The organism is Romboutsia faecis (assembly GCF_014323405.1).
GTDB classification, from domain to species: Bacteria; Bacillota; Clostridia; order Peptostreptococcales; family Peptostreptococcaceae; genus Romboutsia_E; species Romboutsia_E faecis.
In genome coordinates, this window is record NZ_JACRWE010000003.1 from 1 (window position 1) to 57,671 (window position 57,671).

The 57,671-nt window shown below is 27.3% G+C and carries 60 protein-coding genes, 1 pseudogene and 1 other annotated feature (1 of these 62 running past the window's edge); of the genes and pseudogenes, 50 read left to right on the forward strand and 11 right to left on the reverse strand.

The window, feature by feature from the left end; translation table 11 throughout:
- Positions 1–129: pseudogene (locus H8923_RS17745) on the forward strand (NADH peroxidase); the annotation flags it as partial.
- 61 nt (positions 130–190) lie between these two features.
- On the opposite strand, the gene H8923_RS06395 reads toward H8923_RS17745, so the two are convergent.
- The 5 genes from H8923_RS06395 to H8923_RS06415 form a co-directional block, all read right to left on the reverse strand.
- Positions 191–1,456 (reverse strand): ABC transporter permease, encoded by a 1,266-nt coding sequence (locus H8923_RS06395; RefSeq protein ID WP_153973017.1) that lies wholly within the window; start codon positions 1,454–1,456, stop codon positions 191–193.
- Positions 1,447–2,163, reverse strand: a complete 717-nt coding sequence (locus tag H8923_RS06400) for an ABC transporter ATP-binding protein (protein ID WP_153973016.1) — start codon at positions 2,161–2,163, stop codon at positions 1,447–1,449. Before H8923_RS06400 ends, H8923_RS06395 begins: the two co-directional genes overlap by 10 nt.
- Entirely contained in the window at positions 2,135–3,193 is a 1,059-nt protein-coding gene (locus H8923_RS06405; protein ID WP_153973015.1) for an efflux RND transporter periplasmic adaptor subunit, read from the reverse strand. Before H8923_RS06405 ends, H8923_RS06400 begins: the two co-directional genes overlap by 29 nt.
- A gap of 123 nt (positions 3,194–3,316) precedes the next feature.
- On the reverse strand, positions 3,317–3,910 hold the full coding sequence (locus H8923_RS06410; RefSeq protein ID WP_153973014.1) for a GNAT family N-acetyltransferase: 594 nt from the start codon (positions 3,908–3,910) through the stop codon (positions 3,317–3,319).
- A gap of 340 nt (positions 3,911–4,250) precedes the next feature.
- Positions 4,251–4,436: a hypothetical protein gene (locus H8923_RS06415; protein WP_153973013.1), complete on the reverse strand. Its 186-nt coding sequence runs from the start codon at positions 4,434–4,436 to the stop codon at positions 4,251–4,253.
- Between the two features lie 271 nt (positions 4,437–4,707).
- On the opposite strand from H8923_RS06415, the gene H8923_RS06420 reads away from it, so the two are divergent.
- From H8923_RS06420 to H8923_RS06470, 11 genes are all read left to right on the forward strand, one after another.
- A complete protein-coding gene (locus H8923_RS06420; RefSeq protein WP_153973012.1) occupies positions 4,708–5,934 on the forward strand; it encodes a VanW family protein in 1,227 nt (408 codons plus the stop codon).
- Positions 5,935–6,191: 257 nt separating this feature from the next.
- Positions 6,192–6,737 carry an NADH peroxidase gene (locus H8923_RS06425; protein WP_153973011.1) on the forward strand — a complete coding sequence of 182 codons (546 nt, stop codon included), beginning with the start codon at positions 6,192–6,194 and terminating at the stop codon, positions 6,735–6,737.
- Between the two features lie 339 nt (positions 6,738–7,076).
- Complete coding sequence (locus tag H8923_RS06430; RefSeq protein ID WP_153973010.1) at positions 7,077–7,967, forward strand: sulfide/dihydroorotate dehydrogenase-like FAD/NAD-binding protein; 891 nt, start codon at positions 7,077–7,079, stop codon at positions 7,965–7,967.
- A 1-nt stretch (position 7,968) separates the two neighbouring features.
- Positions 7,969–9,381 carry an NADPH-dependent glutamate synthase gene (gene gltA, locus H8923_RS06435; RefSeq protein WP_153973009.1) on the forward strand — a complete coding sequence of 471 codons (1,413 nt, stop codon included), beginning with the start codon at positions 7,969–7,971 and terminating at the stop codon, positions 9,379–9,381.
- Between the two features lie 159 nt (positions 9,382–9,540).
- Positions 9,541–9,843, forward strand: a complete 303-nt coding sequence (locus tag H8923_RS06440; protein ID WP_153973008.1) for a DUF898 family protein — start codon at positions 9,541–9,543, stop codon at positions 9,841–9,843.
- 141 nt (positions 9,844–9,984) lie between these two features.
- Positions 9,985–11,391: an MATE family efflux transporter gene (locus H8923_RS06445; RefSeq protein ID WP_153973007.1), complete on the forward strand. Its 1,407-nt coding sequence runs from the start codon at positions 9,985–9,987 to the stop codon at positions 11,389–11,391.
- Positions 11,392–11,502: 111 nt separating this feature from the next.
- Positions 11,503–12,153 (forward strand): FMN-dependent NADH-azoreductase, encoded by a 651-nt coding sequence (locus H8923_RS06450; protein WP_153973006.1) that lies wholly within the window; start codon positions 11,503–11,505, stop codon positions 12,151–12,153.
- Positions 12,154–12,468: 315 nt separating this feature from the next.
- Positions 12,469–13,266 carry a polysaccharide deacetylase family protein gene (locus tag H8923_RS06455; protein WP_153973005.1) on the forward strand — a complete coding sequence of 266 codons (798 nt, stop codon included), beginning with the start codon at positions 12,469–12,471 and terminating at the stop codon, positions 13,264–13,266.
- A gap of 28 nt (positions 13,267–13,294) precedes the next feature.
- Positions 13,295–14,254: a peptidylprolyl isomerase gene (locus tag H8923_RS06460; RefSeq protein WP_153973004.1), complete on the forward strand. Its 960-nt coding sequence runs from the start codon at positions 13,295–13,297 to the stop codon at positions 14,252–14,254.
- 117 nt (positions 14,255–14,371) lie between these two features.
- Positions 14,372–15,778, forward strand: coding sequence for an MATE family efflux transporter (locus tag H8923_RS06465; protein ID WP_153973003.1), 1,407 nt, complete (start codon positions 14,372–14,374; stop codon positions 15,776–15,778).
- A 176-nt stretch (positions 15,779–15,954) separates the two neighbouring features.
- On the forward strand, positions 15,955–16,530 hold the full coding sequence (locus tag H8923_RS06470; RefSeq protein ID WP_153973002.1) for an HDIG domain-containing metalloprotein: 576 nt from the start codon (positions 15,955–15,957) through the stop codon (positions 16,528–16,530).
- Between the two features lie 86 nt (positions 16,531–16,616).
- Here H8923_RS06470 and H8923_RS06475 read toward each other — a convergent pair whose 3' ends face one another.
- Positions 16,617–17,174 (reverse strand): NUDIX hydrolase, encoded by a 558-nt coding sequence (locus H8923_RS06475; protein ID WP_153973001.1) that lies wholly within the window; start codon positions 17,172–17,174, stop codon positions 16,617–16,619.
- Between the two features lie 162 nt (positions 17,175–17,336).
- Here H8923_RS06475 and H8923_RS06480 point away from each other — a divergent pair, with 162 nt between their 5' ends.
- The 5 genes from H8923_RS06480 to H8923_RS06500 all read left to right on the forward strand — a co-directional run bounded on the left by H8923_RS06480 (position 17,337) and on the right by H8923_RS06500 (position 23,212).
- On the forward strand, positions 17,337–18,509 hold the full coding sequence (locus tag H8923_RS06480; RefSeq protein ID WP_153973000.1) for a cation diffusion facilitator family transporter: 1,173 nt from the start codon (positions 17,337–17,339) through the stop codon (positions 18,507–18,509).
- Positions 18,510–18,638: 129 nt separating this feature from the next.
- A complete protein-coding gene (locus H8923_RS06485) occupies positions 18,639–19,775 on the forward strand; it encodes an NAD/NADP octopine/nopaline dehydrogenase family protein (protein ID WP_153972999.1) in 1,137 nt (378 codons plus the stop codon).
- Positions 19,776–19,900: 125 nt separating this feature from the next.
- Entirely contained in the window at positions 19,901–20,209 is a 309-nt protein-coding gene (locus tag H8923_RS06490; RefSeq protein ID WP_153972998.1) for a YhdT family protein, read from the forward strand.
- Positions 20,209–21,714: a sodium/pantothenate symporter gene (panF, locus tag H8923_RS06495; RefSeq protein WP_153972997.1), complete on the forward strand. Its 1,506-nt coding sequence runs from the start codon at positions 20,209–20,211 to the stop codon at positions 21,712–21,714. Before H8923_RS06490 ends, panF begins: the two co-directional genes overlap by 1 nt.
- A 163-nt stretch (positions 21,715–21,877) precedes the next feature.
- The gene (locus tag H8923_RS06500; protein WP_153972996.1) at positions 21,878–23,212 is read left to right on the forward strand and encodes a sodium-dependent transporter; all 1,335 of its coding nucleotides are present in this window, start codon (positions 21,878–21,880) and stop codon (positions 23,210–23,212) included.
- Between the two features lie 60 nt (positions 23,213–23,272).
- Here the strand turns inward: H8923_RS06500 and H8923_RS06505 are convergent, their stop codons facing one another.
- Positions 23,273–23,437 carry a DUF3006 domain-containing protein gene (locus tag H8923_RS06505; RefSeq protein WP_153972995.1) on the reverse strand — a complete coding sequence of 55 codons (165 nt, stop codon included), beginning with the start codon at positions 23,435–23,437 and terminating at the stop codon, positions 23,273–23,275.
- Between the two features lie 198 nt (positions 23,438–23,635).
- On the opposite strand from H8923_RS06505, the gene H8923_RS06510 reads away from it, so the two are divergent.
- The 13 genes from H8923_RS06510 to H8923_RS06570 all read left to right on the forward strand — a co-directional run bounded on the left by H8923_RS06510 (position 23,636) and on the right by H8923_RS06570 (position 37,361).
- A complete protein-coding gene (locus H8923_RS06510; protein ID WP_153972994.1) occupies positions 23,636–24,385 on the forward strand; it encodes a M48 family metallopeptidase in 750 nt (249 codons plus the stop codon).
- 79 nt (positions 24,386–24,464) lie between these two features.
- Positions 24,465–24,914 carry a hypothetical protein gene (locus H8923_RS06515; protein ID WP_153972993.1) on the forward strand — a complete coding sequence of 150 codons (450 nt, stop codon included), beginning with the start codon at positions 24,465–24,467 and terminating at the stop codon, positions 24,912–24,914.
- Between the two features lie 88 nt (positions 24,915–25,002).
- Positions 25,003–25,251 (forward strand) — a binding site (T-box leader).
- 71 nt (positions 25,252–25,322) lie between these two features.
- Complete coding sequence (locus H8923_RS06520; RefSeq protein ID WP_153972992.1) at positions 25,323–25,550, forward strand: ACT domain-containing protein; 228 nt, start codon at positions 25,323–25,325, stop codon at positions 25,548–25,550.
- Positions 25,551–25,687: 137 nt separating this feature from the next.
- Positions 25,688–27,337, forward strand: a complete 1,650-nt coding sequence (gene ilvD / locus H8923_RS06525) for a dihydroxy-acid dehydratase (RefSeq protein WP_153972991.1) — start codon at positions 25,688–25,690, stop codon at positions 27,335–27,337.
- A gap of 29 nt (positions 27,338–27,366) precedes the next feature.
- Positions 27,367–29,040 carry a biosynthetic-type acetolactate synthase large subunit gene (gene ilvB, locus H8923_RS06530; protein ID WP_153972990.1) on the forward strand — a complete coding sequence of 558 codons (1,674 nt, stop codon included), beginning with the start codon at positions 27,367–27,369 and terminating at the stop codon, positions 29,038–29,040.
- A 40-nt stretch (positions 29,041–29,080) separates the two neighbouring features.
- The gene (gene ilvC / locus H8923_RS06535) at positions 29,081–30,100 is read left to right on the forward strand and encodes a ketol-acid reductoisomerase (RefSeq protein ID WP_153972989.1); all 1,020 of its coding nucleotides are present in this window, start codon (positions 29,081–29,083) and stop codon (positions 30,098–30,100) included.
- 178 nt (positions 30,101–30,278) lie between these two features.
- Positions 30,279–31,388, forward strand: a complete 1,110-nt coding sequence (locus H8923_RS06540; RefSeq protein ID WP_153972988.1) for a DUF362 domain-containing protein — start codon at positions 30,279–30,281, stop codon at positions 31,386–31,388.
- 91 nt (positions 31,389–31,479) lie between these two features.
- Entirely contained in the window at positions 31,480–32,391 is a 912-nt protein-coding gene (locus H8923_RS06545; RefSeq protein WP_153972987.1) for a DMT family transporter, read from the forward strand.
- A gap of 194 nt (positions 32,392–32,585) precedes the next feature.
- Positions 32,586–33,386, forward strand: coding sequence for a molybdate ABC transporter substrate-binding protein (modA, locus tag H8923_RS06550; RefSeq protein WP_153972986.1), 801 nt, complete (start codon positions 32,586–32,588; stop codon positions 33,384–33,386).
- A gap of 25 nt (positions 33,387–33,411) precedes the next feature.
- Positions 33,412–34,104: a molybdate ABC transporter permease subunit gene (gene modB, locus H8923_RS06555; protein ID WP_153972985.1), complete on the forward strand. Its 693-nt coding sequence runs from the start codon at positions 33,412–33,414 to the stop codon at positions 34,102–34,104.
- Positions 34,105–34,107: 3 nt separating this feature from the next.
- Entirely contained in the window at positions 34,108–35,151 is a 1,044-nt protein-coding gene (locus H8923_RS06560; protein ID WP_153972984.1) for a sulfate/molybdate ABC transporter ATP-binding protein, read from the forward strand.
- A 27-nt stretch (positions 35,152–35,178) separates the two neighbouring features.
- On the forward strand, positions 35,179–35,574 hold the full coding sequence (locus H8923_RS06565) for a zinc ribbon domain-containing protein (RefSeq protein WP_153972983.1): 396 nt from the start codon (positions 35,179–35,181) through the stop codon (positions 35,572–35,574).
- Between the two features lie 374 nt (positions 35,575–35,948).
- Positions 35,949–37,361, forward strand: a complete 1,413-nt coding sequence (locus tag H8923_RS06570; RefSeq protein WP_243239217.1) for a cation:dicarboxylate symporter family transporter — start codon at positions 35,949–35,951, stop codon at positions 37,359–37,361.
- Between the two features lie 90 nt (positions 37,362–37,451).
- Here H8923_RS06570 and H8923_RS06575 read toward each other — a convergent pair whose 3' ends face one another.
- Complete coding sequence (locus H8923_RS06575) at positions 37,452–38,549, reverse strand: site-specific integrase (protein ID WP_172976766.1); 1,098 nt, start codon at positions 38,547–38,549, stop codon at positions 37,452–37,454.
- A 222-nt stretch (positions 38,550–38,771) separates the two neighbouring features.
- On the opposite strand from H8923_RS06575, the gene H8923_RS06580 reads away from it, so the two are divergent.
- Positions 38,772–39,491: a hypothetical protein gene (locus H8923_RS06580; protein ID WP_147541211.1), complete on the forward strand. Its 720-nt coding sequence runs from the start codon at positions 38,772–38,774 to the stop codon at positions 39,489–39,491.
- 574 nt (positions 39,492–40,065) lie between these two features.
- Here H8923_RS06580 and H8923_RS17815 read toward each other — a convergent pair.
- The 3 genes from H8923_RS17815 to H8923_RS06595 form a co-directional block, all read right to left on the reverse strand.
- Entirely contained in the window at positions 40,066–40,191 is a 126-nt protein-coding gene (locus H8923_RS17815) for a hypothetical protein (RefSeq protein ID WP_408639061.1), read from the reverse strand.
- A gap of 285 nt (positions 40,192–40,476) precedes the next feature.
- On the reverse strand, positions 40,477–40,806 hold the full coding sequence (locus H8923_RS06590; protein ID WP_187127878.1) for a hypothetical protein: 330 nt from the start codon (positions 40,804–40,806) through the stop codon (positions 40,477–40,479).
- Between the two features lie 222 nt (positions 40,807–41,028).
- A complete protein-coding gene (locus H8923_RS06595) occupies positions 41,029–41,262 on the reverse strand; it encodes a hypothetical protein (RefSeq protein ID WP_153973081.1) in 234 nt (77 codons plus the stop codon).
- 1,375 nt (positions 41,263–42,637) lie between these two features.
- Between H8923_RS06595 and H8923_RS06600 the strand changes: the two genes are divergently transcribed.
- The 19 genes from H8923_RS06600 to H8923_RS06690 all read left to right on the forward strand — a co-directional run.
- Entirely contained in the window at positions 42,638–42,823 is a 186-nt protein-coding gene (locus H8923_RS06600) for a hypothetical protein (protein ID WP_153973080.1), read from the forward strand.
- Positions 42,824–42,834: 11 nt separating this feature from the next.
- Positions 42,835–44,136: a hypothetical protein gene (locus H8923_RS06605; RefSeq protein WP_172976765.1), complete on the forward strand. Its 1,302-nt coding sequence runs from the start codon at positions 42,835–42,837 to the stop codon at positions 44,134–44,136.
- A 16-nt stretch (positions 44,137–44,152) separates the two neighbouring features.
- Entirely contained in the window at positions 44,153–44,611 is a 459-nt protein-coding gene (locus H8923_RS06610) for a hypothetical protein (protein WP_153973078.1), read from the forward strand.
- 91 nt (positions 44,612–44,702) lie between these two features.
- Positions 44,703–45,059: a hypothetical protein gene (locus tag H8923_RS06615; protein WP_153973077.1), complete on the forward strand. Its 357-nt coding sequence runs from the start codon at positions 44,703–44,705 to the stop codon at positions 45,057–45,059.
- On the forward strand, positions 45,034–45,219 hold the full coding sequence (locus H8923_RS06620; protein ID WP_153973076.1) for a hypothetical protein: 186 nt from the start codon (positions 45,034–45,036) through the stop codon (positions 45,217–45,219). Before H8923_RS06615 ends, H8923_RS06620 begins: the two co-directional genes overlap by 26 nt.
- Positions 45,220–45,450, forward strand: a complete 231-nt coding sequence (locus tag H8923_RS06625) for a hypothetical protein (protein WP_153973075.1) — start codon at positions 45,220–45,222, stop codon at positions 45,448–45,450.
- An 11-nt stretch (positions 45,451–45,461) separates the two neighbouring features.
- On the forward strand, positions 45,462–46,067 hold the full coding sequence (locus H8923_RS06630; RefSeq protein ID WP_153973074.1) for an HNH endonuclease: 606 nt from the start codon (positions 45,462–45,464) through the stop codon (positions 46,065–46,067).
- Positions 46,068–46,105: 38 nt separating this feature from the next.
- Positions 46,106–46,477 (forward strand): hypothetical protein, encoded by a 372-nt coding sequence (locus H8923_RS06635; RefSeq protein WP_153973073.1) that lies wholly within the window; start codon positions 46,106–46,108, stop codon positions 46,475–46,477.
- Positions 46,478–46,577: 100 nt separating this feature from the next.
- The gene (locus H8923_RS06640; RefSeq protein WP_153973072.1) at positions 46,578–47,789 is read left to right on the forward strand and encodes a hypothetical protein; all 1,212 of its coding nucleotides are present in this window, start codon (positions 46,578–46,580) and stop codon (positions 47,787–47,789) included.
- Positions 47,790–48,290: a hypothetical protein gene (locus H8923_RS06645; protein WP_153973071.1), complete on the forward strand. Its 501-nt coding sequence runs from the start codon at positions 47,790–47,792 to the stop codon at positions 48,288–48,290.
- Between the two features lie 42 nt (positions 48,291–48,332).
- A complete protein-coding gene (locus H8923_RS06650) occupies positions 48,333–50,261 on the forward strand; it encodes a hypothetical protein (protein WP_153973070.1) in 1,929 nt (642 codons plus the stop codon).
- 39 nt (positions 50,262–50,300) lie between these two features.
- Positions 50,301–51,908, forward strand: coding sequence for a DEAD/DEAH box helicase (locus tag H8923_RS06655; protein WP_153973069.1), 1,608 nt, complete (start codon positions 50,301–50,303; stop codon positions 51,906–51,908).
- Positions 51,909–52,304: 396 nt separating this feature from the next.
- Complete coding sequence (locus tag H8923_RS06660) at positions 52,305–52,568, forward strand: hypothetical protein (RefSeq protein WP_153973068.1); 264 nt, start codon at positions 52,305–52,307, stop codon at positions 52,566–52,568.
- A 3-nt stretch (positions 52,569–52,571) separates the two neighbouring features.
- Positions 52,572–53,090 carry a hypothetical protein gene (locus H8923_RS06665; RefSeq protein WP_153973067.1) on the forward strand — a complete coding sequence of 173 codons (519 nt, stop codon included), beginning with the start codon at positions 52,572–52,574 and terminating at the stop codon, positions 53,088–53,090.
- Positions 53,091–53,161: 71 nt separating this feature from the next.
- A complete protein-coding gene (locus H8923_RS06670; protein ID WP_153973066.1) occupies positions 53,162–53,590 on the forward strand; it encodes an HNH endonuclease in 429 nt (142 codons plus the stop codon).
- Positions 53,591–53,695: 105 nt separating this feature from the next.
- A complete protein-coding gene (locus H8923_RS06675) occupies positions 53,696–54,112 on the forward strand; it encodes a hypothetical protein (protein ID WP_153973065.1) in 417 nt (138 codons plus the stop codon).
- Positions 54,102–55,820, forward strand: a complete 1,719-nt coding sequence (locus H8923_RS06680; protein ID WP_153973064.1) for a terminase large subunit — start codon at positions 54,102–54,104, stop codon at positions 55,818–55,820. Before H8923_RS06675 ends, H8923_RS06680 begins: the two co-directional genes overlap by 11 nt.
- A gap of 12 nt (positions 55,821–55,832) precedes the next feature.
- Entirely contained in the window at positions 55,833–57,074 is a 1,242-nt protein-coding gene (locus H8923_RS06685; protein ID WP_243140001.1) for a phage portal protein, read from the forward strand.
- A protein-coding gene (locus H8923_RS06690; RefSeq protein WP_153973063.1) for a head maturation protease, ClpP-related crosses the window boundary here: on the forward strand, positions 57,067–57,671 show its 5' portion. 70 nt of this gene lie beyond the right edge of the window; only the first 605 of its 675 coding nucleotides appear in the window; its start codon is at positions 57,067–57,069; the stop codon falls past the right edge of the window. The genes H8923_RS06685 and H8923_RS06690 overlap by 8 nt, the downstream gene beginning before the upstream one ends.

Here is a 57,671-nt window from a genome sequence, read left to right on the forward strand (position 1 = left end):
AAATTAGCTAAGAGAGCTAAAGAATTAGGATTAGATGCAATACATGATACAGTTCATGAAATGTGTAAAGATGAAGCTAGACATGGTAAAGCATTCTTAGGATTATTAGAAAGACATTTCGGTAAATAAGATAATATAAATAATAAAAAGCAAGCCTAGAAATAAATTATTTCAGGCTTGCTTTTTATTATTATTTATAGATTGCTTTTATAGGGTCAAGTCGTGATGCCTTAAAAGCGGGAACTATACCAAAAACAATACCTGTTAAAATAGTCACAATGCTAGCAAATAAAATACTATTAATGCTAGGAAGTGCTTTAAAAGGAAGATAAGTAGTGACATAGTTTGTACTTATAAGTCCAATAACTATTCCTAATATTCCTCCAAGAATAGTGATAAAAATAGATTCAATTAAAAATTGAAATAATATTGCTTTAGGCTTTGCACCTATAGCTCTTCTTATACCTATTTCTCTTTGTCTTTCCATAACAGAAACATACATTACATTCATAACTCCAATACCTCCAACAAATAAAGATATTATAGTTATAATTAAAACCACTTTATTGATACCTGAAGTCATACTTTCTAATTCATATAGTTGAGATTCAGCCTGATAAGATAAATCTTCAGTATTATAAGAACCTTCTATATTAGGATGTAACTCATAAAGTCTTTCTATAACTCTATTAGCAACTTCAAAAACATCGTAGTTCTTAGACGCTACTAAGTCTAGAGAATATATTTCTGTGGAATAATCATATTGTTTTGCTAATTTTTCAAATGATTTTGAAGGTAAATAAGAAGTTTGCATATCATAATATTCCAAACTTTCATTACCAGTGTAGATAGAATTATAATCCATAGATTCATCTTCACTTACTAGAGAATTATCATCCAATACACCTATAACTTCAAATATATACCCACCTATAGTAATACCACGACCTAGTGCATTTTCAGGATTTCCAAATAAGTCTATAGCATTTTGCATAGTAATCATAATGACATTTCTTTCTTCATCATCTAAAGAGAAGCTGCGTCCATAGATAGCTAAAGTATTTGAGTCTTCTTTTAAAGGAGATATATCCAAGTAGGTCATTTTCTTATCAAAATATGCATCAAAGGAGTAAATAGAATTATCATTTATACCACTATCAGATGGAGCAATTTGCTTAACACCTTCAATAAAGGATAACTCTTCAATATCATTATGAGTGAAGGGAGATAAAAATATACTAAATTCATTCATAGAAGTATCTGATGATTCAAAGTATATGTTTGTTTTATTAGGTCCTATATTAGTTACGGTTTTTCTTACTTCATCTTTTAATCCATTACCAATAGAACTTATTAAAATAACAGAAGTAATACCTATGATTATCCATATTAAAGCAACAAAAACACGTAATTTATGACCTTTAACATTTACTAGAGCATTTTTTATTATATCCATATTGGTACCTCCAATGAAGTAAAAGCGCCATCTTTTAAAGTGATAACCTTAGTAGCGTATTTAGTTAAATCTTGGTCATGAGTAACCATAATAATAGTTTTTCCATCATTATTAAGTTTTTTTAAAAGTTTCATAATTTCTTCGCTTGTCTCACTATCTAAAGCTCCAGTAGGTTCATCTGCAAATATTATTTGAGGATTATTAACTAATGCCCTTGCAATAGCTATACGTTGTTGTTGGCCTCCAGATAATTGAAGTGGAAATTGGTTTATTTTATCAAGTAAGCCAACAGAAGATAAACTTTTCTCTACAATAGCTTTCTTTTCTTTTTTACTAGATATTTTATTATATATTAAAGGTAATTCAATATTTTGATATATATTCAAGGTTTCTATTAAGTTAAATTGTTGAAAAATAAACCCAATATTTTTATTTCTAAATACAGAGCGCTGATTTTCATTTAATTTACTTACATTTTCATTATTGAAATAATAGTCTCCATCGTCAAATTTATCTAAGAATCCAAGAATGTTAAGTAGGGTAGTTTTTCCACTACCTGATTTACCCATAATCATTACAAATTCACCCTTTTGGATATTTAGATCTATGTTTTTCAATACTTGTATTTTTTCTTTCCCTACTTTGTAATATTTTTTTATATTTTGGAGCTTTATTAGATTAGTCAATTTTTTGTTTTCCTTCAACATCAGATTTTGAACTTTCATACATAGATAAGGCTTGTCCTTCTTCCATTTCTTCAGTAGGGGTTGTAAGTATAATATCATTTTCTTTTAATCCAGATTTAACTACAGCAAATTCTTCATTTTTGCTTTCTATTTCAACCAATTGTTTTTTTAGGATACCATTTAAGTCTTTAAATACATAGTATTTATCTTCTGACTCTAATATAGAGGATGTAGGTATTTTTGAATAAGAATTATCCAATTTTATAGATGCTTGAACATGGAAACCATTAACCAACCCTTCCTGGTCATCAAATGCAATATTTATGTCATAATAAGATAATGTGCTAGATTGTTGTTGATATTCATTTGAGGAGTCTGATGAAGGCCTTTCTGAGATAAAACTTATTCTACCAGTTAAATTTTTATTTGTAGATAATATAAGGACTTTTGCAGTTTGATCAACTTGTATTTTTGCTAAATCTTGTTCGCTGGCTTGCCCTTTCATATAAAATTCATTAGATTGCAATGTAATAAATCCACTTTGACTTTCAGACTCTTCATTTAAAAAGACTTTTCCATCAAAAGGAGCAAGTGTTTTACTATAAGAATTTTCGCTAAGTGATTTAATTTGTGCATTTAATTTATTTATTTCAAGGCTTATAGATGGGTCATTAAATTCCTGAGATGATTTTAATTCAGATACTTGAGATTTCAGTTCATTAATCTCATTTATTATCGATGGGTTCTTGCAAGTAAAAAGTATACTACCTTTTTTTACAGATTGACCATTTTCTACTTTCAATTGATCAATTTCTTCACCATCTGATAATACAAAGTCTTTGCTATCCTTTGGTAATACAATACCGTTAATAAAAACTTTCTCACTTTCTGGTATAGCATATGTTTCTACAAAGGACTCTGGTTCTTCACTGTTAATTTTGTTATCTTTTCCATTATAGAAAAAATAGACACTTAGAGTTACACACAATATTGAGGTAACACCTATAATAATTTTAATTCTTTTATTTTTGAATTTTTCTAGAAATAACATATAAACACTCCTTAAAATAATAATACCTCTATAAAATTATAGAGGTAAATAATGTAATAAGTCAAAACTAATTAAAAAAATTAAAAAATTGTAACTTTTACAAGAAGTATAAATTATATATGTTTATGCTGTAAATTCAATTGATTTAGGTGTAACAGCATCTAAGTTTTTATAAAGTACGTATCTTATAATTCCATCTTTATTTTCTTTTGCAAGTTTATTTTCAAATCCTAGACTTAATATTGTTTTTAAACTGTATACATTTTCTGAGTTTACTACTGTAACTATATTTTTTATACCTTTACTGGAAGATACTTCTATTCTAGTTTCTAGTAATGTACGATGTAGAGCATTACCACGATAGAAAGGATCAACCATAACAAATCCAGATATATAAGTATTTTCTATTTGGAATTTATCCATTCCCATTTCAAAAAGCATATCCTTATATTCCCCTTGTGGGGCTTCACATAAAGCAGAAGCAACTAAGGTACCTTCTATATAACATCCTACTATAAAACCACCGTTATCTAAAACACCTTCTAAGTAAGAAGCATCACGAGACTTGAGCCAGCTTTTATTGTCCATAGTACTGTTCACTCTATTGTATAAGTTAATAACGTCCTCAAATTTATCTTTAGTTATATAACAAATATCACCGTATAAATTTTCGCAAGGATTCCCGTTAAATTTAGATAATTGTATTGATTTTATCAATTAAGCACCTCCGAATCTCACAGGATAGACCTATGAAGAAATTTATAAATTTTATGTCAAATTAAGAAGAAAAATAGATTTTCTCACTAAGTAAATTTGCAAATTAAATATGTGTGTAATCAAGTAACAGACCTTATGCTGTATATATATTGTATATAAAAAATAATTATAAGATATTATAACATAATCTAAAGAAAATTAAAGAGTAAAAAGTCGATTTTTAGCGAAAAAATTACGAATTGAGTAGAGTTGAATAGGATTGAAGGAAAACGATTGGGTAATTATAACAAAAAAAGACCTAGAAATCTAAGTCTTTTAATTAATAATCAGTTAAATTTAATTAATCTTGATAATTTGCCAAAGCATTACTAGCTGCAAATACTGCTTCCTCAACATATGTTATTGTATTTTCTATTTGATGTTTATTATTTTGTTTTTCTACATTTTTTAATGCATGATTTAAGCAACTTTGAGCACTTTGAAGTTGAGCGAATGCATCTTTTAATTCGTCTTTAGAATTTTTCATAAGTAACCTCCAAAATATTATAATTAAAATTTCAATTTAAATTTAAAAATTATCAACGTACTACTTAATATATAAGATTTTTAAGTGTGATGATAATATATAAATTCGCTCTTATAAATGAGTTAAGTAAACGAATTTTATGTAAAAAATACTTAGTAAAAGTATTTGCATTATAAAAATATATATGCATGCTTTATGGTTAACTGAATTTAGAATATTAAATTACTAATGGGAAAATATAAGTATATAATTTAAAGTTAAGGAGAGTAACATGCTTAGATATAGAAAATTATCCTTTTTATTATGTATATTGCTATGTATTACATTTTTACTAGGAATGAATAAAGTAGAAGATACTAAAGGTAAAAAAATATTTAAAAATATAAGTATTGAAAATATAGATATAGGAGGTTTAACTTATAAAGAGGCGTTAGAAGAAATTAATAAATATTACAAAGAAAAAGATATAAATATTAATTATGAAGATAAATCATGGACTATAAGGCCAGATGAAATAGAGTTAAGCTATAATATAGAAAAAGCTCTGTCTGAGGCTTATGATTATACAGAGACAGAGAGTAAATTAGAAAATATAAAAAGGAAAACTGGACTTATCCTTAGGAGAAATTATAATATAGATTTAAAAGCAACTTATAATGAAGTAAAGCTTAGTAATTTTATTGAAAGTATATGTAAAGAAATTGATGTTGATGTTACACAGGCTAGCATTGAAATAAAAGATTCTGGAGAAATTATAAGAAAACCTTCTAAAGAAGGTAAAGAGGTACAAATAATAAAATTAAAAGAAGATATATATAATATGATCTGTGATAAAAAAATAAAAAGTCTTGACCTGCCTGTTAAAATTGTAAATCCAGCAATAACTACTGAGGATATTCAGTCAATAAACACTGTATTAGGTCAATTTAGCACTAGCTTTAATGAACATAATTCAAGAGGTAGTAATATTCACGTAGCAGGAAAAAGTACTAGTGAAAAATTAATAATGCCATATGAGATATTTTCTTATAATAAAGCTACAGGAGCTAGAAACTGGGTTAATGGATATAAAACTGCTAAGGTAATAATCGGTGGAAAATATGTAAATGGTGAAGGTGGTGGCGTGTGCCAAGTATCCACTACTATATATAATGCTGCTTTATTATCTGGCATGGAAATAGAAGAAGTACACAATCACACTATGCCATCAAGATATGTACCAAGAGGTAGAGATGCAGCAGTATCATATGGGTATACAGATTTTAAATTTAAAAATCCATACTCACATCCTATCTATATTAAAAATATTGTTAGCAATGGTGCAATAACATCTAAGATATACGGATGTAGCCAAGATCGAGAAAGGCTATATATAAAAACAGAAGAAAAAATTGATAAAACAAATATAATCGTCAAAACATACAGAGTCTACTTAGACGAAGAAAATAATAAAATAAGAGAAGAGCTCATAGCAACAAGTAAGTATAAATTAAAATAGATGTTTTTATTACATTATCAATTTTAATACTAATAATGTATAATTTATTAAGGCGAAATTAGTAAAATAATATTATTTTTACTATGATAACCATTATAAGTTATACATTTTTTATTTTTAAATTTAGGTATTAATTAATAATATTGTTTTAAAGCAAAAGTAAAGGGTATATTTTTAATATAACATAAAGAAATATAAAACTGATAATTAAAAGATAATAATTAATTAAATAAATATAAATATAGGAGGAGTAAATAATGAAAAAGTTTGTATGTACAGTATGTGGCTATATATATGAAGGTGACAATGCACCAGAAGTATGTCCAGTATGTAAAGTAGGGGCTGATAAATTTGAGGAAATGTCAGGGGAAATGAAGTGGGCTGATGAGCATAGAATAGGATTAGCAAAAGGTGTAGATGAAGAGATACTAGAAGGTTTGAGAGCTAATTTTGTAGGGGAATGTACAGAGGTTGGTATGTATATAGCAATGAGTCGTCAAGCTGATAGAGAAGGATATCCAGAAGTAGCAGAAGCATATAGAAGAATAGCATATGAAGAAGCAGAACATGCAGCAAAATTTGCAGAGTTATTAGGTGAAGTTGTAGTGGCAGATACTAAAGAAAATTTAAGTGTAAGAGTTGAAGCTGAATATGGAGCAACAGATGGAAAATTAAAACTAGCAAAAAAAGCTAAAGAATTAGGACTAGATGCAATACATGATACAGTTCATGAAATGTGTAAAGATGAAGCAAGACATGGTAAGGCTTTCTTAGGATTATTAGAGAGACATTTTAAAAAATAAAGAATTATAAAAAAGGTCATACGGCATATCGCTATATGACCTTTTTTATATATATAACTAATTTATTCACAAATAGAATAACTTTATTTGTGAATAAAACTACATAATTTTGTATACAATTATGCCGCTAACAATGAAAAAAAGTATTGGATGAAAAAAATTAGTATAAAGACAAAAATTTTAGACTTAATTACTGGTAATTTATTACAAACTATGTAAAGTGTAGTATAATTTATGTATACAGAATGTTATAATGAAGTTAAAAAAATAACAACGATGTTGTTAGATTAAAATAAATATTATAGTGAAAATTATTAAGTCAGAATGGGGAATATGGATATGGGAAATAAAGTGGTAAGTAAGAGATTATTAGCAGATAATATTTATCTAATGGAGATTGAATCAAAAAGAGTTTCAAAATCAGCAAAACCAGGTCAATTTGTAATTGTTAAAATGGATGAAAAGGGAGAGAGAATACCTTTAACAATTGCTGATTATGATAAAAATAAAAATACTGTAACTATAGTATTTCAGGCAGTAGGAGCTTCAACTAAGTTACTAGCAGACTTAAGTGAGGGAGATTTTATAATGGACTTTGTAGGTCCACTAGGACAACCAAGTGAATTCATCAAAGAAGATATAAGCAAGTTAAAAAATAAAAATATTATTTTTATAGCAGGAGGAGTTGGAGCTGCTCCTGTTTATCCTCAAGTTAAATGGTTTAAAGAAAATAATTTAGATGTAGATGTAATAATAGGTTCAAGAAATAAAGACTTATTAATACTAGAAGATGAAATGAGAGCTGTTGCAAAAAATTTATATGTATCAACTGATGATGGTTCATATGGTTATGATGGAAAAGTAACTGATTTACTTAAAGATCTAGTACAAAATCAAGGAAAAAGATATGATCATGCAGTAGTAATAGGTCCTATGATTATGATGAAGTTTACAAGTATGTTAACAAAAGAATTAGAAATACCAACTATAGTTAGTTTAAATCCAATAATGGTTGATGGAACAGGTATGTGTGGAGCATGTAGAGTAAGCTTAGGTGATGAAATAAAGTTTGCATGTGTTGATGGTCCAGAATTTGATGGACATTTAGTAAATTTTGATGAAGCTATGAGAAGACAAGCTATGTATAAGTCTGAAGAAGGAAGAGCATTATTAGAAAGTGAAGATAGAGGAACTTCTCATCATAGCAATTGTGGATGTGGGGGTAATTAATATGGGGAATAAGATGAAGAGAACACCTGTAAGAGAACAAGAAGCAAGTAAAAGATCTAGAAACTTTGATGAAGTATGTTTAGGATATGATATAGAGGAAGCAGTTTTAGAAGCTAATAGATGTTTAGGTTGTAAAAAACCACAATGTGTAGCAGGGTGCCCTGTAGGAGTAGATATACCTGGGTTTATAAATAAGATAAAAGAAAGAGATATACAAGGTGCTGCTGAGATAATATCAGAAAATAGCTCTCTTCCAGCAGTATGTGGAAGAGTTTGTCCACAAGAAAATCAATGTGAAGGTAGATGTGTATTTGCTAGAAAGTCTGCATCTGTAGCAGTTGGTAAGTTAGAAAAGTTTGTAGCAGATTGGTCTAGAAAGAATAATATAGATTTAACTAAAACAAAACCTAAAAATAATAAAAAGGTTGCTGTAATAGGTAGCGGTCCAGCTGGTCTTGCATGTGCAGGAGATTTAGCAAAGGATGGTTATGATGTAACTGTGTTTGAAGCTATGCATGAAGCTGGTGGGGTTTTAACATATGGGATACCAGAATTTAGATTGCCTAAAAAAGAAATTGTTCAAGCTGAGATAGAAAATATTAAAAAATTAGGCGTTAAGATAGAAACTAATGTAGTAGTGGGGAGAACTATAACTATAGATGAACTGATGGAAGATGAAAACTTTGAAGCTGTTTTTATAGGCTCAGGAGCTGGACTTCCAAAATTTATGGGAATAAAAGGCGAAAATGCAAATGGAGTATTTTCAGCAAATGAATTTTTAACAAGAGTTAATTTAATGAAAGCCTATAAAGAAGATTATGCAACACCAATAAGAGTTGGAAAATCTGTTGCAGTAGTAGGTGGAGGAAATGTTGCAATGGACGCAGCAAGAACTGCCTTAAGACTTGGAGCTGATACTCATATTGTTTATAGAAGAAGTGAAGCTGAACTTCCTGCTAGAGTAGAAGAAATACATCATGCAAAAGAAGAAGGTATAATATTTGATACGCTTACAAATCCGACAGAAATTTTAGTTGATGAAAATGGAAATGTAAAAGGTATGAAGTGTGTTAAAATGGAGTTAGGAGAACCTGACGCTTCAGGAAGACGAAGACCAATAGTAGTTGAAGGTTCTGACTTTGTTATTGAAGTAGATACAGTAATTATGTCTCTTGGTACAAATCCAAATCCACTTATTACATCAACTACAAATGGATTAGATATAAATAAAAGAGAGTGTATAATAGCAGATGAAAATGGGCTTACTTCAAGAGAAGGTGTTTATGCAGGTGGGGATGCTGTAACAGGAGCAGCAACGGTTATATCTGCAATGGGAGCTGGTAAAAAAGCTGCCAAAGCGATAGATGAATATATTAAAGAAAAATCACAATCAACAGAAATTCAATATGCATAAAATAACTTAGTATAAAATAATATATTTTTGTAAATGTGTAGCTGCATAAAATAGTAGCTACACATTTTTATTATTAATTATTACAATAATGAAATGATATAAATTATAAAATATGATATAATTCTTAAAAGAGTTAAATAGACATATGGAGGATTATCAATGAAATCAAGTTTTGAAGGTGGTCTCTTAGGACTAATAGGAGTAAATATACTAGCTTGGGTAGTTACAGTTTTTACTTTGGGAATAGGAACACCATGGGCAATGTGTATAAAATATAGATGGGAAGTTAAAAATACAGTTATAGAAGGTAGACAACTAGAATTCATAGGAAGTGGGTCTAGCTTATTTTTACATTATATAAAGTGGTGGTTATTGACTATAATAACTTTTGGAATATATGGATTCTGGCTATATATAAAATTATTACAATGGAAAACAGAAAATACAATATTTGTAGACTAATAAAAAAGTGTAGTAGCTTAAGTTAATAAGCTTCTGCACTTTTTATTATAAATAAGACAAATAAAGGTAAACAGAAATTTAATCTGATATAATTATAGTGAATAAATTTATAAACTATAAAGTTATATTAGGAGGAATTAGATGAGGGATAATGAAGTATTAGGTACCGAGCCCATTAGTAAGTTGTTGCTTAAGTATTCTGTTCCAGCTATTATAGGGATGATGGTAAATGGGTTATATAATATAGTAGATAGAATTTTTATTGGAAATATACCTAATGTTGGATCATTAGCGATAACTGGATTAGGTATTACAATGCCTATAATGACTATAATATTAGCTTTTGGTATGCTTATTGGTATTGGAACAGCAACAAACATGTCAATAAGATTAGGTCAAGGAAAGGTTGAAGAAGCTAAAGATTTAGTACAAAATGCTATTACACTAGCATTATTAATAGGAGCAATAATAACATTTTTAGGAATAATATTTTCAGATAAAATTTTAATGTCTTTTGGAGCAAGCGAAAGTACCCTACCATATGCAAAAACATATATCAATATTATTTTAATAGGTTCAATACCTAATTTATTTGCATTTTCTTTGAATCATATCATTAGGGCTGATGGAAGTCCAAAAATATCGGCATCAATAATGGTTGCAGGTTGCCTTTTAAATATAGTTTTAGATTGGATATTTATATTCAAATTTAACTTAGGAATTAAAGGAGCAGCAATTGCAACTATAACATCTCAAAGTGTAACTGCAATATTAGGGATATATTATTATATATCAGGAAAATCAAATCTAAAAATTAAAAATATCAAATTAAAATTAAACAAACATTTAATTAAGATAATCTTTGCAATTGGAGTATCTCCATTTTTTATGCAAATTGCAGCAAGTATGGTTCAAGTTGTTTGTAACAACTCTTTAAGAAAATATGGAGGAGACTTAGCAATAGGAGCTATGACAACTGTTGGATCTATATCTATGATATTTTTAATGCCTATATTTGGTATGAATCAAGGTTCACAACCTATAATAGGATTTAATTACGGAGCAAAACAATTTAATAGAGCTAAAAATGCATATATACTATCTTGTAGTGCGGCAACATTATTATTATTAATTGGGACCATAGTAGTTCAAGTATTTCCACATATTATGATAGGTTTATTTAATAAAGATCCTAAGCTTATGGAAATATCTACAAAAGGTATTAGAGTTTATTTATTGATGATGCCAATAGTAGGAATATCAATAACAGGGACCAACTATATCCAATCTATTGGAAAAGCAAAAGTTGCAATGATTTTAAGCCTTTTAAGACAAGTAATAATATTAGTTCCAGCATTAATTATTTTACCAAGATTTTTTGGTTTAAATGGTGTTTGGATGGCTCAACCTGTAGCTGACTTTGTATCTACATCAATAATCTCAGTGATTATTATTAAAGAATTAAGAAGCTATAAAGTGAAAAATGAAAAATTAAATGAAGATTTAAAAATGAAAATAGAAATAGCAATTGAAGAAGATTCAAAATAAATCTATAACGATTGAAATAGATACTAATCTACTATATTACTTATTTTGCGTAGAATATAATAGTTAACCTTTACAAATAATAATTAAATAAAAAATTTATTGAGGTGAACTATGAAAAAGAAATTACTGTATATAAGTGTAAACTCAAAGCCTGAAGATTTATCTTCAAGTAAAACTGTAGCAAGAGCATTTATAAATAAGTTTTTAGAAAAATATAATGATTTTCATGTAGAAGAAGTTGATTTATATAAAGATCATATTCCAAGATTAGAGTATCAATATTTTGAAAGTAGAAATGCAATAATTAAGGAAGAAGATGCTGAGAAATTAGATCAAAAAGATCAAAAAGAAATAAAGAGAATAAGAGAATTATGTGATCAATTTGTAGATGCACAAGTATATGTAATTGCATCCCCAATGTGGAGTTTATCTTTTCCTGCACCATTAAAAGAATATATAGATTGTATAGTGCAAGTAGGTAAAACTATTGAGTTTGTAAATAATAAACCAAAAGGTCTTTTAGATAACCAAGGAAGAGTATTAGTATACATTGAATCTTCAGGTGGAAAAATACCATGGATATTAGATCCTGTTATGGATAAAGGAGAAAATTATGTTGCAAGCGTAATGAAAACCCTTGGTATTAAAAAAGTAGAAGAGCTTATGGTAAGTGGAACAGGTACTACTGAAGAAGAAAGACAAGAAGCTATATCAAATGCAATTGAAAAAATAGATGAAATAATAAATTCAATTACTTTATAATAATGGCTTATAATATAGTTAATTTTTTATTTAGATATTGATTTAATAAATTTAACTTTTAATAAAAAAGAAACACATTAATATTAAGTGTGTTTCTTTTTTATTACTCAGTTTTTTATTCATTTTAACGTATATTTTAAATGTAAAAAATTATGAAATTATGAAAAAATTAAATATAAATATAAGATTATTTTCTTTATAAAAGATGCAAATTGACTAATACTATATAAAGAGGAAGAAAAAGATTTGATGAAAAATACGACTAATACTATGACATATTAACTAAGTAACATCAAAGGAAGGGGAGTCGAGGTTATGAGCAAAAATATAAGTAAAAAAATTAGTATCTTTATAGTAATTTGTTTATTATTAATTGGAGTAAGTACAAAATTTGGATTTACTTATGCGAATGATTATGAATTAATAAAAAATGAAGATATTTATTTAAATACAATTACAGATACAATGTATAATTTATCAACTGAAATAAGTAAAGGACCATCTAAAAGTACAGGAAAAAAAGCATATATAACAATAGATGATGGACCATCTAAATATACTGACGATATTATTAATACTCTAAATAAGCATAATGCAAAAGCTACTTTTTTTATGATAGATAGAAATATGAAGCTATATCCTAATCAAGTAAAAAATATTATTGAAAATGGAAATACACCAGGATTTCATAGTGTATCACATGATATTCATAAGTTATATAAAACTAACAAATCTGCTAAAGAAGAATTTGATATAAATAGACAGACATTATTAGAGGTAGCAGGTATAGAATCAAGTGTAGTGAGGTTACCTTACGGAAGTAAACCATATACACCACATAAATGTTATGAAGAATTAGTTGAAGCAGGATATAAGATGTGGGACTGGGATATTGATACAGAAGATTGGAAGGTTAGTTCAGATCAGGCTCTAGAAAATGTGAAGTTATATTCTAAAGGTAAGGATAATATTGTTGCGTTAATGCATGAGAAAAAGCAAACGGCAAAATCTTTAGATAGAATTTTAAGATATTTATCTGAAGAAGGTTATGAGTTTGTACCTATAGATGAAAGTGAAACGCCACAAAACTTTTGGTTAAAGAATTTTAAATAGTAAAATATAATAAATGAGGTGAAAATATTTGAAGAAAATACTATATTTCACTTTAATAAGTATTATAAGTTTGTGTTTTAATGGTTGTAGTAAAAGTTATATTGCTACTGTAAATGGAGTAGAGATTACAAAAGATCAATATGAAAATGCAATGAAAATAATAGAAGCTACAGGGAATTATGTAGATAATGGATATATTAACAATTCAAAAGAAAATATAGAAAAAAATTATAAAATAGATTTAAAAAAAATTATTATTTCATTATTAGTAGAAAATGAAGTTGTGTATCAACAAGGTAAGCTATTAGACTTAGAACCAACTAAAAAAGAAATTGATATAAAATATGAACAGTTAATAAAATCTATGAATGCTAACAAAAAATATAAGAGTCAAATAGAAAGTGTAAATATAGATAAAAAATATTTACTAGAATTAATAAAGAAAGATATAACTATAGAAAATTATAAAAAAGCTTTTCAAGATAATATACAAATAAGTGAATATGAAATGCTAGAATATTATAATAGCAATAAAGAAAAATTTAAAGTAAATGAAGTAAGAGCATCTCATATACTAATTTCAACATTAGATAAAAATAATAATGAAGTTAGTAAAGAAGAAAAATATATGCTAAAAGAAAGAGCTAATAAGATAAAAGAGGAAATAAAAAATGGAGAAAGCTTTGAGGCCTTAGCTAAGAAGTATTCAGATGATAGAAAAAGTGGAAAAAATGGAGGAGATTTAGGATATTTTACAAAAAATGAAAAAAATATTGAATTTACAAGTAAGGTATTTAAGTTAGAAGAAAAAGAGGTGTCAGATGTTTTTGAAACATCCTATGGATATCATATAGTTAAATTAACAGAAAAAAGGAATTACGTAAAAGAATATAGCCTATGTAAAGATGAAGTAAAACAAAATATTTTAAATGAAAAATATATTGAGCATGTAGAACAATTGAGTAAAGAAGCAAAAATAAAATCATAAAAAACTAAATGAGAATGGATGTTTCAAAGTATAAAAATGTTTTGAAACATCCATTTTTATTGAGAAAAAGTGATATAATTAATTGGATAAGGATATTTTAACAAATTAGGAGGAAAAATGAAGGATAGGTTAGATTTAACGAATGGGAGTATAAGTGATAAATTAATAAAGTTAGCACTACCTATTATGGGAACATCACTTATACAGATGGCATATAATCTTACTGATATGATGTGGGTAGGTAGAGTAGGTAGTAATGCAGTAGCAGCAGTAGGAACAGCAGGATTTTATCCATGGTTAGCTATGGCATTTATTATGATATCAAGAGTAGGAGGGGAAGTTAAAGTAGCACAGAGTATAGGCGAAAATAATATAAAACATACTAAATCATATATTAAAGCTGCTATAGAAATAAATATTATTTTATCAGTTATATATTCGGCTATATTAATTATATTTAATAAAAATTTGATTGGACTTTTTAAATTAGGGGATTTAGAAGTCATTTCTATGTCTAGACAATATTTAATAATTATAGCTTGCGGAATGATATTTTACTTTATAAATCCTGTATTTACAGCAATATTTAATGGACTTGGAAATAGTAAAACTCCTTTTAGGATTAATACAATAGGGCTTATAGCTAATATTATATTAGATCCAATCTTAATTTTTGGGTGGATGGGACTTCCTAAGCTTGGTGTAGTTGGCGCGGCAATAGCAACTATTACAGCTCAAATAATTGTTACAATATGTTTTGTATTTAAAATTGTTAAAAATAAGGATGAATTTTTTAAGATAAAATTCTTTACAAAAATAGAAATATATTATTATAAGGTATTGTATAAATTAGGATTACCGGTTGCTATACAAAATGGTATGTTCACATTGTTTTCTATGGCTATAGGAGTGATAGTTGCATCGTGGGGGCCAGTAGCTATAGCAGTACAAAAAGTAGGGTCTCAAATTGAATCTATTTCTTGGATGACTGCTGATGGATTAGCAGTAGCTTTAGGTAGCTTTGTAGGGCAAAACTATGGAGCTAAAAATTATGATAGGATAAATAAAAGTTGTAAAATTGGAATCCTAACGGCTATAGGATTGGGTATAATTACAACATTAATTTTAGTATTTTGGGGAGAGGATATATTTACTTTATTTATATCGGAAAAAGATGCTGTAACTAAAGGTGGGATGTATTTAAAAATATTAGGATATTCTCAATTATTTATGTGCTTTGAAATAATAATAAGTGGTGCATTTAAAGGTCTTGGAAGAACATATATATCATCTATTATTGTTACCATTTTAACTGGAGCGAGAATACCAATGGCATACTTATTATCAAAGCCTGAAATTTTAGGTTTAAATGGTATATGGTGGAGTATTAGTTTAAGTAGTATATTCAAAGGGATATTACTATTAGCTATATTTATAGTTTTAATAAGAAATAATAAATTATATTCACAACATGAATCAATTAGAAATTTCAAAGAAGAAATAGCATCTTCTTCTCAAGATTAAAATATAGTTTAAATGTTATAAAAAATTATATCTTATATTAAACTTATCTGTTGAAAGAATTTTAAAATAGTTCTAGAATTATTACTAATATGTATATGAAAAACTGTATGTGTGAATAATTAATAAACAAATTATTAATATATAACTTAAATTAATGCAGTAAGCGGAGGTATATAATGGGAAGATATCCAAATAGAGACGAATCATTAGAGTTACTTAATGAGTATAACAAAGAAGATCATTTAATAAAGCATGCACTTAGTGTAGAAGGGGTTATGAAGTACTTTGCTAGACTTTATAATGAAGATGAAGAAAAATGGGGAGTAGCTGGATTACTACATGATTTAGATTATGGGATGTATCCAGATCAACATTGCAGTAAAGTTATAGAGATAATGGAAGAAAAAGGGCTAGATAAAGATTTAATTAGAGCAGTTGTAAGTCATGGGTACGGACTTGTATGTGATGTAAAACCTGAAAGCAATATGGAAAAAGTACTATATACAATAGATGAGTTAACAGGACTTATAAGTGCAACAGCTATAATGAGACCATCAAAAAGTGTATTAGATTTAGAGTTAAAATCTGTTAAGAAGAAATTTAAATCTAAGGGATTTGCTGAAGGTGTAAATAGAGAAGTGATAAAAAATGGAGCAGAAATGCTAGGTATGACTTTAGACGATGTTATTAATAACACTATCCTTGGAATGCGCGAAGTTGCAGATAATATAGGATTAAAAGGAGAGTTATAAAATAAAAAGTGGCTACTTTAAATTTAATTTTTAAATAGCCACTTTTTATTTTATAAATTATTGAAAGTTTTAATATATGTAAAAATTTAATAAGACTTTATTTTTTCATTAAATTTCTTGTATACCTCTATCATATAAGGCTCTGAAGAGTAATAATCTACCTTATTAATTGGAATCCATTTTACACCTCTTGTTTCATCTTCATTAATGATGAGTTCTTCACTTTCATCAGCTTCTAGTAGATATGCAACTGAAAGATGTAAATGAGAGGAAACATACTCTCCATTTTTTATATGTCCATCCACAGTAAGTACATCTAAAGAGAATATATTTTCACTAATAGGTTTTACATTTTTTAATCCTGTTTCTTCTGTAGCTTCTTTAATTGCAACCTTAAGTAAATTGCTATCTCCATCAGCATGTCCACCAGTCCAAGACCATGAATTATAGATTTTATGGAATATCATAAGTGTCTTATCCCTATTTTTATTTACAATATATCCAGAACTTGTTATATGTGCTAATGTATTTTCTCTAGTGAAAACATCAGAAAAATTATTAATACAGTTAAGTATTAAATCTTTGTCTTTTTGTTCTTGCTCATTATATGGAATATAGGATTTTATTTCTTTTATGTAACTCATAGTTCTTCCTTTCTTTGTAGTATGTATAATATTAAATATTATACTTAATATTATCATACTTTATAAATTTAAAGATAAATTTTAAGAATAGAATAAATATTAATATATAAATAATACTATAATTAAAGCATAGAGTTTATAGTTTAAAAAGGAGAATTGAAGATGCTTTCTAATTTTTTAATAAAAAGTTTTATAAAAAATAATGAAGATATTGAAAATGAACAAGTTAGAAATAAGTATGGTAATTTAGCGTGTATAGTTGGTATAATATCAAATTTAGGATTAGCTATTATGAAAATAATTGTAGGATTTATTACTTCTAGTGTATCTATTACAGCTGATGGGTTTAATAATCTTTCTGATACAGCTTCTTCTATTATTACAATTATAGGGTTTAAGTTAGCACGTCGTCCTGCAGATAAAGAGCACCCTTTTGGACATGGAAGAGTTGAATATATTTCTGCGTTAATTGTAGCATTTATGGTAATGTTTGTGGGACTTCAATTTATAAAATCATCAATAGATAGAATATTAAATCCGATGCCTATAAAGTTTGAGGTAATACCATTTATATTATTGTTTATTTCAGTAATAGTAAAAATATGGCTAAGCAGCTTTAATAAAATTGTAGGAGAAAAAATTAATTCATCTGCATTAAAAGCAACAGCTGTTGATGCACTAGGAGATGTATTTACTTCAAGTTGTGTTTTAATATCTTTTTTAGCTTCAAGATATACATCAATGCCAATAGATGGTTATGTAGGTATTATAGTATCTGCTGCAATTTTATATGCAGGATTTTCTTTGGTGAGAGATACAATAAGTCCTTTACTGGGTGAAGCACCTGATGAAAATCTTGTTAAAAATATTAAAGAAGGGGTATTATCATATAAGCATATAATAGGTGTACATGATTTAATAATACATAATTATGGAGTTGGAAATTGTATGGCATCTATACATGCAGAAATTCCTTCAAATATAGATATTGTAACTATACATAATATTATAGATGCTGCAGAAAGGGAAATATCTGAAAAATTAAATATATACTTGGTAATTCATATGGATCCAATATGTATACACTGTGAAATTATTAATGAAGAAAAGGAAAAAGTTGAAAAAATAATTAAAAAATATGATTGTGTAAAATCTATGCATGATTTTAGGCTTACTGAAGGGAATTCTAAAAAGAATCTGATTTTTGACGTAGTAGTTAATGCAGATATGGTAAATAGTAAAGAAGAGGATGAATTAAAAAATAGTATCATAGAGGATATAAAAAAACTTAATCCAGAATATAATTGCATAATCACCATAGACAAAGAATTCTAATTAAATTCATTTTAAAGTAAAAACATCAAAAAAGTTACAAATAAAAATAATATATACCATTTTATGTAAGAATAATGTATAATGGAAAGATATTTTAAAATTTCATCAAAAGAAAGGTGTTGATTAAAAATGAACATATGTATAATTGGAGCGGGAAATATTGGAACGTACTTAGCAGCTTATATATCTATGAAAAAAGATTGCAAGGTATGGATACATACTTCAAAACCACACTTATTTAAGGATGAACTTACTTTAATTGAAGAGGAAAAAAACTTAGAGCATAAGGTCAAGTTACACTGTGTTACTGATAGCTTAGAAGAAGGGGTAAAAGATGCTGATTATATATTAATAACACATCCGTCTTTTTTAATTGAAAAAACAATTGAAGAAATAAGCAATTATGTAAAACCAAATGCTGTTATTGGTCTTATTCCAGGCTTTGGAGGAAAAGAGTATTTTGCAGAGAAATTAACTAAAAAAGGGTGTATTTTCTTTGGAACACAGAGAGTTCCTTCAATAATAAGATTAGAAAAATATGGAGAATGTGTAGTTCTTAAAGAAAAAAATCCATTTATGAAAATAAGTGCAATACCAAGCAAATATACTGAAAAAGTATGCTCAGAAATGACAGATTTAATAGATATACCTTGTGAGCCAGTAAAAAATTATTTAGCTATTACTTTATCACCATCTAATCCACTAATGCATCCATCAAGATTATATGAATTATTTGAAGATTATAAGCATGGAGAAACCGTATATAAAAGAAGTCCACTATTCTATGAAGAATGGGGAGATGGTGCATCAAAAATGTTATTAGATTTAGATGAGGAACTTGGACAAGTATTTGAATCATTAAATGAAAATAATGATTTTGATGAGAAGAGTATAGAGAAAATAAAAATTAGATTTGAAACAGAAGAACCTAGCGTATTAAGTAATAAAATAAGAACAGCGCCAGGATTTAAAGGAATAGGTTCACCAATAGTAGCTTGCGAGGGTGGATATATACCAGAGTTAAGCTCAAGATATTTTATAGAGGATATTGAGTTTGGACTTTGTATTATAAAATCATTTGCAGAACTTTGCAAAGTAGAAACACCGAAGTTAGATGAAGTTATAGTTTGGTCACAAAAATTATTAAATAAAGAATACTTATTAGACAATCAATTAAAGGGAAGAGATTCTAAAAAATTATTAATTCCTCAAAATAGAGGCATTAATACAAAACAACAATTAATAGATTTTTATAAAAGTTTATAATTTATACTATGAATAATAAAGGGGATATCTTATTGAAATTAAGATATTCCCTTTATTATTTTATAGTTGTTTAATAATATTTTATATGGGAAATTTATATTTAACTAATCGAAAGGAGCATTTATATGAAAGAAGATAAAATAATAGAAGACCCAAGGTATAAACAATGTAATAAGGAAGCTATTATGGGATTGATACTAGGTATAGCAAACTTAATATGGTGGTTTATTTGGGGTTATGGATTAGGATCAAAACCTGTTAGTGAATACACATATATATTAGGTTTTCCCACATGGTTCTTTATGAGCTGTATAGTTGGAGGAATAGTATTTTCTATACTAACAGTAATAATGATTAATAAATATTTTAAAGATATGTCTTTAGAAGGATTAACTGAAGAAGAAATAAAAAAATATAGGGAGGAGTTTCAATAATGAATAATATAAATTACGGTGTTTTAGTTCCTATATTATTATATTTTTTAGTGATTTTTGCTGTAGGATTTTATTCTATGAGGTTTGTAAATGAAGCTAGAAATTCAAAGGACAAAGAAAATGGATTCATGGATGAGTATATGACTGGAAGCAGAGGTCTTGGAGGATTTGTGCTAGCTATGACGTTAGTTACTACATACCTAAGCGCTGGAAGTTTTATTGGAGGACCTGGTACAGCATATACTCAAGGTTTAGGATGGGTATTTTTAGCAATGGCGCAAATGCCAACAGGATATTTTACACTAGCAGTACTTGGTAAAAAGTTTGCAATAATAGCTAGAAAAATAAATGCAGTTACTATTACAGATTTTTTAAGGGCTAGATATAAATCTGATGCTGTAGTAATAATAACCTCACTATCAATTGTAGTGTTTTTTATTGCAGCTATGGCTGCTCAATGGGTAGGAGCATCAAGACTTTTACAAGGTTCTGTAGGACTTGATTACAATATAGCACTAACTGTGTTTGGAATTACTGTAATAGTACATACAGTTATTGGAGGATTTAGAGCAGTTACAATATCAGATACTATTCAAGGTGTAATAATGACTATAGCTACTATAACAATATTTATAGGAACGATAATAGCAGGTGGTGGAGTAGAAAATATAATAACTAATATGGCCTCAATAAATGAAGGAATGATAACTCCATTTGGCGTAACAGAAGGTAATATGACTATTCTATGGGTAACTTCATTTTGGATTTTAGTTGGTTTTGCAGTTGTTGGTATACCATCAGTATCTCAAAGGGCAATGAGTTATAAAGACACGAAGAGTTTGCATCAAGGTATAAAATATGGGACTATAATTTCTATGATTTTACTTTTAGGTATGCATTTAGTAGGAGCTTTTGCTATAACCTTAGTCAGTGGTATAGATTCAGGTGATTTAGTAATACCAACTCTTACAACAAAGTTATTTCCATCAATAGTTGCAGGAATACTTCTTGCAGGTCCCCTTGCATCTATTATGTCTACAGTAGATTCTCAGTTATTAGTTGCATCAGGAACAATTGTAAATGACCTATATACCAATTATATAAATCCAAAAATAAAAAAAGACTCAAAGAAAATGGGTAAAGTTAGTATATTAGCAACATCAATTATAGGTATAGCAATATACTTAGTAGCATTTAATCCACCAGATTTAATAGTTTGGTTAAATTTATATGCAAATGCAGGCATAATATCAACATTTTTATGGCCCATAGTGTTAGGTCTTTATTGGAAGAATGCAAATTCTAATGGGGCAATTGCATCTATAATTTCAGGTATTTCAACATATGTATTATTCAGTGAAATTTGGCCAAGACCATTTGGTTTACATACAATTGTATTACCCTTATTAATTTCTTTGGTTTTATTTATTATAGTATCAAGTATTACTAAAAGACCAGATAAAGAAACTATAGAAACTTTCTGGGGGATATATTATAAAGATTAAATATTATAATAAATAGAAGTTAATTATCTTATAAAATTTATTATTTGAAATATATATAGCGAGGTATATAGAAACTATTATAATGAATATTTATAATATAAGTTATTATGAGTGTAATATCAAGATGCATTGATAATAGCAAATTTTATAAAGGGGGAGTGATATGTCAGATAAGGGCAAAGATATGATTAATAGAGATAATTTCACATCTAAGGCTGGATTTATATTGGCTTGTATTGGTTCAGCTGTTGGTATGGGAAATATTTGGCTTTTTCCATATAGGGTTGGTCAATTCGGAGGAGCTGCATTTCTTATCCCATATATAATATTTATTGTACTTTTAGGATGTACGGGTCTTATGGGGGAATTTGCCTTTGGTAGAATGACACAAACGGGTCCAATAGGTTCTTTTGAATATGCGATGGAATCAAGAGGATATAAATTAGGAACTATATTAGGAGTAATACCAGTTTTAGGAGCATTTGGAATAGCTGTTGGATATGCAGTAGTTGTGGGATGGTTTATTAGATTTTTGGCAGGTTCTATTACCGGGGAAATGATAAGTTCACCAGATTCTGGAGTTTATTTTGGAGAAATTGCAGGTCCATTTGGAAGTGTACTATGGCATTTATTAGCGATACTTATAACAGGTTTAATACTATCAGTGGGAGTATCAAAAGGAATAGAAAAAGTTAATAAATTTATGATGCCAGCATTTTATATATTATTCTTAATATTATTTATAAGAGTAATTACTTTAAATGGAGCTACAGAAGGGATAAAATATCTTTTAGTACCAAAATGGGAATATATTTCTCAACCTAAAACTTGGATTTATGCTTTAGGTCAGGCATTTTTTTCACTTTCTCTTGCAGGTTCTGGAATGATTGTTTACGGAAGTTACTTAAAAAAAGATATAGATATTCCTGACAGTGCTAAAAATACAGCAATATTTGATACTATCGCAGCTATTACAGCAGGTCTTGTAATTATACCTGCAGTATTTGCATTTGGATTTGATCCAGCATCAGGTCCACCATTAATGTTTATTACATTACCATCAGTATTTAAGGAAATGGCATTAGGTCAATTTTTTGCTATAATATTCTTTATATCAGTTTTATTTGCATCTATAACATCATTAATGAATTTACTTGAAGTTCCAATAGAAGCATTACAAAATAAATTGAAAATGAAAAGAAATACTTCTGTTTTTTTAGTATGCAGTACTGCATTTTTAATTGGACTGTTTATAGAAAATGGTGATTTACTAGGTGGATGGATGGACTTTGTATCAATTTATATTATTCCATTAGGTGCTTTGATGGCAGGTATTATGTTCTTTTGGATTATAGGTATAAAAACTGCTAAAAGGGAAATAGAGATAGGTGCTAAAAAAACTCTTGGAAGCTGGTTTGAACCTATGGCTAAATATGTGTTTGTTATCTTAACATTTATAGTTCTATTAGGTGGAATAATGTTAGGTGGAATTGGATAAAAAATTGAAAAAGCATCTCAAATAACTACTATTGTAATTAATTTGGGATGCTTATTTTGTTTACTTTAATATAGTATATTGAAAATTCTCAAATAGTAAGTGGCTTCCTTCATCTATTTCTAAAGGAAGTAATGCTCTAGCTATTCGTATTTGTTCTTTATTTTCATCTTCTAAAACAGCATAGTCTCCATCGATTAAAGAAACAATGTATTCCCTAGTTATCATATTAAATATCCTTTCTACGTTACTTAAATATATATTTTATTATAAATTGTAAGGAGATGGAAGGCAATTGCGAGTAGTGTATTTTTAGTGTTTCTATGGAGATCTTTTAATATAATGAAGATAATATGTTATAATTTATCGTGAAAATAATGGAATATAGATTTATATTAGAAATATACAAAAAGGTTGGAAAATTAAATGATTAAAGATAAGAATATACATAATGAATGTGAAATAATTAATATAAAACATAAAAATATAGATATTGATGCTAATGTAGTATATAGAAAAAGAAAGAATATTACTATTCAAATTAAGCCTAAATATGAGGTAACTATAATAAGTCCTTATGGTGTTTCTAAAAAGATATTAAAGGATCTTTTAATACAAAAAGGAGATTGGATATTAAAGAAATTTGAAGAATATAAATCTATTGAACATTTATTCAAAGAAAAAGAGTTTATAGATGGAGAAAAATTTATGTATTTAGGGAGTGAGTATAAACTTAAAATAATAAATGACATAAATGAAGAAGTGTTAATAGATGAAGGGTACTTAATTGTAAAAGTAAAAAGTGCTGATAAAGAATATATAAGAAAAATGTTAAAGAAGTGGTATAAAAGAGAAAGTGAAAGACTTGTATCAGAAAGATTAATTTATTGTAAAGAAAAATTTAAATATATGAAACAATTAACACCAAGCAAATTAAAAGTTAAGGAACAAAAAAAGAGATGGGGAACCTGTACTTCAAAAGGAGCTATATATATAAATTCGAAGATATCTATGGCAAAAATAGATGCAATAGACTATATATTAGTTCATGAATTTAGTCATTTAGTCCATATGAATCATTCTAATGATTTTTATGAATTTGTAAAAAAGATAATGCCTAATTATAAAGAACAAGAAAAATGGCTAAAAGATAATTCTTACAAATTAAAGCTATAATATAAAATATAAATAATGACATTCTAAAATATGCATATAATTTTAATAATGAATATATGAAGTAAGGAGGAAGGATAAAATGGCTAATAGTAGCAATAATAAAAATACTAGCAGTAGTAAGCAAAAAAAAACTAGCGAGTGCACGAATAATTCTAGTAATGCAGCATCTCAACAGGGCCTAGGGCTAGCTTCTATTAGTTATGCAGATTATGTTATTCTATCTGCTACTTTATCTTTCGCTATTGCAGAGGAACTAAATGATGCAGATTTAGATATGCTTATTGTGTTTTTTGGTATGGTAACATCAGATTTGGCTCTTTTAAGAACTAAGCGTGGAATAACAAATGCTCAAAGTAGTGCAGAAGAAGCAATTATAGGGGCAGAAGAATCTACAGAAGGTCCAGAAAGTGTAGCATCAGTATCATCAAGTTTAAGAGGTAGAAGTAGGAAAAAGTGCAAACGTATTAAAAAAGTTAAGAAGAAGAAACGAAAATCAAGTAATGGAGATTTATTAAATAATAAAAAATGAAATAAATAAAAATTCTGAAAATTGTAAAAATATTATTGACAATATAATACTAACTAAATATAATTGTATTAAGTTAATTAAATAAAAAATAAAAGCTAAGATGGAGACAAAAATATTCAAGATATTAATCACAGAGAGCCAATGGTTGCTGGAAATTGGCATTAATATGAGTATATAATGATCACTCCTAAGCTTTCATACTGAATGTATTAGTAAGTATGAACGTATGCTAACGTTATATAGCTAGGGTTTATATAGACCTGAATTAAAGAGAGATAACTATAATTTATAGTTATAAGATAAGGTGGTACCGCGGAATATAACTTTCGTCCTTATATGCAAATTAATTTTGCCTATAATGACGGAAGTTTTTTTATATCTTTATTTAATATAAGGAGGAAGATTTATATGGATAGAAGCTTATATGCTAGTTTAAATCAAGGTATAGATTCTTTTTTAAGAGTAGCTATGACACTTCGAAGAAAAGAAATAGCTGTCAAAGCTATAAGTATGACTACAGATAAATATGATAATACAGGAATGAAATTAATAATAAATGAAGAAGTAACATCTATACAAGAAGTTATAAATTATATGAATAAGCTTTATGATGTTAGAGATATCACTATACAATAATTTATTAATAAGAGAATTAATTAAATACAACAAATTATGATGTTTATGAGTGTTACACATATAAATGGCATTTATCAAATGATAATGAATATAACTTTATTTTGATAATTTAAATCACTTAATAAGGGGGATAAATAATGAGAAGTGAAATAGTAAAGGTTGGATTAACAAAGACTCCACACAGGTCACTGTTAAAAGCTAGTGGATATACTGATGAAGAAATAAGTAAGCCTTTTGTTGGAATTGTAAATTCTTTTAATGAAATAGTACCAGGTCATATACATTTAAGAGAGTTAGCAGAAGCTGTAAAAAGGGGGATTTTAATAGGTGGAGGAACTCCATTGGAATTTCCGTCAATAGCTGTATGTGATGGAATAGCAATGAATCATGAAGGGATGAAGTATTCTTTAGTAAGTAGGGAAATTATAGCTGATAGTGTAGAGATAATGGCAAAAGCACACGGATTAGATGGATTAGTTCTTATGCCAAGTTGTGACAAAGTTGTTCCTGGAATGTTAATGGCAGCAGCGAGATTAAATATTCCCTGTATTGTTTTAAGTGGAGGACCAATGCTTGCAGGAAATTATAAAGATGAAAGAGTTGATTTAATAAATACTTTTGAAGGTGTAGGAAAGGTGATTAATAATGAAATGAGCATAAATGAGCTTTTAGAATTAGAAGAAGTTGCTTGTCCTACTTGTGGATCTTGTGCTGGAATGTTTACTGCAAATTCGATGAATTGTATGACAGAGGGATTAGGTATGGCATTAAGAGGAAATGGAACTATACCAGCAGTTTACTCAGAGAGAAAAAGGTTGGCAAAAAAAACAGGTATTAAAATAATGGAGCTAATAGAAAAAGATATAAAAGCAAGAGATATAATGAATAAACAAGCTTTTGAAAATGCATTAGCTTTAGATATGAGTTTAGGATGTTCAACTAATACAGTATTACATTTAAGTGCTATTGCCCATGAAGCTAAAGTAGATATGAGCTTAGAAATGATAAATGAAGTGAGCCTAAGGGTTCCCAATTTGTGTAAGTTAAGTCCTGCAGGTAATGATTATATTGAGGATTTAAATAAATGTGGTGGTATTTATGCAGTTATGAATGAATTAAATAAAAATAAAATAATTAATTCAAATATTATGACATGCGAAGGCAAAACTGTAGGAGAATTATTAATTGAAAAAACAAATAACAAAGTAATAAGAGATATATATAATCCATATTCGAAAACCGGTGGAATAAAGGTTTTAAAAGGAAATCTAGCTTTAGATGGAGCAGTAATTAAAAAGTCTGCATTAGATTCGAAGGTGGTAGAATTTGTAGGAAAAGCAAAAGTATATGATAGTGAAGAAGAATGCGTAGATGCAATATTGTCAGGAAAAATAAAATCTAGAGATGCAGTTATTATTAGATATGAGGGACCTAAAGGTGGTCCAGGAATGAGAGAAATGCTAACTCCTACATCATCGCTTTGTGGTATGGGACTTGATGCTGATGTTTGCTTAATAACCGATGGTAGATTTTCAGGTGGTAGTAGAGGTTTTGCTATAGGTCATGTATCTCCTGAAGCTGCAGAAGGTGGATTAATAGCTTATGTATGTAACGAAGATTTAATAAAAGTAAATTTAGAAAAAGGAAGCATAGATCTTTTAGTAGATGAAGAAACTTTAGCAATTAGAAAAGAAAGTATTAAAATTAAGTCAAAACAATTAAATGGATATTTGAAAAAGTATGCTACTTTAGTAAGTTCAGCAGGTAAAGGTGCTGTATGCGATTAGATATATAAATTAACATAAGGAGGTGTTATATGAAAGGTTCAAAGGTTGTGCTAGAGTGTCTAAAAAAAGAAGGGGTAGATACAATATTTGGATATCCAGGTGGAGCTGTGATACCTTTATATGATGCTATATACGACTACAAAGAAGAATTCAGTCATATAAGAACCTGCCATGAACAAGGCTTAGTCCATGCGGCTGATGGATATGCAAGAAGTACAGGCAAAACAGGTGTGTGTTTTGTTACATCAGGACCAGGTGCAACAAATGCTATAACAGGTATAGCAACAGCATATATGGATTCAAGTCCATTAGTAGTAATAACAGGTCAAGTTCCAACTAGTTTATTGGGCAAGGATTCTTTTCAAGAGATAGATATAACAGGAGTAACTTTATCTATAACTAAGCATAACTATTTGGTTAGGAAAGCAAAGGATATAGCGAAAACTATTAAAGAAGCATTTAAAGTTGCAAATACAGGAAGAAAGGGTCCTGTATTAATAGATATACCTAAAAATTTATTTTTAGAAGAAGTTGACTTTAATATAGAGGATTACATTCCTTATATGAGAGAAAAATTTTTTATAGAAAATGATAAAGAGTCAAATAAAATAAGTGATGAGGATATTAATAAAGCAATAGACCTAATCAATAAGTCTAAAAGACCTGTAATTTATGCAGGTGGTGGAGTTAAGTCATCTTGTGGAGAAAAATTATTGGATGATTTTTCAAAAAAAATTGATACTCCTGTACTTAATACACTTATGGGACTTGGAGGAATAGATAGAAATAGTGAATTATCTATTGGAATGGTAGGTATGCATGGAAGTAAAGAAAGTAACTTAGCTCTTTCTAATTCTGACTTAATAATAGCAATAGGTGCGAGATTTAGTGATAGGGTAGTAGGTAAAGTATCGGAATTTGCAAAGAAAGCAAAGATTATTCATATAGATATTGACCCATCTGAGGTAAATAAAAATATAAGTACAGATGTATGCTTAATAGGAGATATAAAAGATATTTTAAATAAATTAATAAATAAACTTTCTTTTAAGAATAATAAGGATTGGAAGTTAGAAATAAAAACATATAAGGATAAGAGTGTACTAAATAAAGATGAATTTCATCCAGAAAATATACTAAAGGTAGTAAATACGAAGGTTGGTAAAGATAGTGTCGTAGTAACCGACGTGGGGCAACATCAAATGTGGACTGCGAAATATTGGGATTTTTCACAAGGAAATACATTTATAACCTCGGCAGGGTTAGGTACTATGGGATTTGGGTTAGGAGCTGCTATAGGAAGTAAAATAGGTAATAAAGGTAAAAATGTAGTTTTAGTAACAGGAGATGGAAGTTTTAGAATGAATTGCAATGAATTAGGAACTGTTTCAAAATATAATATTCCCATAATAATATTACTTTTTAATAACAATGCCCTGGGAATGGTAAGGCAGTGGCAAAAACTATTTTCAGATGGTAGATATTCAGAAACTGATATAGATGATAATTTAGATTATGTAATGTTAGGAAAGGCTTATGGAATTAATGGATATAAAGTTGATAATTTAGAAGAGTTAAAAAATATATTAGAAGAAGTTGATTTAGACAAACCTATAATATTTGAATGTAATATTAATAAAGATTATGATGTGTATCCAATAGTACCACCTAATGATGCTTTAGAGAATTTAATTTGTAATTAGATGTAAATAATAAAATTTAAATAAACAGGGGGAAATAAAAATGAAAAAAATGTATCATGAAAATGATGTTAATTTAGGCGTTTTAAATAATAAAAAGGTTGCAGTATTAGGTTATGGAAGTCAAGGTCATGCACATGCACAAAATCTAAGAGATAGTGGAGTAGATGTAGTAGTTGGTCTTCATGAAGGTAGTAAATCAAGAAATAAAGCAATGAATGATGGATTTAAGGTTAAAAGTGTAGCTGATGCAACTAAAGAAAGTGATATAGTAATGCTTTTACTTCCAGATACAGTTCAAAAGCAAGTATACGAAGAAAGTGTGAGAGATAATTTAAGAGAAGGTCAAACATTAGCTTTTGCTCATGGATTCAATATACATTATAACAGAATAACTCCTCCTGATTTTGTAGATGTTGTAATGGTAGCTCCTAAAGGACCTGGGCATTTAGTAAGAAGTGTATTTAAGAGTGGAAGCGGAGTACCAGCATTATTTGCAATAGAACAAGACTATACTCAAAATGCAAAAGATACTGTTTTAGCTTATGCAAAAGGGATAGGTGCAACAAGGGCTGGAGTTTTAGAAACAACTTTTAAAGAAGAAACAGAAACAGATTTATTTGGAGAACAAGCAGTACTTTGTGGAGGTGTAAGTGAACTTATAAAATCTGGATTTAGAACTTTAGTAGATGCTGGGTATCAACCTGAAGTTGCGTATTTTGAATGTTTACATGAAATGAAACTTGTAGTGGATTTAATGTATGAAGGTGGTTTTGAAAGAATGAGATATAGTATAAGCGATACTGCTGAATATGGAGATTATGTTTCAGGTAAAAGAGTAATAACAGAATCTGTAAGAAATGGTATGAAAGAAGTTTTAGAAGATATACAAAATGGAAATTTCGCTGAAAAGTGGATAAAGGAAAATGAAAATGGATGTAAGAATTTCTTAGAAATGAGAAATAAAGAATATGAAATGGAAATATCTAAAGTAGGAAGAAGTTTAAGAAATATGATGACATTCTTGAATGATGAAGATAAGGTTTGTGCAAAAAATTGTTAATAAATAATTAATAAAAAGTATAAAAAGAGGACTTTTATAGTAGTAATATAAGAGTTCTCTTTTCTAATAATAGAAAATATTATATGAAGAGTAGAAGGGAATAGAAAGTTATAATATACTTAATAGTAGATAAATTTAAGTATATTATAGAATTAATTGGGAATAGGAGAATAGTAGAATGGGAAAATCAAAAGTATTTTATACAGATTTAAGAACAAAGCTTGGAGAGACTTTGCCATTAAAATTAGAAAGGTTGGTTAAGAAAGCTGGAATTTGTGATTTAGATTTTAAAGACAAATTCGTTGCTATAAAAATTCATTTTGGTGAGCCAGGTAACTTAGCATATTTAAGACCAAACTATTCAAAGGTCATAGTTGATATAATAAAAAATAGTGGTGGTAAGCCATTTCTAACAGATTGCAACACACTTTATGTTGGTAGAAGAAAAAATGCTTTAGAGCATATTGATGCAGCATATGAAAATGGGTATAATCCATTTACTACAGGGTGTCATGTAATAATAGCAGATGGACTAAAGGGAACAGATGAAGCTATTGTAGAAGTTAAGGGTGGAGAATATGTAAAAGAAGCTAAGATAGGTCAAGCAATAATGGATGCAGATATATTTATTACAATGAATCATTTTAAAGGTCATGAAGCAACAGGTTTTGGTGGTGCATTAAAAAATATAGGTATGGGATGTGGGTCTCGTGCTGGTAAAATGGAGATGCATAGTAGTGGAAAGCCTTATATAGATGAGAATTTGTGCGTTAGTTGTAAGGCTTGTTATAAAAACTGTGCTCATGGAGCAATAAGTTTTGGTGAAAATAAAAAGGCTTCTATAGATCATAAAAAATGTGTAGGATGTGGAAGATGTATAGGTTCTTGTAACTTTGATGCAGTTAATGCTGCGGGAGATGAAGTCAATGATATCTTAAATAAGAAGATAGCTGAATATTCATATGCAGTATTAGAAGGAAGACCTAATTTTCATATTAGCTTAGTTGTAGATGTTTCACCTTATTGTGATTGTCATGCAGAAAATGACTTACCAATAATACCAGATGTAGGAATGTTTGCATCATATGATCCAGTTGCACTAGATATGGCTTGTGTTGATGCAGCTAATAAGCAAAGTGTTATACATGGAAGTTGTTTAGAAGAAAGAGAAAAACATACTTGTGATCATTTTATAAATACTCATCCTGAAACTAATTGGGAAGTATGTATTGATCATGCAGTAAAATTAGGATTAGGAAATAAAGAATATGAATTAATAGAGGTATAAAATAAAATTTGTAGGTGAGTTAAAATATATTTGCCTACAATTTTTTATATATTTTTATAACAATTATATTATTAATCAAAGGGAGATTAGGATGAAGCAAAATTTCGAAAAGTATATTATGTTATTAGCGGTAATATTTTGGGCAGGTGCATTTATAGCTGGAAAATTCTCTATAGCTGAGTTTCCAGTTTTTTCATTAGTATTTTTTAGATTTTTAATTGCAACGATAGTTATATTTATAATTATGATTAAAATAGAAGATAATTGGAAGATAACAAAAAATGATTTAAAAACATTTACTATATTAGGTGTAGTGGGAATGATAGGATATCATGTATTCTTCTTTTTATCTTTAATATATACAACAGCTACTAATTCATCATTAATAGGAGCTACAAATCCTATTATTACTACAATACTTGCTTGTATATTTCTAAAAGATAAGATAAGTTATAAAAATATTATAGGAATTATAATTTCTCTATTTGGAGTTATACTTATTGCTACTAATGGTGATATTAGTGTTTTACTTAATTTTAAGTTTAATCCAGGAGATATGTTAATGATTATAGCTGTAATATGTTGGGCTTTCTATGGTATTTTATCAAAAAAGGCTTTAGAAGTTTATTCACCGATAAAGATTACTAGTTATGCATTTTTAACTTGTGTGATATTGTTACTCCCATTTGTAATTATGGAAAAGCCATGGGTGTATTTACCAAGTACAAGCATTAAAGGATGGAGTTCAGTTATATATATGGCGATTTTTCCATCTGTGTTTGGATATTTAATACAGCAGATTTCTATAAAAAAAATAGGACCAACAAAAACTTCTTTGTATATAAATTTAGTGCCTGTGTTTTCTATGATATTAGCATATTTAATTTTAGGAGAAAGTATATCATTTATAAAAATAGTAGCAGGGATTTTAATAATTATTGGAATATGTATAAATTTAATGAATAAAAATGCAAAGGTTAAAGAAGTTAATATAGAAAGTTAGTTAATAAATAATGCCAAAAATGATTTAAATTTTTGGCATTATTTATTTTTATGTAAAAGCTATATATTAAATTCAGATTAGAATGATATTAGTTGCCAAAGTAAGATTTAATATATAAAATGTATGTATAAATACAAAATATAACAAAAGATGACTGAAAATAATTTGCTTTATTAAATCTGGGGGAGGAAAATATGAAATTTAAAAGAATAGCTATAACATTAGCTTTTAGCTTAATTGTATCATTAGGGTTTGTAGGATGTAATACTAGTGATATTAAAAATAAAGATAATAAATCTCAAGAGAATGTTGAACTTAATATATCGGCTGCTGCAAGTTTAAAGGAGGCTATGACTAAAATAGAAGAGGAATATAAGAAGGTTAATGAAAATGTAACTTTAGTAGTAAATTATGGTGCCTCAGGTTCACTTCAACAACAAATAGAACAAGGGGCTCCTTGTGATGTGTTTATATCAGCTGGTCAAAAACAAATGAAAGCATTAGATGAAGCTGGATTATTATTAGAAGGTACATACAAAGATTTATTAGAAAATGACTTAGTTCTAATTGCATCTAAAGATAGTGATATATCTAGTATAGATGATTTAAATACAAATAAAGTTAAACATATAGCTGTAGGAGAGCCAAATAGCGTTCCTGCAGGAAAATATGCTGATGAAGTATTAACTAATTTAGATTTGAAAGATAAAATTACAGATAAATTAGTATTTGCAAAAGATGTGAAAGAAGTATTAGCTTGGACTCAATCAGAAAATGCTGAGGTTGGATTTGTTTATTACAGTGATACAATAAATTCAGATAGTATAAAAATTGTTGAAACAACACCATCTACTTCACACTCTGCAATTATATATCCTATTGCAGTTATAAAGGAAAGTAAGAAGGTAGAAGCTTCAAAAGAATTTGAAGATTTTTTATTAAGTACTGATGGACAATCTATACTAAAGGATTTTGGATATAAAAGTGTAGAGTAGTTAATTGCATTTAGGAGGAATATAATTGAATATAAATTGGTCACCATTATGGATATCTATAAAAACATCGTTTTTATCTACAATAATTACTTTTGTTATAGGAATAATTGTATCCTATTTAATGGCAAACTATAAAGGAAGATATAAGGGGATACTTGATGGGGTTTTTACACTTCCGTTAGTGCTTCCTCCTACTGTGGTAGGATTTTTTCTTTTATTGTTAATAGGTAAGAATGGATATGTAGGGAAATTATTATTAAATTTTGATATGACATTAGTATTTAGCTGGAGTGCAACTGTAATAGCATCTACTGCAGTTGCATTTCCAATGATGTATAGGACTTCAAGAGCTGCTTTTGAGCAGATAGATAATAATATAATTTGTGCAGCAAGAACTTTAGGACTTAGTGAATGGAAGATTTTTTATAAAATTGCTATACCATTAGCATGGCCAGGTATTATTGCTGGTATTGTTTTATCGTTTGCAAGAGCATTAGGTGAATTTGGAGCAACTTTAATGATTGCAGGAAATATACCTGGTAAGACTCAAACTATGCCACTTGCAATATTTTTTGCAGTAGAAGGCGGAGATATGAAAATAGCAATGACTTGGGTAATAATTATTACATTAATATCAATATCAATGATTTTAATATTGAATTATTGGTCTGAAAATCAACAAAAAATAATAGGTAAAGTAAAAAGAAAAGGGGTGTAAGTAATGGCTCTTTACGTAGATATTGAAAAAGACTTATCCTCTTTTACATTAAAATCAAAATTTAAGAATGAAAATGGAGTATTAGGTTTTCTTGGAGAGTCTGGTTCCGGTAAAAGTATGACACTTAAGTGTATTGCAGGTTTAGAAAATCCTTCAAGAGGTAAAATTATATTAAATAATAGAGTGTTATTTGATTCAGAAAAAAAGATAAATTTATCAGCTCAAGAAAGGAAAGTTGGTTTTTTATTTCAAAACTATGCATTGTTTCCTCACATGACAGTCGTACAAAATATAGAATTGGGATTATGTAATATAAAAAAAGAAGAAAGAATTAAAATAACTAATGAATATATAAAAAGATTATGTCTTGAAGGTCTAGAAAATAGATATCCATGGCAGCTATCAGGAGGTCAACAGCAAAGAGTTGCATTAGCACGAGCATTAGCTCCTTCGCCAGATATATTACTATTAGATGAATCTTTTTCAGCGCTTGATTATCACCTTAGGGGGAATATGGAAAGAGAATTAATAAATATTTTAAATGATTATCATGGAGATGTTATTTTCGTTACACATGATAGAGAAGAAGCATATAGAGTTTGTAAGGGTATAGTTGTTTATGATAACGGAACAAGTTTACCTAAAAGAGAAGTGCATGATTTATTTAATAATCCACAGTATTTGGCTGAAGCTAAAATAACAGGATGTAAAAATATATCTAAAATAGATGTATTGGATAAGAATACTATATATGCTAAAAATTGGGGGATTAAGATTAAATTAAAAAAAGACATTGATAGGAATGCAAAATATATGGGAATTAGAGCTCATCATATTTCTATAGAGAATAATCACAATGAAGAGTGTTATTATTTAACAGTTAAAAATATAATTGAAAATCCCTTTAGTTATAGTGTTTATGTAATTAATGAAGATGATAAATATTTTAATGAAATTCATCTAGAAGTTAATAAAGATATTAAACCTATGAATGTTGGAGATAAAATATTAATTAAATTACATGTTGATAAATTATTCTTATTTTAAATAACTAAGTAAAAATAGGAGGCAAGAATGTTTTTTATAGGTATATTAGGTGTTGACAATAAAACTAAAGAAGTTAAAGACTTAAACAATATTAATTGTAAAATTTGTGATAATATTGAAGATATGAAGCTAATAAAAAACTATAGTTATTTTCATATATTTTTTATTCCTATTATTAAATGGAGTATAAATTATTATTTATTATGTAATAAATGTAATTCTATGTTTAAATTGAAAGAAGAAAAAGGAAAGTTATTAGAAAAAGGAAAGTTATTAGAAAGAGGAAACAATATAGAAATTAACTATTGGGATTTAGATGAAATGAGCAATAATCATAATAAAAATATATGTAATAACTGTGGTGCAAAGATTGAAGAAAACCATATATACTGTCCTTTTTGTGGAGAAAGAAAATATAAATAAATCTTATAAGTCTCTTTTAATGTAAATTAAAAGAGATTTTTTATGATATAAAGTTAAAATATGCAAAAACACTTGCATTATCAATTTGATAATGATATTATTATAAAGTCCAGTTATCAAATTGATAATATGATGGATTTATAAATACTAAATATATTAAGTGTAACTTACAAAAATTCTATAATTAATAAATACAATAATGTGATTAGATTAAAAAAATTAACAAAAAATAGCAAAGTAATTTAAATCATATATTGACTAAAGTATGTTAATAATATATCATAGTTTATATAGGGAGATTGATATAATCTTACCGAAAATATAGTAAATAAGAAGAATTATGTAAAAGTACATCTTAAAGGGAGGAGTAATTTATGGGAGGAAGTTCATTTTTACCAGAGTTTCTTATGATAACTGATATAAAAACTGTTATTTTTATATCAATACTTATAGGAACGTTTTTTATAGTTAATATTTTTGAGAAAAAGAAAGTTAAGTTTTCTACTAGAACAATTTATGCAACAATAATAGGTCTTATATTAGGTGTTATAATACAAATAGTAGCGGGTCTACCAGAAGATCCAACTAAAGTAACTTGGTTACAAGAAGTAAGTAAATGGTATAGTTTATTTGGTTCAGGATTTATGGATTTATTAAAAATGTTAGTTGTACCTTTAGTATTTACATCAATATTAAGAGTAATAATTAATATGGGTGAAGGAGAAGATTTAGGTAAATTAACTTTTAGATCTTTAGGTATGTTACTTGCTACAACTGCATTAGCTGCAACAGTAGGTATAGTAGTAGGAAATGTAATGAAATTAGGTGTAGGAGAAACAACTACTGTAGCATTATCAACAGAAATGAGAGAGATAACTCCACTTGTTGATACAATAAGAGGATTATTACCAGCAAATCCAGTTGCATCAATGGCTGATGGAAATATAGTTGCAATTATAATATTTGCTGCATTCTTAGGATTAGCAGTAAAAAGACAAAGAAAGAAATATGCTGATGTTATTAAACCTTTTGAAAATTTAGTAGAAGCATTTTATAAAATAATAGTAAGTGTTGCTATGACTGTAATTAAATTTATGCCATATGCGGTTGTAGCTATGTTAGCAAATACAATAACAGCTCGTGGAATAGCATCTATGATATCTGTATTTAAATTTGTAGCAGCACTTTATATAGCAGTTGCTATATTATTCGTAATTCATTTAATAATAATAGCTTTAAATGGATTAAACCCAATAACTTATGCAAAAAATGCAGTTGAACCTTTATTACTTGCTTTTACATCTAGATCAAGTTTAGGTACACTTCCTGTAACTATAGAAACGCTAAAAGAAAAGCAAGGTGTAGATGAAAGTGTAGCTAGTTTTACAGCAAGTTTAGGAGCTAACATGGGTATGAATGGATGTGCGGGTATATATCCTGCTTTAATGGCAGTAACTGTAGCTAATATGGCTGGAGTTGAAATGAATGCTAGCTTCTATGCTATGTTATTTATTGTTATAACAATAAGTTCTCTTGGTATAGCGGGTCTTCCTGGTACAGCAACAATGGCTGTTTCAGTAGTTTTATCAGGTGTTGGATTAGGAGCTCATTTCCCACTAGCTGCTGGTATAATAGCAATAGATCCTATATTAGATATGGGACGTACTATGATAAATGTAAATGGAGCTAGTACAACAGCTATAGCAGTTGGAAAGTCTTTAGGAAAATTAGATAAAGACGTTTTCAATGGAAGTGAAAATAAGAGTAATAGTGAGAAAACAGCTTAGTTATATATATCTAATTTTACGTCAGCATTCAATTTAATATGAAGTTGTCATCATATTGCCACCATAATTAATTTTATGGTGGTGTATTTATTATAGCACATCTTCCCAAATATTAACTGCTATTTCCTCTAGTTTATTACTAGATTTTAAATATGTTTGTAATGTTGTTTTTACATTTGCATGTCTTAAGCGACCCTGTATAGCCTTAATAGATGCTTTATTTTCTAGTAATACTTGGCCATGTAAATATCTGAAACTATGAGCTGATACACGTATATTAATTGTATTATAGATCTTTCTACAAATCCATCCAAAGTTTGAATTAGTAATTGGCGACATTTCTGTATTAAGACATACAAATGAGTTATTAGGATTTTTATCAATCATAATTTCCTTATATAACATTAATTCATTAATTAAGGTGTCACCCAGTAATATATCGCCAACTGAAGATGGCGTTTTGCACTCAACTAATAACATCTTACCATCTTTATATAATGATTGATGATGGATATGCATAACTTTATTTTCTATATCAATATCATCCCATTGTAAACCAAAGCATTCACTCTTTCTAACACCTGTGTTGTACATTATTAAAAAAGGAATGTAATAACTAAATCTATAATTTTCCTTTAAGTAGTTTAATATATTTTTAGCATCATCTATTGTTATTCTATTAGTTTTAGGTGGTTTAAATTTATATTTAAGCTTAATATATTTACATGGATTTTCTTTTATTAACTCATATGGAAATACAGCCATATCAAGTGAATATTTTATGACATTAAAAATTCCTTCCATGGTTTTCTTACTTATATCTCTTAAATAATGTTGGTCAAGAAATTCCTTAACTTTAGCAGGAGATATGTCTTTCAAATAATAGCCACCTAAATATGGAATAATATTAGTATCTATAATTCTTTTGTATTCAACTTGTGTTCTATATCTACAATTTAATAAAACATAATTGTCATACCAGTATTTTAGATACTGATCAATACTAAGATTTTTATCATTTATAATTCTACCAGTATTTTTATATTGTATTTGAGCTTCTAATAAGGCTTCTTCACATTCTTTCTTTGTAGTAAACCCACCTTTGCTTTTACGTTTTCTTTTTCCATTTTCATCTTTACCTATATCAAAATAATACTCCCAAGCTTTTCCTCGTTTTCTAATAGGCATTTTATCACCTCCTTTTACGATTATTATAGTACAAATAATTCTAATTATGCAATTTAGAAAATAGTAATAATTTAGACTACAAAATAAATGATAATATTTATTTAATATACTCATAATATAATAAAACCTATTGTAAATCAAAGTTGGATGAATTTGATTGACACAATCATTGAAAATAATTAATTGTATTAATTTAAGAAAAAAGTGATTAGGAGGAAATTTATGTTGCAAAGTGAAAATAAAATGTTAGGAGACATAAATGTAAGAGCGATTTGGAGACTTTATATTAACAATATATGTTATAGAAAAAATGCTTTCTATACGAAGGAAGAAATACAAAATATATGTAAAAAAATAGAAAACCCATACGATAAATTTATAATTTATGGATTATTCAATAATATACCCAATAAGGTGATGCTGAATTTAAAAGAAAAAGACATTCCGAAAGATAGGTCTTATATAGATGTAAAAGGCAGGAGAATTATATTTGATGAATATATGAAGTCCATAATAAGGGAATGTACGGGGGAGGTTTGTAATTATTTTTTAAAGCATTATTACAAATTTAATAACAAATCAGTATACCTTATAAAAAATAAAATAGGAACACCTAATGATGGGTTGAACTCAATGACATTACAAGCTATAGATCGTAAATTGGAGAAAGCTACTAAAAGATTTAGCTATGAAGAATATATTTTTAACAAAGCATCTTTAAGGGTAAGTGGAATTATATATTACATGTATTTAAAAGAAAAAAGTGATTTAGTGGAATGGGATATAGAAAAAGTAACAGAATACCTAGGCGTGAATGGAATAAAATGTGATCCAGAAAAAATATATAGATGTTATCAGATAAAATATAATAACAAGGTAGAACTTGAAGAAAAAACATATAAAATATCAGATCGTATACGCAAGATAAAAGATAAATTTTAAGGTGTTATTTATACCTTATTCAGATACGAATAATCTTTATATAATTAAAAATACATTAGTGGCATAACTATTTAAATATTAATATAGTTTAAATAATGTATGAATAAAATAATACTGAATTAGTTATCAATTTATTTGAATATGAATAACCTTTAAATAAATTTTAAACAACGGGCAGAAAATTCAGCCGGTTGAAAAACGAATTAAGATCAGCATTAAAAGTAACTCACTGTTACTTCTAAGAGGATAGATTAAATACATATACTCTTATTATGCTAACCTAGGTTAAATTTTAACTAACTTATCAAAAGATGTATCTAACTGGATAGGGTATTTCAGTGACAAAGTTGGACAAATGATAAAAACAGTTGATGAAGATGAAAAAATAATCACTCGTATAAATAATACGAGTGCAACTTTTTTAACTGAAGATGGATTAAGATTGTATAAAAATAAAGAAATAAAAGAGATGCTTGAAACCGTTGAAAATACTAAAAACCTACAAATACCACCTAGAGGATTAATATTAATTCCAAAAAGAGCATTGTTAAGAATAGGAATGTTATTAAGAGATTCAGAGGTTGCGAAAGAAGTAAGAAGTAGATTGTTGGATATAATACATGATGTAGAAGTGAATACAGATATAGTTAACTTCCTTCTTAAATTGTTTTGCTATAGGCTTTCTGCTTTGTATTAACACTTCGTATAGCCCATTCTCTGTTAAAAAATATGTTCCCTTTCCCCTGTTTTATTCTCAAAGTAAGTATTGTTTATTTTGACTATTAATATATGATGACGGCAGAAAATTCTGCTCTCCTCTTAAAACTAGTGTTTCCAATATTTTAATTTCATTTTTAGGCTATGTTAGTCATCTTCGTGATAAATATGGCATAAAAACAACCACACCTTAGACTTTTCAATACATTAAATTCTAAGATGTGGTTACTTCTATAACTTACTATAAATTGTTCGTAATATATTAAGATTATTCTTTATTTTCTTTCGTGATATTTTCTATAATATTATCTCTAAAGCAGGTATCTATTAAAGCCCCCAGAAAACCTAAAAGCAAACCAGATACAACACCACTAATGCCTAAACTAACTCTCAAGAAGGTAGTTATTAAGATTGCTAATACATAACCTGCAAAGCTTAAAATGCGTCTATTTGTATTACTTAAATTACCTAAATCTCTTTGCATTGGAATAAATACTCCCCATACCCTGCTGTTTAAGGTATGTAATAAAAAACTAAAAATTAATGCTGACAAAAGTGTAGCTATTATTGATGCTCCCAAACCTTCTATTTTTATCATCTCCTTCTTACACATAATTCATAATTTATAACAATTATTTACTTTAGCTTAAATATATATCTTATTAATTTAATTCCTAAATATCCAAATAGAATTCAGATAAGAATATATATTATTAAATTAGTCCATGAAATGGTGACCACTTTATACCTTCACTTTTGTTACTTATATATTATTTTTCTAATTCGCAATATATTAATATTTTAAATTATAATATATATTTTATTTTTCATTTTTATGTTTTATAATTACAAAAATCCCATATCCAATCACTAAAATAGGTAGTATTATAGCAAATCCTAACTCTGTATTTATATAATCTAATGAGTTTGTAAAACAACTTCCTGTTGCAGTTAATTCAATCATTTGCACAAATTTAAGCCCATATAATTCTAAAGATAGAACAAGCCCTCCTAGAATTATTGCCAAACTTCCCATATTTAATTTATCTTTCATATTTGTTTCCCCTTCTAAATTTATTGTTTGATGTATATTATTTTGCATTATATAACAATTGCAAACTTGATTATATTATACAAAATATTCAATTATTCTCCAATTACAAAATGGTTTCATTAATTTGAATTAAAGTTCCTTATTTTAGATTAACTCAATGAATCTATTTCTAATAGTGGCTCTAGTTACATATGATTTATGTGTAATTAAAAGATTTCCAGTAGTCATTTTATGCGATACTATTTTGACCGCCATGTAATATTGTTACATTCAGCTTTTCATCATCCACATTCTGTAACATCATATTTACATTTCTAGGATCTTTAGATTTATCTTTAAAGGCGTAGTCAATCCATTCTGCTATATCTTTTGCTAAAAGTAAGGGTAAGTATGGATACAAAACTAAATGTAAAGTATGTCAATGCAAGTAAAACAGGAATTTTTGTCTAATATTTCAACAATATAATTGTAAGGGGTATTTGTTTGAACAGTAATTAAATTGGTTTTGTTAAAAATAGGTATGTGAGTGGAAATCAAAATTGTCCTCATTGAAGGATGGTTTTTATCCTGAAATGAAAGGTGAAGCAATCTCAACGGGTTTTGTTGAGTTGTGAACCTAATCTCGCTTTAGTTTTTCTAGTTAAATATTTTAGTTTTTCTAGTTAGGATGTACTTTTTTTCCTAAATACGGAAAAATAAATTCATCAAACAGTAAAAATAGAAACTTTTTTTCCTAAATATGGAAAAATAAATTCATCAAACAGTAAAAATAGAAACTTTTTTTCCTAAATATGGAAAAATAAATTCATCAAATAGTAAAAATAAATATGTCGGTTTATATGCTAGAAATTTACGAATGGTAGGAAAGGATATAGATCAAATTGTAATCAATGCAAGTAAAGCATGTAGAAGAAAGTAAAAGAATTTGAAAAAACATTACAAAATCTATAAAAACTGGGATTTTAACTTGTATAATAATTATGTAAGGGGTATTAAATATAAAGAAAATTAGACGTAAATACGTACTAATTTATACATCATTTTTAAGTGGAATTTCTACCTTCTTAATACCTAAAAACTACTATTTTAATTCGTATAATAATTATGTAAGGGGTATTTAGCAGAGATATTAAATTAATTCAAAGGTTTGATAAAAAAGGAAAGTAAGGACATCAATCCTAATGTAAATCATGTGAAAAACAACGTGTCGTATAAAAACTATCCTTTTTGTCTAATATTTCAACAATATATAGTGAAAGGTGAAAAAACTACTATTTTAACTTGTATAATAATTATGTAAGGGGTATGTAGGTAGTGTTCCAAAACTTCTATTTTTGTCTAATATATCAACAATATAATTGTAAGGGGGTACAATATGAGTAAATTAAATAACAATACATTTGTATTATATAATCCAATTCAAGCCGATAAATTTATACAATTTGGATGCAAAATAGTAAAAATAGATATACATAAAAGAACTAAGAATATAATGTTTGTTTTCTTTAAAGATAGTAAATTTGAAGAAGCGATGTTCAAATGGAATAATAAAAATAGTTAGAAGGGGTGTTGATGTTGAATTTAAAAAAAATGTTGAACGGTAACTCTATTAGAATTGGTAAGGATTATAAAAATTTGAATGGTGGGGAAATAAGAACGTTATTGTATTTACAATGTTTGAGCAATGTTAATAATTATGTAGTATTAACAAATACACATGTTTTGAGAGGTCTTATAGACATGCATGTTAAAACAATTAAGAAGCATCTAATAAGTTTAGAAAGTAAAAATAGAATAAAGATATATGGAGATATAAATAATTATTGTAGTATTGAAATTATTAAAGATGAAACATTTGAAATATATGAAAATATAGAATTTGTATTAGATATGCTAAATGGTTTAAATGATGCAGAACTTAAATTATATTGCATTATGTCATCTCATTTAAATTTTAAAGAAAATAAGAATTATATATATCCTGCACTTGAAACATTAGTTAAAGAGTATTATACAGATGAAGAATTAAATGATAATTTAGAAAACGAGATAAGATATATAAATAGAATTAAAAATAAACTCATTGAAAAGGGATTTATTAAGAAAATAGCAGCATTTTATTTTTATAAAGAGAATAAAGAAAACTTAGGAAAATCAACATTAGGATATTTTTTAAATACTGGAAAACATGATGTACAAAACAATGAGTATATGCAATTTATATATAGTCAAATTGATACTTATAACAATACTCATACAAATAAAATGGATCTGGCAGATATTAAATACTTGAAAAAGTGCAAATATAACTATTTGGATAAATACATTTATAAAGATAAAATAGAGGATAGTGTTGAAACTTCAGAAGTTGTTGAAGAAATAATAGAAGTGAAAACTAGTGAATCGAATAAAGATATATTTGCTTTATTTAAAGACATTATGAATGAAACTCCAAATAAAGCTCTGTTTGATAGAGCATATAATAAGATAAAATCAATTAATAAAAAATATACGGATGATATTATATATCAAACTATTTATGATGATAGAAATTCACTGTATAGTATTTGTGATAATTGTGGGACTAATGCTCATAAAATAAATTCAATATTTAAATTTGTAAAAGATAACATAGATGAAAATATAAAAATGAATGAGAATGTAAGAGAATGCGAGTGCTATACTAAAGATTATAGTGATTCAGAACTTGACTGGTTTGATTATGATAAAATTGATATACCTAAATCAAAAGTACACACTGAGTCAAGAAAAAGACGTAGTTTAAATGATATATTAAATGGCATTGCTGAAAATAAAGTTGAGTCTATGGTTATAATTCCAGATGTGGTTGGGACTATATTTGAAGAAAATTAGATTGAGAGGGGATATTATGTATTATAGTTACAGTGGGAATAGTATTTACTATGATGAGGAAGATCAGTATACAAAAATTGAATATGAAGAACTCGAAACAAGTGAGTATATAAATAATGTTGCTACATATGAGGAAATTGATTGTGAAGGTGAATGGAATGATGATAGGGTATTTATATACAATTATAGCAAAAAAGAGTATGATGATTTAAAAAATAAATATTATAGTTATCATGGTGTAGAAGTTAAAAAAAGACTATTATTCAAACATATGAAATTGAGTAAAAGATATTTTGAACCACGTCAGTTAAATATCAAAGAGTTAACAAAAGAAGAAATAATAAATGAAGTTTGGTATAGGATAGCTAATAAAGATTACTTAGTGGATGCTAAAATTGATGATTTAGATTATTTGTGCATGTCTATAAAAAGTAATATGAATAAAAATGACCTATTATTTATGTGTAATCTTTAATTATATTATATAGGGTAAATAAGTAAGATAACACTTCAGAAATGAGGTGTTATTTTTATGTTCAAAATAAAAAAATTAGGAGGAGTAAGAAATGAATATAAGTTTTATGTTTGAGTTAATTGAAGATATGAGCAAAGAAGAAATAATGAAGGCTATGAAAATATGCGATGAGAAGAGGTTACAAGAAATACTACAACTTAGTGTATGTGAAGACAGAAAAAAGGTTAAAGAAATGTTAGCAAATTATAAACCAACTTCTATTGCATCATTACCAGCAACAGATAATTTAATGGGACTATGTGAGTATTTAAATTTGTGCCATTCGCATAGGGTAAAATTGTTTACATTTGATAATAGTTCAAAGTACATTTTTAATAGTGAAGAAATTAGAAATCCATATTTCGAAGGGAGAGAAACTAATAATGAATTACTTGAAATTGAAGATTAAAGAAAGTAGTTTTACGAATGAGGATCTAATGAATCTTTTAAATTTAAGTAGGAGTACATATTACAGAAAGATTAAAGAAAGTAGTTTTACATTGAAGGAAATAAAGACTATAAGAAGTCTGATTGATATTGAAATAGAAAAAGTTATGGAGGAGATATAAATGGAAGAAAGAGCAATTAAAGCATATAAAAATGGAAAAAAAGATGAATATTACTACCTTGTAGAAAAATTAACTAAAAAAGACATTGAAAATACAGAAATTGCTAGAAAATTATTTGAAAAAGATATTGATAAGCTACTACAAAAATTTCAACAACTATTTGGAAGAGAGTGTGCAAATATAGATGGTGATGCCAGTTTAAGTGCCTGGTTAGATTTAATAGAAGAATAGGATGGTGTAATATGGAGTGTGTTGTCTGTGGTAGATATCAAGATAAGTTAACAAAAGGTATGTGTAGAAAGCATTATCAGCAATGGATTAAGCATAATACAGTATTAGATCATAATTCCAGAACTGTTTTTGATTTGAATGAAATAATACTTCATAACAATTATGCTGAGATGCTAATCTATAATAGATTAGGAGATAAAATTGCTAGTACATATATAGATTTAGATGATGTTGATAAAGTAAAAAAATATAAATGGGGATTAGAAGGTAGGTATATAAAAAATAAAGAAGTTGGTAAATTGCATAGATTCATTATGTCATGTCCAGAAGATAAACTTGTCGATCACATTAACCATAATTCTTTAGATAATCGCAGAAAAAATCTTAGAATATGTACTTATCAACAAAATAATATGAATGTAAGTATTAGTAAAAGAAATAAAAGTGGAGTTGTAGGAGTAAGTTTTCACAAAGCTAGTAAAAAGTGGGCTGCTAGAATAAAATTAAATAAAAAAGATATATGGCTAGGAAGTTTCGAGTTTATAGAAGATGCAATTAAAGCTAGAAGAGAAGCAGAAATTAAATACTTTGGAGAGTACAGAAATAAACACCAGTAAGGTGTTATTTTTATGTTTAAATTTAGGAGGAATTGAGAATGTATAATAATGGATTTAGAGATAGAAAAAGAGCTTTTACAGGGATGAAAACAGTTGAACATATAGCTGATAAGAATGTGAAAATAGAAGGTTACGAATATTACAGATATACAACAACAGTTGATTTGGCTGATAAATTAAACGTTAATTTAGAAAAATTAAATGAAATATGTGAAGAAAATCAGATAGGTAAGAAATTTACCTATTTAGTAGGAACTGAATGTTTAGGATTAGAATATAGCAGACCAATAATATTAGGATCTTCAGTTGATTATTCAAAAGGGAAATTAGCAAAGGATCATACTAAAATAGCATCAGATGTCTATGTTTTAACCTTCAATCAATATTTAAAATTAAAGAAGTTAGTATAATTTTTTGTTTGATATAAAAATATTTAAAATACTACATTATAATATTAATATAAAAATATTACAATTGCAACAAATTTTAAATTTTAGGAGGAGTAAATTTATGGAATTAAGGGATATACAAGAAATGGATAGTTTAGACAAAATATATGAATATATAATTAAGAATAGTTTTGAAGAAAAGTTAAATAAGAATATGTACTGGGACAATAAATTGAGCTACAGTACATATGAAGGGAGCTATTTAAACTTAAAGTATACTAAGACTTTAGATAGCCAATTAGATACGTTGTTCCCAAAGTTAGTAAAGATATATGCCAAAAAATTTGAAGTAGATATAACTAATGATTCTTCATTTTTAGAAGATATTGCATCATTAGTTAGAATCCATGTGTATGACATTTTAAAAATGTACTATACAGGTGAATTAGATGAAGAAATACAACGTGAATTCAAGTTTAAAATAGAAAATAACATAAGCAACTTTAAGAAATTGTTTACTTATGAGAATATAGATAGATTTGTTAGTTTTTTACTTATTAAGTGTACACAAGAGGCTACAAGAAGTACAAATGAAATAAGTAGTTATATTAGAAGAAATAAAGTAAATAACTCATATGAGTATAATATAACTGACTTTAAAAGTTTAGATAGAACTATAAAATTTAGTAGTAGCAGGACAGAAGAGGCTGAGGATATAAGTGTAGAAGAATACTTATACTTAATTAGTGATAATAAAGATAAATTCAATGATGATATAGTAAAGATAAATAATGCTAGAAATATTTATAATTTGCTTAGTACACTAAGTTTTTTACTCACTGATAAGCAAAAGGAATTTGTAAAAATAACTAGCCAGGCTATAGAAAATAATATGATGTTGATTGATGAAGTATTTTCAGTAGATGACTTAAATTATAGTAAAGAGCAAAAGAAACAGTTCAAAAGGATGATAGGTAAAAGATTACTTGAAATTTTAAATAGTTATGAAATAAAAAAGTATGTTAATAGTTATGAATATAAAGATAGTAGAAATAGAAATCAAGTTGGTTATCAGCTAAAGAAAGATGATTTATTTGAACGAAAAATTAAAGAAATATTAGATAGGGACTCAATTCAAGAGTCCTTTTTTTATTTGGTTAAGTTGATAAATAAAGATAATGTTGTAGCTGATAAGTTAATTGAAATAATCACAGATATGGATCAGGTACATATGAAAGCAATATGTAATTTTAATAGAACAAACAAAATTGATAACAAGTATATAACAATTCATTTTGAAAAAATATTAAAGAAATTAAGAGGTAAAATATAGATGGATAATTTTATAAGAATAGTAAAAGAAATATTAGAAAATGAAAGTGAATACGAGAAAGCAGAAAAGCTAATAGAGCTAATGAATGATAAAACAGCTTGTCAAATAGCTTTAGATTCTCTCGAAGGAACAATAGGAAGTCAAAGTATTTATTTGTTGTATAAGTTAACTCAAGATGTCGATATTGATTCTTATATAGATGATTACATAGAGTTAATTGATAATATTACAGATGTATTAATGTGGAGAGTTAAGTATTTAGAAGATAATTATGGAACTTATAAGTCATTGGAAAAAGAAGTGAGTATAGACAATAAATTACTATTAGAAAGTTCAGATATAGATTACTTATACAATAAGTACATAGAGTCACTAGATGATATGAAAAATTATATAGAAGAAGATATCTTGTATTCTAATGATGGTATTTTTTATGGTATAGATAACGAATATAGAAAATTCGATGAGTATAATGGTTATTATGAAAGTGAGTGGGACTAGTATTTATTAGTCCTTTTTTACATTTTTAAAGGTGGTGTTGATTTGGGGATAATAGATATTGAGTATTTATGTAAACTAGATAGATTAAGAGATAGTTATATAGATGGACTAGGAAATAAAAAAATTGTACAAATAGAAAATAAAACGAGGAGAACAAAAGAAGAAACTACTTATAGAACTATTACTATCAATGACAATAGACTTGTCAAAAATGAAGGCATTATTGATTCAATGGTAAGAATGACATTTGAATTTAAAAAAATAAATGATAAAGAACATTCACTAGGAGAGTATCAGGACAAGAGAGTAGTTTTTGGTGCATATCTAAGATATAAGATAGTGAAGAAAAAAGAATCTGCATGGGATACTTATTTCAGAACATGTCAAAAAGTATACTTTAACGAGTTTAAAAATGAAATATGCAAAAATGATTTTGAAGGATATATGGCCGAAGGAGTATTAAAAGGGATAGAATTATTATGTGATCTAGTCGAGGGTAAATTTAATAATAGGATAAGGGAAATATTTGATATAGAAATTAATTCAGTAGAAGATTTTAAAAATGTTTTAAGAGATGAAAATTTAAGTAAAGATATTTGTAATTATTTGATTTCAGCTGTAAAGAATGATGCTAGGGATTTAGCATATTACGGAAAAAATCCTATTTGGTGTACTTATAAAAATAAAAATAGTCAAGAATTAAAATATTTTAGTTATATTTATTTAGATAAACCAGTTAAAAAAGATAGTGATGAAATAGGTTATGATTTTATGGGGTTAACTGAAGAAGAATCTTATGATAAAGAGCTAGATAAAATAGATGAAATAATTGAGGTAAAAGATATTGAAAAAAAGGAAGATGGTATTTATAATTTCATAATACAAAATAAGAACAAAATATTAACTGAAAGACAAATTGAATATATTGAGGACTATATTGATGGAGTAGAAAAAAATAGAATATTCAATTTTGATAAGTTTATAGCATCAAGAATATTAGATTATTTACATAATAATAGAAATTGTTTTAAGAAAAGTTGGGGGTATGTTTATAATGGTGATATATTAAATATATTAGAATGTATATTGACTAAAAATACATTAAAGAGTAGCTATATAGAGTTAATAAATAGTTTAAATAATTGTAATTCTAAAGTTGAAACAATATTATTAGATGGCATACATAGTTTAGACTGTATTCATTACAAGCATATTACAAAAAGTATTACTAAAGATATTTATAGTAAGTATTATATAGATAATTATTTTATTGAAGTGGTTGAAGAACTACAAAGAATATATAATTTTTATTCAAATTCTAATAAAAGTATTTATAATTTTAGTAAATCAGAAAACGAGTTGAAAATGTCTACGTTTAAAAAATGGGTAGATAAAAACATACTTGGTGATAAGTTAGAAAGTAGAGTTTTATCAGTTCAGAATGATAAATCAGAATTGTATTCTAAGGATGAAATAAGTGAAATTTATAATAAAATTTTTAATAGTAATATGAACTACATTAATTTTAAAAAGTACATGAATGAATGTGGATATTACATAAGTAATAAAATAACTATTACAGTAGAAAATAAAAAACTATACTGTTATAAAATTATGAAAATTGAAAATATTTCGGAGTTAAAAAAGCATACTAAGCAAATAAAAAAAACAAATAGTAAGAAATTAGAATTAAAAGTTGATGATAAGATAATTGATGAATTAAGAAGTTTAATAGAAGAAAATTTAGTTAAAGGATTTGTAGTTATGACCAATAATGATATCGGATATATGAAATATGCTACTATTAAAAATTTTTTAATGAACAAACTAAATATAAAAGTATCAAATAGATTAAAGACTGATGATGTAATTATGTTGTGTGAAAAGGCAGGGTATAAGATGCATAATAGAACATCAAAAAAAATAAGTGATAAATCTTATAATATTAGAAAGCTAGAGAGATTACGCTAAGTAGTCTCTTTTTATTTTAAAAATTAGGAGGAGTGAAAAATGAAATTAAGAGGATATCAGGAAGAGTGCATAAATGCAATAAATGAGTTAGAAAAGGGAAGTAAAAAAATAGTAAATATAGCAACAGGTGGAGGAAAGACTGTTATATTTTCACATTTAATAAAGTTAACTAAGGGTAAAGTATTAATACTAGTCGACCAAAAGGAATTACGAGATCAAGCAAAACAAAAGATAATACAAATTTGCGGTTCATCTATTGAAGATGAAATAGGAATAATTCAGTCAGATGTTAACGAAACAGATAAGAGAATAACTATTTGCACAAGGCAAACTTTATCGTATAGATCTTTTAGACGTGTATCATCCATATCTGATAATAAGTTTGATTTAGTAATAATTGATGAAGTACATAGGGGTACTAAACAATTAAAAAAGATATTAGAACATGTTGAAGCAGATAAAATTCTAGGTTTCTCGGGTACTCCATTTAATATTAAAGATTTAAAATTGGTATTTGATGGATTTGTATATGAAAAAGATACACTTGCGTTAATAGAAGAAGGTTATCTGGTGTCACCAAAATGCTTTAGAATATATACTGATATAGATATAAGTAGAGTAAAAACTGTAGGAGGAGAATTTGTAAGTGCTGACTTAGAGAAGTACATAAATGTTAAGAATAGAGATGAACTTATAATAAAAACTTATTTAGACAAGTGTAAAGATAGAAATAAAACTTTAGTATTTGCAAATAGTATTGAACATAGCAACTCATTAGCTGATGCATTCTGTAAGAATGGAGTTAAGGCTAAGAGCGTAACAAGTGCATTAGATACTAAAGAGAGAGCAAGTATATTAAATGATTTTGAAAATGGTGATATTAAAGTTTTAGTAAATGTATCAACAATGACAACAGGAGTTGATATTCCTCAAATAGATTGCCTGATACTTGCAAGACCTACTAAGAGTAAGATATTATTTCATCAATGTGTCGGTAGAGGTTTAAGATTATATGAAGGAAAAGAATCTTGCTTAATACTTGATATAGTCGATAATTACAGTAAACATAACTTATTGAGTTGTAAGAATGTATTTGATTTGGATGATGGATTAACAGTTTCAGAAATGGAAGAGAAACGAAAGTATGAGAAAAAGCAAAAGGAAATACAAGAAGAACAAGAAAGAATTAGAATTGAGCAAGAGTTAAAAATATTAGAAGAAGAAATAAACTTATTCAATATGGATATTAAGAATATATTACAAGTTAGTAATTTAGATTATTATTTTAATAAAATTAATAATAAGGATATAGCAATAATAAGTGCAGATATTGATATAGATTATTACATAGTTAAGAATAATAATGAGTTTGCATTGTACAAGTTGACTAAGAATAAAAACTATAATCATAATTTGGAGTTAGTATGCGAAAATGATAACTTAATGGAACTGGTAGGGTATACGGATAGTCTAGTGTTAGAATATGGAACTAGTTTTGCAAATAAGAAATCGAGTTGGAAGAAAGAAGGAGCAACAGTTAAACAATTGAACATGATAAAGAACAGTATGTATATTAATACCAAGTTTGATGTGCATAAACATTATGCAAAGAAAACTAGTTATTTTCAGCTAAAAGACATAATATAAGTGAGGCAATGAGGACGATTCTAAGAATTTAAAGGTATAAGTAATAGCCGAAGAAAATAGAAGTCCTTATAGGCTAAAATAAAAGGCTAATAATGTTTCATATATGATACTAATTATTATTTTTATATCTTAAAGTGTATATATTATAGTATAGCCGATCTGGTAAATCGGTTATATTGGTGTACGTCTTCTAGATGTGCCATAGATTACTCCTAATTTTATAAAAATAACTAGATATTTCAGATCTAGTTATTTTTAATGTACCTAAACTACAAATAAAAATAACTCCTCCAATTTTATTGTTTATTTGTTATTAAAGTATCTCTATACAAACAGATTCTTTTTTAGGTACATTAAAAAGCGCTAGATTTAAAATTAGAAAGAAGGTGAATGAAGGTGTTACTAACTAAAGAGACTATTAAGATTTTAGAACAAGAACGTAAAAGGATAGTTGAAAAACAAAATGAATTACAAATAAAGGTTCAAGAGTGTCAAGACAGAAAAGAAGCAATAGATGAACTGTTAGGACAAGAGATAGAAGAGTTTATAGAAGATTGTAATGAATTGGCTTCACTATACGAAATAGTAAACAAACAAATATTTGTAAGTATAAATCTAGACAAATACCTAAAAGAACAATATAAATATGAGGAGGAATAAGGGATGAATGAGTATGTTGTACTAAGAAAAGTTAGAAAGATAAGTGATATAGAAGCAATCTGTTTTAAAAATAAAAATGGTAAAGTTAGTAATATATATAATTTTAAATATGCTGAACTTGAAATGGATTTCAATGATTATAATAAGTGCCTTTGGAATAATGGAAAGCTATCATCAGCCAAATTAAAATTATATGGTGATATGAATAAAATGTACGATAAGTTTAATTATATCAATGGAGAAATGTATATTTTAACTAAAGATTATATTTATAAATTTCTTGATGTAGCAAAAGTTGATAATTATGAAAATAATACTGTTTATATTGTAAATGAGATCGATAATATATATATGTATTATGAAGAAAGAGATTTTAAAGATAAGAATAAATTTTGTATAGAAGACTTTGATAGAAAAATAAAGAGACACTTTGATGTTAAAGTATCTGATAGTGATGAGTATGATAACAAATATACACCAATAGAAAAAATAAAACGTATATATGAATCAATATTCAAGTAGGTAAATTTCTTTTGTGTGTCTATTATAGTAATTAATTTCTTAGTAGAAATATATTAAAAAGGTGATAAAGAATGGCAATAAAAAAATTATGTGCTAAATGTGAAAAGATAATAGATATAGGTCACAGATATTGTAAAGAGTGTGAAGATAGCTATAAAGAGATCAAGAAGAAAAACTATAGGAAATATAATAAATATAAAAGAGATAAGAAGAAACAAAAGTTTTATGATTCTAAAGAATGGAGAACTATTTCTAATATAGTCAAGTCAAAAGACTTTGGATTATGTCAGGTCTGTCTAGATAAAAATATAGTCAAGTCAAGTGATATTGTCCATCATATTATTCCATTAGATAAAGATAGAAGTAAAGCATTAGATAAAGATAATCTAATTTGCTTATGTCACAAATGTCATAACAAAATACATAATGATATGAAAGATAATAGCAAAAAGAAGTTAATAGAAGAGAAATTATTTGAATTGATTGAGGGTAGGGGGTAGTCAAAAAGTTTTTGAAGGAGGAACGAACAGCCAGAGGTGGTGTATTCCTATGAAAAAAATGATTTTTGAAAGTAAAAAGTTGAACAATTAAAAGGATGTGATATAATGCCTAGTTCAAATGAATACTATAAGCAATACAGGCGTGGAGAAAGAGATTTAAAAAATGGAAATAGAGATGATTTGATTGAAGATAAGATAGAAATAAAATTCAAAAGTAAAAATATAAATTTGAAGCATTTTAAAGACTACTATAAAGATAAACTTAAAACTAAAGAACAAGAGTATATTTTTAATAACTGTTTAGATTTAATAGAACTTATAAAGAGCAGCAAGCAATGCTTAGAACAAGAAGGTGCTTTCAGTAAAAATTGTACAGGTTCACTTAAAGTTAATCCAGCTCAAAAAGAATTAAGAGAGAATTTAAAAGCATTTACTAATTTACTAAGTGTTTTACATGACTTGTTAGAACCAGTCGAAGTTGAAACTAAGAAAGAAAATAGGTTTAGTAAATTTGTTAAATGATAGAGTAACACAATATGCTTTAGATGTATTAGAGGATAAGGTTGTTACTGGTTTATATGTAAAATTAGCATGTAAAAGACATTTAGATGATTTAGAAAAATCTAAAACAGAAGGCTTTGAATATTACTTTGATGTAGATAAAGCAAATGATATTTTAGATTATGCAGAATCGCTGATAATTGCTGAAGGTGATGAAGAAATTAGAGTAAAATTACATGGATTTCAAGTATTTATACTTGGATCACTGAATGGTTGGGTAAGCAAAAAAGGAAAATTTAGGAGATTTAGAAATAGTTATGTTCAGCTGGGACGACAAAATGGAAAATCTTTTTTAAACGGAATTATAGGAACATACTTTGGTAATTTCGATAGTTACAAGTATGGGCAAATTTACTGCACAGCTACAAAAATGGATCAAGCTAAGATTGTCTTGAAAGAAATGATTAAATTTATAAATGCGGATGAAGATTTATCTAAGCTATTTAAAATAAAAGAGTATGAAGGAAAGATTGAATGTAAGTTAACAAATTCAGTCATAAAAGCACTAGGAAAAGATACTAAATCAATTGATGGTTTTAGACCTTATGTTGGAATAGTGGACGAACTACATGCTCACAAAGATAATCAAATGATCAAGCAACTTGAGGGTGGTACTAGAAAATTAAAGCAATGTTTAATTAGTGCGATAACTACAGCCGGATTTAACACTAATTCATATTGTCATGAGTTATATGAATATTGTTGTGATGTACTTCAAGGACTTTATACGAATGATTCACAGTTTATTTACATAGCTCAAATGGATAAAGAGGATGATGTTTGGGATAGTAGAAACTGGATTAAAGCAAATCCTTTGGTTTGTAGTGATGAAGATGATTTGAAGAACTTAGAACAAGTTGGTGATAAAGCTAAAAATATAGGTGGTCATGATTTAAAAGACTTTATGGTTAAGGCTTTAAATATATGGACACAGTTTAGTGAAAATCAATACATAGAAAGAGAAGATTTAAAGAAATGTTTTACAGACAAAACCTTAGAAGACTTTAAAGGACAAAAGTGTAATATAGGATTAGATTTAAGTAGTGGTGGAGATTTAACATCTTTAGCACTTATTTTTGTGTTTAAAGAAAATGATGATAAAAAATATTTTATTCATTCTCATTCATTTATGCCTGAGAAGCGTTTATATGAACATATAAAATCAGATAAAGCTCCATATGATATGTGGGTAAAAGAAGGTTTATTAACTATTACAAATACAAATGGTGGTATAAGAAATGATTATAATTTCATACTATCTTATTTAAAAGAACTTATTGAAGAGTATGAATTACATGTTCAGCAAATTGGATATGACCAACGAAATGCAGATATGTTCTTATATGATTTAAATGAGTTAGGGCATGATACAGTAGAAATATATCAATCACATAGTAAATTAAATGATCCAACTGAAGATTTAAGACTAGAGATTAAATCAGGTAATGTATTATTTAATAAAAAAAATGATTTGCTAAAATGGTCATTTATTAATGCTAAAACAGTAAGTAATAACAATGGAGAAATTAAGATTGATAAAGATACAAGCAAAGAACGTATAGATCCGATAGATTCGGTTATAAATGCTTATAAGTTAGCATTCAAAAATGAATCGTTATTAGATTATAGCAAGATGATGGATGATTACTTTAATATTATGAATTGGTAAGGGGGTGAGAATTTGAAATTAATAGATAAATTTAAAAATAAATTTAATAAGCAATATAAAAATGAACTATCAGAGCAGGAACTGGAAATAATGAGAATGTTGGGTATTAGTCCAGACATATCGGGAGATATAAAAGGAGAAATTACATATTTTACTTGTCTAAGAGTTTTGAGTGAAACATTAGGTAAATTACCATTGAAGTTATACCAAGAAACAGAAAATGGCACAGTAAAAGCTAAGAATAATACATACAATATCATTAAATTAAGACCTAATCCTTACATAAACCCAACTATGTTTTGGTCAACTGTAGAAAGAAATCGAAATCACTTTGGAAATGCATATGTATATTGCAATTGGATGGGGACTCAATTAAAAGATTTATGGATTCTGCAAAGTGATCATGTAAGAATAATGATTGATAATAAAGGCTACTTTGGAAATAAAGATGCTATTTATTATATCTATAATGATCCAAAAACTTGTAAAGAGTATATATTTCATCAAGATAATATACTACATTTTAAAACCAGTCATACTTTTAATGGTATTGTAGGAATTGCAGTACAAGATATATTACGTAATAGTATAGATGGTGGTTTAGAGAGCCAGAACTTTATGAATAATCTTTATAAAACTGGATTAACAGGTAAAGCTATACTTCAATTTTCAGATGAAATGTCTCAAGCACAAATTCAAAAGTTTTTGTCAAAACTAAATGAATATGCTTCGGGAGCAAATAATGCAGGGAAAGTCATGCCAATACCATATGGGATGAAATTAACTCCGTTGGATATTAAATTAACAGATAGTCAGTTTTTTGAGTTGAAAAAATATAATGCTCTTCAAATAGCATCAGCATTTGGGATCCAACCAAACTTCTTGAATAACTATGATAAATCAAGTTACAGTAATTCAGAGTCACAACAATTAAGTTTTCTTATTAACACGATGCAATTTATACTGAAACAGTATGAAGAAGAGATTACTTATAAACTTCTTAGTAGGGAACAAATAAATCAAGGTTATTATTTTAAGTTTAATGAAGGAGCTTTATTAAGAGCAGATAGTCAGACACAAAAAGATACCCTTTGTGGTTATGTAAACAATGGTATTTATACACCTAATGAAGCTAGATTGTTATTGAATATGCCAACTAAAGAAGGTGGAGATATTCTAATGTGCAATGGGAATTATATTCCTATAACCGAAGTTGGTAACCAGTATGAGAAAGGAGGTGTTATAAATGAATAAATTTAAAATAGTTAATAGTACAGATAGTGCAGACTTATATATATATGATGCAATAGGAGATTGGTTTGATGAAGTTTCAGCAAAACAATTTAAAGCAGAGATTGATGAGATAGAAGGTAAATTACTTAATTTACATATATCTTCGCCTGGAGGTTCTGTATTTGAAGGCAATACAATAGCTAATTTAATAAAATCAAGAAAAGGTACTACCGTTTGTTTTATCGAAGGATTATGTGCCAGTATAGCGACTCAGATAGCCTTATCATGTGATGAAGTTAAGATGTATAAAAATAGTCTTTTTATGATACATAGAGCTATGTGTGGTTGTGTTGGTAATGCTAAAGATTTTAATAAACAAGCTAATGATTTAATGATAATAGATAATGTACTGGCTCAGACTTATGTAGATAAAACAGGTTTAGATATGGAAACTATACTAAATTACATGGATGAAGAAACTTGGTTCGATTCAACGCAATGTAAAGAGTTAGGTTTTATAGATGAAATAATAGAAGAATCTCAAATGGTAGCCAAATTTGACTTAGATAGTGTTGAAAACTTTAAACATATACCAAAAGAGTTAATTGACATGACAAA

What these genes read in the sequence shown, in the direction of transcription:
- H8923_RS06395 (WP_153973017.1), bottom strand. Translation starts at nt 1,456, where the DNA reads ATGGATATAATAAAAAATGCTCTAGTAAATGTTAAAGGTCATAAATTA.
- H8923_RS06400 (WP_153973016.1), bottom strand. Translation starts at nt 2,163, where the DNA reads ATGTTGAAGGAAAACAAAAAATTGACTAATCTAATAAAGCTCCAAAAT.
- H8923_RS06405 (WP_153973015.1), bottom strand. Translation starts at nt 3,193, where the DNA reads ATGTTATTTCTAGAAAAATTCAAAAATAAAAGAATTAAAATTATTATA.
- H8923_RS06415 (WP_153973013.1), bottom strand. Translation starts at nt 4,436, where the DNA reads ATGAAAAATTCTAAAGACGAATTAAAAGATGCATTCGCTCAACTTCAA.
- H8923_RS06420 (WP_153973012.1), top strand. Translation starts at nt 4,708, where the DNA reads ATGCTTAGATATAGAAAATTATCCTTTTTATTATGTATATTGCTATGT.
- H8923_RS06425 (WP_153973011.1), top strand. Translation starts at nt 6,192, where the DNA reads ATGAAAAAGTTTGTATGTACAGTATGTGGCTATATATATGAAGGTGAC.
- H8923_RS06430 (WP_153973010.1), top strand. Translation starts at nt 7,077, where the DNA reads ATGGGAAATAAAGTGGTAAGTAAGAGATTATTAGCAGATAATATTTAT.
- gltA (WP_153973009.1), top strand. Translation starts at nt 7,969, where the DNA reads ATGGGGAATAAGATGAAGAGAACACCTGTAAGAGAACAAGAAGCAAGT.
- H8923_RS06440 (WP_153973008.1), top strand. Translation starts at nt 9,541, where the DNA reads ATGAAATCAAGTTTTGAAGGTGGTCTCTTAGGACTAATAGGAGTAAAT.
- H8923_RS06445 (WP_153973007.1), top strand. Translation starts at nt 9,985, where the DNA reads ATGAGGGATAATGAAGTATTAGGTACCGAGCCCATTAGTAAGTTGTTG.
- H8923_RS06450 (WP_153973006.1), top strand. Translation starts at nt 11,503, where the DNA reads ATGAAAAAGAAATTACTGTATATAAGTGTAAACTCAAAGCCTGAAGAT.
- H8923_RS06455 (WP_153973005.1), top strand. Translation starts at nt 12,469, where the DNA reads ATGAGCAAAAATATAAGTAAAAAAATTAGTATCTTTATAGTAATTTGT.
- H8923_RS06465 (WP_153973003.1), top strand. Translation starts at nt 14,372, where the DNA reads ATGAAGGATAGGTTAGATTTAACGAATGGGAGTATAAGTGATAAATTA.
- H8923_RS06470 (WP_153973002.1), top strand. Translation starts at nt 15,955, where the DNA reads ATGGGAAGATATCCAAATAGAGACGAATCATTAGAGTTACTTAATGAG.
- H8923_RS06475 (WP_153973001.1), bottom strand. Translation starts at nt 17,174, where the DNA reads ATGAGTTACATAAAAGAAATAAAATCCTATATTCCATATAATGAGCAA.
- H8923_RS06480 (WP_153973000.1), top strand. Translation starts at nt 17,337, where the DNA reads ATGCTTTCTAATTTTTTAATAAAAAGTTTTATAAAAAATAATGAAGAT.
- H8923_RS06485 (WP_153972999.1), top strand. Translation starts at nt 18,639, where the DNA reads ATGAACATATGTATAATTGGAGCGGGAAATATTGGAACGTACTTAGCA.
- H8923_RS06490 (WP_153972998.1), top strand. Translation starts at nt 19,901, where the DNA reads ATGAAAGAAGATAAAATAATAGAAGACCCAAGGTATAAACAATGTAAT.
- panF (WP_153972997.1), top strand. Translation starts at nt 20,209, where the DNA reads ATGAATAATATAAATTACGGTGTTTTAGTTCCTATATTATTATATTTT.
- H8923_RS06500 (WP_153972996.1), top strand. Translation starts at nt 21,878, where the DNA reads ATGTCAGATAAGGGCAAAGATATGATTAATAGAGATAATTTCACATCT.
- H8923_RS06505 (WP_153972995.1), bottom strand. Translation starts at nt 23,437, where the DNA reads ATGATAACTAGGGAATACATTGTTTCTTTAATCGATGGAGACTATGCT.
- H8923_RS06510 (WP_153972994.1), top strand. Translation starts at nt 23,636, where the DNA reads ATGATTAAAGATAAGAATATACATAATGAATGTGAAATAATTAATATA.
- H8923_RS06515 (WP_153972993.1), top strand. Translation starts at nt 24,465, where the DNA reads ATGGCTAATAGTAGCAATAATAAAAATACTAGCAGTAGTAAGCAAAAA.
- H8923_RS06520 (WP_153972992.1), top strand. Translation starts at nt 25,323, where the DNA reads ATGGATAGAAGCTTATATGCTAGTTTAAATCAAGGTATAGATTCTTTT.
- ilvD (WP_153972991.1), top strand. Translation starts at nt 25,688, where the DNA reads ATGAGAAGTGAAATAGTAAAGGTTGGATTAACAAAGACTCCACACAGG.
- ilvB (WP_153972990.1), top strand. Translation starts at nt 27,367, where the DNA reads ATGAAAGGTTCAAAGGTTGTGCTAGAGTGTCTAAAAAAAGAAGGGGTA.
- ilvC (WP_153972989.1), top strand. Translation starts at nt 29,081, where the DNA reads ATGAAAAAAATGTATCATGAAAATGATGTTAATTTAGGCGTTTTAAAT.
- H8923_RS06540 (WP_153972988.1), top strand. Translation starts at nt 30,279, where the DNA reads ATGGGAAAATCAAAAGTATTTTATACAGATTTAAGAACAAAGCTTGGA.
- H8923_RS06545 (WP_153972987.1), top strand. Translation starts at nt 31,480, where the DNA reads ATGAAGCAAAATTTCGAAAAGTATATTATGTTATTAGCGGTAATATTT.
- modA (WP_153972986.1), top strand. Translation starts at nt 32,586, where the DNA reads ATGAAATTTAAAAGAATAGCTATAACATTAGCTTTTAGCTTAATTGTA.
- H8923_RS06560 (WP_153972984.1), top strand. Translation starts at nt 34,108, where the DNA reads ATGGCTCTTTACGTAGATATTGAAAAAGACTTATCCTCTTTTACATTA.
- H8923_RS06565 (WP_153972983.1), top strand. Translation starts at nt 35,179, where the DNA reads ATGTTTTTTATAGGTATATTAGGTGTTGACAATAAAACTAAAGAAGTT.
- H8923_RS06570 (WP_243239217.1), top strand. Translation starts at nt 35,949, where the DNA reads ATGGGAGGAAGTTCATTTTTACCAGAGTTTCTTATGATAACTGATATA.
- H8923_RS06575 (WP_172976766.1), bottom strand. Translation starts at nt 38,549, where the DNA reads ATGCCTATTAGAAAACGAGGAAAAGCTTGGGAGTATTATTTTGATATA.
- H8923_RS06580 (WP_147541211.1), top strand. Translation starts at nt 38,772, where the DNA reads ATGTTGCAAAGTGAAAATAAAATGTTAGGAGACATAAATGTAAGAGCG.
- H8923_RS06590 (WP_187127878.1), bottom strand. Translation starts at nt 40,806, where the DNA reads ATGATAAAAATAGAAGGTTTGGGAGCATCAATAATAGCTACACTTTTG.
- H8923_RS06595 (WP_153973081.1), bottom strand. Translation starts at nt 41,262, where the DNA reads ATGAAAGATAAATTAAATATGGGAAGTTTGGCAATAATTCTAGGAGGG.
- H8923_RS06600 (WP_153973080.1), top strand. Translation starts at nt 42,638, where the DNA reads ATGAGTAAATTAAATAACAATACATTTGTATTATATAATCCAATTCAA.
- H8923_RS06605 (WP_172976765.1), top strand. Translation starts at nt 42,835, where the DNA reads ATGTTGAATTTAAAAAAAATGTTGAACGGTAACTCTATTAGAATTGGT.
- H8923_RS06610 (WP_153973078.1), top strand. Translation starts at nt 44,153, where the DNA reads ATGTATTATAGTTACAGTGGGAATAGTATTTACTATGATGAGGAAGAT.
- H8923_RS06615 (WP_153973077.1), top strand. Translation starts at nt 44,703, where the DNA reads ATGAATATAAGTTTTATGTTTGAGTTAATTGAAGATATGAGCAAAGAA.
- H8923_RS06620 (WP_153973076.1), top strand. Translation starts at nt 45,034, where the DNA reads ATGAATTACTTGAAATTGAAGATTAAAGAAAGTAGTTTTACGAATGAG.
- H8923_RS06625 (WP_153973075.1), top strand. Translation starts at nt 45,220, where the DNA reads ATGGAAGAAAGAGCAATTAAAGCATATAAAAATGGAAAAAAAGATGAA.
- H8923_RS06630 (WP_153973074.1), top strand. Translation starts at nt 45,462, where the DNA reads ATGGAGTGTGTTGTCTGTGGTAGATATCAAGATAAGTTAACAAAAGGT.
- H8923_RS06635 (WP_153973073.1), top strand. Translation starts at nt 46,106, where the DNA reads ATGTATAATAATGGATTTAGAGATAGAAAAAGAGCTTTTACAGGGATG.
- H8923_RS06640 (WP_153973072.1), top strand. Translation starts at nt 46,578, where the DNA reads ATGGAATTAAGGGATATACAAGAAATGGATAGTTTAGACAAAATATAT.
- H8923_RS06645 (WP_153973071.1), top strand. Translation starts at nt 47,790, where the DNA reads ATGGATAATTTTATAAGAATAGTAAAAGAAATATTAGAAAATGAAAGT.
- H8923_RS06655 (WP_153973069.1), top strand. Translation starts at nt 50,301, where the DNA reads ATGAAATTAAGAGGATATCAGGAAGAGTGCATAAATGCAATAAATGAG.
- H8923_RS06665 (WP_153973067.1), top strand. Translation starts at nt 52,572, where the DNA reads ATGAATGAGTATGTTGTACTAAGAAAAGTTAGAAAGATAAGTGATATA.
- H8923_RS06670 (WP_153973066.1), top strand. Translation starts at nt 53,162, where the DNA reads ATGGCAATAAAAAAATTATGTGCTAAATGTGAAAAGATAATAGATATA.
- H8923_RS06675 (WP_153973065.1), top strand. Translation starts at nt 53,696, where the DNA reads ATGCCTAGTTCAAATGAATACTATAAGCAATACAGGCGTGGAGAAAGA.